At 75.5% G+C, this 57,671-nt stretch carries 48 protein-coding genes and 1 pseudogene; 28 read left to right on the top strand and 21 right to left on the bottom strand.

Annotated features, from left to right (window positions below; translation table 11 throughout):
* Positions 1-56 precede the first annotated feature (56 nt).
* From Q0840_RS09625 to Q0840_RS09615, 3 genes are read right to left on the bottom strand one after another with little or no spacing between them, the layout of a single operon-like run.
* The gene (locus Q0840_RS09625; RefSeq protein WP_298459161.1) at positions 57-1,292 is read right to left on the bottom strand and encodes a right-handed parallel beta-helix repeat-containing protein; all 1,236 of its coding nucleotides are present in this window, start codon (positions 1,290-1,292) and stop codon (positions 57-59) included.
* A complete protein-coding gene (locus tag Q0840_RS09620; RefSeq protein ID WP_298459160.1) occupies positions 1,289-3,253 on the bottom strand; it encodes a right-handed parallel beta-helix repeat-containing protein in 1,965 nt (654 codons plus the stop codon). The genes Q0840_RS09625 and Q0840_RS09620 overlap by 4 nt, the downstream gene beginning before the upstream one ends.
* On the bottom strand, positions 3,250-4,617 hold the full coding sequence (locus Q0840_RS09615; RefSeq protein WP_298459159.1) for a glycosyltransferase: 1,368 nt from the start codon (positions 4,615-4,617) through the stop codon (positions 3,250-3,252). Before Q0840_RS09615 ends, Q0840_RS09620 begins: the two co-directional genes overlap by 4 nt.
* 393 nt (positions 4,618-5,010) lie before the next feature.
* Here Q0840_RS09615 and Q0840_RS09610 point away from each other — a divergent pair, with 393 nt between their 5' ends.
* Positions 5,011-6,198, top strand: coding sequence for an OmpA family protein (locus Q0840_RS09610; RefSeq protein ID WP_298459157.1), 1,188 nt, complete (start codon positions 5,011-5,013; stop codon positions 6,196-6,198).
* Between the two features lie 61 nt (positions 6,199-6,259).
* Here Q0840_RS09610 and Q0840_RS09605 read toward each other — a convergent pair whose 3' ends face one another.
* The 3 genes from Q0840_RS09605 to Q0840_RS09595 all read right to left on the bottom strand — a co-directional run bounded on the left by Q0840_RS09605 (position 6,260) and on the right by Q0840_RS09595 (position 8,953).
* On the bottom strand, positions 6,260-7,978 hold the full coding sequence (locus tag Q0840_RS09605; protein ID WP_298459156.1) for an Ig-like domain-containing protein: 1,719 nt from the start codon (positions 7,976-7,978) through the stop codon (positions 6,260-6,262).
* A gap of 143 nt (positions 7,979-8,121) precedes the next feature.
* A complete protein-coding gene (locus Q0840_RS09600; RefSeq protein ID WP_298459155.1) occupies positions 8,122-8,622 on the bottom strand; it encodes a hypothetical protein in 501 nt (166 codons plus the stop codon).
* 172 nt (positions 8,623-8,794) lie between these two features.
* The gene (locus tag Q0840_RS09595) at positions 8,795-8,953 is read right to left on the bottom strand and encodes a hypothetical protein (protein ID WP_298459153.1); all 159 of its coding nucleotides are present in this window, start codon (positions 8,951-8,953) and stop codon (positions 8,795-8,797) included.
* 144 nt (positions 8,954-9,097) lie between these two features.
* Here Q0840_RS09595 and Q0840_RS09590 point away from each other — a divergent pair, with 144 nt between their 5' ends.
* From Q0840_RS09590 to Q0840_RS09575, 4 genes are all read left to right on the top strand, one after another.
* A complete protein-coding gene (locus Q0840_RS09590) occupies positions 9,098-10,696 on the top strand; it encodes a circularly permuted type 2 ATP-grasp protein (protein WP_298459151.1) in 1,599 nt (532 codons plus the stop codon).
* Positions 10,690-11,619, top strand: coding sequence for an alpha-E domain-containing protein (locus tag Q0840_RS09585; protein ID WP_298459149.1), 930 nt, complete (start codon positions 10,690-10,692; stop codon positions 11,617-11,619). The genes Q0840_RS09590 and Q0840_RS09585 overlap by 7 nt, the downstream gene beginning before the upstream one ends.
* A gap of 10 nt (positions 11,620-11,629) precedes the next feature.
* The gene (locus tag Q0840_RS09580) at positions 11,630-12,469 is read left to right on the top strand and encodes a transglutaminase family protein (RefSeq protein ID WP_298459148.1); all 840 of its coding nucleotides are present in this window, start codon (positions 11,630-11,632) and stop codon (positions 12,467-12,469) included.
* Positions 12,470-12,688: 219 nt separating this feature from the next.
* Entirely contained in the window at positions 12,689-14,140 is a 1,452-nt protein-coding gene (locus Q0840_RS09575; protein ID WP_298459147.1) for a D-alanyl-D-alanine carboxypeptidase family protein, read from the top strand.
* A 51-nt stretch (positions 14,141-14,191) separates the two neighbouring features.
* Here Q0840_RS09575 and Q0840_RS09570 read toward each other — a convergent pair whose 3' ends face one another.
* The 4 genes from Q0840_RS09570 to Q0840_RS09555 form a co-directional block, all read right to left on the bottom strand.
* Entirely contained in the window at positions 14,192-14,428 is a 237-nt protein-coding gene (locus Q0840_RS09570; RefSeq protein ID WP_298459145.1) for a hypothetical protein, read from the bottom strand.
* A gap of 118 nt (positions 14,429-14,546) precedes the next feature.
* Positions 14,547-15,623 carry a non-homologous end-joining DNA ligase gene (gene ligD, locus Q0840_RS09565; protein ID WP_298459144.1) on the bottom strand — a complete coding sequence of 359 codons (1,077 nt, stop codon included), beginning with the start codon at positions 15,621-15,623 and terminating at the stop codon, positions 14,547-14,549.
* The gene (locus Q0840_RS09560) at positions 15,524-16,405 is read right to left on the bottom strand and encodes an alpha/beta fold hydrolase (RefSeq protein ID WP_298459143.1); all 882 of its coding nucleotides are present in this window, start codon (positions 16,403-16,405) and stop codon (positions 15,524-15,526) included. The genes ligD and Q0840_RS09560 overlap by 100 nt, the downstream gene beginning before the upstream one ends.
* Positions 16,406-16,646: 241 nt before the next feature.
* Entirely contained in the window at positions 16,647-16,949 is a 303-nt protein-coding gene (locus Q0840_RS09555) for a hypothetical protein (protein WP_298459141.1), read from the bottom strand.
* Between the two features lie 173 nt (positions 16,950-17,122).
* Between Q0840_RS09555 and Q0840_RS09550 the strand changes: the two genes are divergently transcribed.
* From Q0840_RS09550 to Q0840_RS09530, 5 genes are read left to right on the top strand one after another with little or no spacing between them, the layout of a single operon-like run.
* Positions 17,123-19,075, top strand: coding sequence for a glycosyltransferase (locus Q0840_RS09550; RefSeq protein ID WP_298459357.1), 1,953 nt, complete (start codon positions 17,123-17,125; stop codon positions 19,073-19,075).
* Complete coding sequence (locus Q0840_RS09545) at positions 19,075-19,404, top strand: STAS domain-containing protein (RefSeq protein WP_298459140.1); 330 nt, start codon at positions 19,075-19,077, stop codon at positions 19,402-19,404. The genes Q0840_RS09550 and Q0840_RS09545 overlap by 1 nt, the downstream gene beginning before the upstream one ends.
* Entirely contained in the window at positions 19,401-19,814 is a 414-nt protein-coding gene (locus tag Q0840_RS09540) for an ATP-binding protein (RefSeq protein WP_298459139.1), read from the top strand. The genes Q0840_RS09545 and Q0840_RS09540 overlap by 4 nt, the downstream gene beginning before the upstream one ends.
* Entirely contained in the window at positions 19,811-21,019 is a 1,209-nt protein-coding gene (locus Q0840_RS09535) for a PP2C family protein-serine/threonine phosphatase (protein ID WP_298459137.1), read from the top strand. Before Q0840_RS09540 ends, Q0840_RS09535 begins: the two co-directional genes overlap by 4 nt.
* A gap of 48 nt (positions 21,020-21,067) precedes the next feature.
* A complete protein-coding gene (locus Q0840_RS09530) occupies positions 21,068-21,559 on the top strand; it encodes a dual specificity protein phosphatase family protein (RefSeq protein WP_298459135.1) in 492 nt (163 codons plus the stop codon).
* An 8-nt stretch (positions 21,560-21,567) separates the two neighbouring features.
* On the opposite strand, the gene Q0840_RS09525 is transcribed toward Q0840_RS09530, so the two are convergent.
* A complete protein-coding gene (locus tag Q0840_RS09525; RefSeq protein ID WP_298459133.1) occupies positions 21,568-22,533 on the bottom strand; it encodes a phosphotransferase enzyme family protein in 966 nt (321 codons plus the stop codon).
* Positions 22,534-22,797: 264 nt separating this feature from the next.
* Between Q0840_RS09525 and Q0840_RS09520 the strand changes: the two genes are divergently transcribed.
* Positions 22,798-23,025 carry a PspC domain-containing protein gene (locus tag Q0840_RS09520; protein WP_298459132.1) on the top strand — a complete coding sequence of 76 codons (228 nt, stop codon included), beginning with the start codon at positions 22,798-22,800 and terminating at the stop codon, positions 23,023-23,025.
* A 150-nt stretch (positions 23,026-23,175) separates the two neighbouring features.
* Entirely contained in the window at positions 23,176-23,667 is a 492-nt protein-coding gene (locus Q0840_RS09515) for an ATP-binding protein (protein WP_298459131.1), read from the top strand.
* Here the strand turns inward: Q0840_RS09515 and Q0840_RS09510 are convergent.
* A complete protein-coding gene (locus Q0840_RS09510) occupies positions 23,639-24,457 on the bottom strand; it encodes an endonuclease/exonuclease/phosphatase family protein (protein ID WP_298459130.1) in 819 nt (272 codons plus the stop codon). The two genes, Q0840_RS09515 and Q0840_RS09510, sit on opposite strands and share 29 nt — an antisense overlap.
* A 56-nt stretch (positions 24,458-24,513) precedes the next feature.
* On the opposite strand from Q0840_RS09510, the gene Q0840_RS09505 reads away from it, so the two are divergent.
* Both Q0840_RS09505 and Q0840_RS09500 read left to right on the top strand, forming a co-directional pair.
* Positions 24,514-25,089: a nucleotidyltransferase family protein gene (locus Q0840_RS09505; RefSeq protein ID WP_298459129.1), complete on the top strand. Its 576-nt coding sequence runs from the start codon at positions 24,514-24,516 to the stop codon at positions 25,087-25,089.
* A gap of 231 nt (positions 25,090-25,320) precedes the next feature.
* A complete protein-coding gene (locus Q0840_RS09500; protein ID WP_298459127.1) occupies positions 25,321-25,524 on the top strand; it encodes a cold-shock protein in 204 nt (67 codons plus the stop codon).
* A 134-nt stretch (positions 25,525-25,658) separates the two neighbouring features.
* On the opposite strand, the gene Q0840_RS09495 is transcribed toward Q0840_RS09500, so the two are convergent.
* On the bottom strand, positions 25,659-25,895 hold the full coding sequence (locus Q0840_RS09495) for a hypothetical protein (protein ID WP_298459126.1): 237 nt from the start codon (positions 25,893-25,895) through the stop codon (positions 25,659-25,661).
* Positions 25,896-25,960: 65 nt separating this feature from the next.
* Positions 25,961-26,161 carry a hypothetical protein gene (locus Q0840_RS09490; RefSeq protein WP_298459125.1) on the bottom strand — a complete coding sequence of 67 codons (201 nt, stop codon included), beginning with the start codon at positions 26,159-26,161 and terminating at the stop codon, positions 25,961-25,963.
* Between the two features lie 200 nt (positions 26,162-26,361).
* On the opposite strand from Q0840_RS09490, the gene Q0840_RS09485 reads away from it, so the two are divergent.
* The 6 genes from Q0840_RS09485 (at position 26,362) to Q0840_RS09460 (ending at position 33,130) form a co-directional block, all read left to right on the top strand.
* Positions 26,362-28,263, top strand: coding sequence for a chromosome partitioning protein (locus Q0840_RS09485; protein ID WP_298459124.1), 1,902 nt, complete (start codon positions 26,362-26,364; stop codon positions 28,261-28,263).
* Positions 28,264-28,383: 120 nt separating this feature from the next.
* Positions 28,384-28,872 (top strand): RNA polymerase sigma factor, encoded by a 489-nt coding sequence (locus tag Q0840_RS09480; RefSeq protein WP_298459122.1) that lies wholly within the window; start codon positions 28,384-28,386, stop codon positions 28,870-28,872.
* A gap of 82 nt (positions 28,873-28,954) precedes the next feature.
* Positions 28,955-30,403 (top strand): hypothetical protein, encoded by a 1,449-nt coding sequence (locus tag Q0840_RS09475; RefSeq protein WP_298459121.1) that lies wholly within the window; start codon positions 28,955-28,957, stop codon positions 30,401-30,403.
* 120 nt (positions 30,404-30,523) lie between these two features.
* Entirely contained in the window at positions 30,524-31,261 is a 738-nt protein-coding gene (locus Q0840_RS09470) for a histidine phosphatase family protein (protein ID WP_298459120.1), read from the top strand.
* Positions 31,248-32,132: an NAD(P)H-hydrate dehydratase gene (locus Q0840_RS09465; protein WP_298459119.1), complete on the top strand. Its 885-nt coding sequence runs from the start codon at positions 31,248-31,250 to the stop codon at positions 32,130-32,132. Before Q0840_RS09470 ends, Q0840_RS09465 begins: the two co-directional genes overlap by 14 nt.
* Before the next feature lie 32 nt (positions 32,133-32,164).
* Positions 32,165-33,130, top strand: a complete 966-nt coding sequence (locus Q0840_RS09460) for a 5'-3' exonuclease (protein WP_298459118.1) — start codon at positions 32,165-32,167, stop codon at positions 33,128-33,130.
* Positions 33,131-33,213: 83 nt separating this feature from the next.
* Here the strand turns inward: Q0840_RS09460 and Q0840_RS09455 are convergent, their stop codons facing one another.
* Positions 33,214-33,654, bottom strand: coding sequence for a nitroreductase family deazaflavin-dependent oxidoreductase (locus Q0840_RS09455; protein WP_298459116.1), 441 nt, complete (start codon positions 33,652-33,654; stop codon positions 33,214-33,216).
* 116 nt (positions 33,655-33,770) lie between these two features.
* On the opposite strand from Q0840_RS09455, the gene Q0840_RS09450 reads away from it, so the two are divergent.
* Positions 33,771-34,409, top strand: coding sequence for a ribonuclease H (locus Q0840_RS09450; RefSeq protein WP_298459114.1), 639 nt, complete (start codon positions 33,771-33,773; stop codon positions 34,407-34,409).
* 14 nt (positions 34,410-34,423) lie between these two features.
* Here the strand turns inward: Q0840_RS09450 and Q0840_RS09445 are convergent, their stop codons facing one another.
* The 3 genes from Q0840_RS09445 to Q0840_RS09435 all read right to left on the bottom strand — a co-directional run bounded on the left by Q0840_RS09445 (position 34,424) and on the right by Q0840_RS09435 (position 39,803).
* Entirely contained in the window at positions 34,424-38,647 is a 4,224-nt protein-coding gene (locus tag Q0840_RS09445; protein WP_298459113.1) for a S8 family serine peptidase, read from the bottom strand.
* A gap of 148 nt (positions 38,648-38,795) precedes the next feature.
* Entirely contained in the window at positions 38,796-39,389 is a 594-nt protein-coding gene (locus Q0840_RS09440; RefSeq protein ID WP_298459111.1) for a protein-L-isoaspartate O-methyltransferase, read from the bottom strand.
* 135 nt (positions 39,390-39,524) lie between these two features.
* The gene (locus Q0840_RS09435; RefSeq protein WP_298459109.1) at positions 39,525-39,803 is read right to left on the bottom strand and encodes a hypothetical protein; all 279 of its coding nucleotides are present in this window, start codon (positions 39,801-39,803) and stop codon (positions 39,525-39,527) included.
* A 197-nt stretch (positions 39,804-40,000) separates the two neighbouring features.
* Here Q0840_RS09435 and Q0840_RS09430 point away from each other — a divergent pair, with 197 nt between their 5' ends.
* From Q0840_RS09430 to Q0840_RS09405, 6 genes are all read left to right on the top strand, one after another.
* A complete protein-coding gene (locus Q0840_RS09430) occupies positions 40,001-41,356 on the top strand; it encodes a D-alanyl-D-alanine carboxypeptidase family protein (protein ID WP_298459356.1) in 1,356 nt (451 codons plus the stop codon).
* 98 nt (positions 41,357-41,454) lie between these two features.
* Complete coding sequence (locus Q0840_RS09425; RefSeq protein ID WP_298459107.1) at positions 41,455-41,892, top strand: OsmC family peroxiredoxin; 438 nt, start codon at positions 41,455-41,457, stop codon at positions 41,890-41,892.
* Between the two features lie 236 nt (positions 41,893-42,128).
* On the top strand, positions 42,129-45,032 hold the full coding sequence (locus tag Q0840_RS09420; RefSeq protein ID WP_298459355.1) for an FAD-binding and (Fe-S)-binding domain-containing protein: 2,904 nt from the start codon (positions 42,129-42,131) through the stop codon (positions 45,030-45,032).
* 195 nt (positions 45,033-45,227) lie between these two features.
* A complete protein-coding gene (locus Q0840_RS09415; RefSeq protein WP_298459105.1) occupies positions 45,228-50,690 on the top strand; it encodes a fibronectin type III domain-containing protein in 5,463 nt (1,820 codons plus the stop codon).
* A gap of 132 nt (positions 50,691-50,822) precedes the next feature.
* Positions 50,823-51,119, top strand: a complete 297-nt coding sequence (locus tag Q0840_RS09410) for a thiamine-binding protein (protein ID WP_298459104.1) — start codon at positions 50,823-50,825, stop codon at positions 51,117-51,119.
* Between the two features lie 134 nt (positions 51,120-51,253).
* Complete coding sequence (locus Q0840_RS09405) at positions 51,254-52,621, top strand: hypothetical protein (RefSeq protein ID WP_298459102.1); 1,368 nt, start codon at positions 51,254-51,256, stop codon at positions 52,619-52,621.
* A gap of 21 nt (positions 52,622-52,642) precedes the next feature.
* Here the strand turns inward: Q0840_RS09405 and Q0840_RS09400 are convergent, their stop codons facing one another.
* The 3 genes from Q0840_RS09400 to Q0840_RS09390 all read right to left on the bottom strand — a co-directional run bounded on the left by Q0840_RS09400 (position 52,643) and on the right by Q0840_RS09390 (position 56,315).
* On the bottom strand, positions 52,643-53,605 hold the full coding sequence (locus Q0840_RS09400) for a zinc-binding dehydrogenase (protein WP_298459101.1): 963 nt from the start codon (positions 53,603-53,605) through the stop codon (positions 52,643-52,645).
* A 37-nt stretch (positions 53,606-53,642) separates the two neighbouring features.
* Positions 53,643-54,875 (bottom strand): homoserine O-acetyltransferase, encoded by a 1,233-nt coding sequence (locus tag Q0840_RS09395; protein ID WP_298459099.1) that lies wholly within the window; start codon positions 54,873-54,875, stop codon positions 53,643-53,645.
* A 117-nt stretch (positions 54,876-54,992) separates the two neighbouring features.
* Complete coding sequence (locus Q0840_RS09390) at positions 54,993-56,315, bottom strand: bifunctional o-acetylhomoserine/o-acetylserine sulfhydrylase (RefSeq protein ID WP_298459097.1); 1,323 nt, start codon at positions 56,313-56,315, stop codon at positions 54,993-54,995.
* A gap of 445 nt (positions 56,316-56,760) precedes the next feature.
* On the opposite strand from Q0840_RS09390, the pseudogene Q0840_RS09385 reads away from it, so the two are divergent.
* Positions 56,761-57,671, top strand: a pseudogene (locus Q0840_RS09385) (glycoside hydrolase); the annotation flags it as partial.

The following is a 57,671-nucleotide window of genomic DNA, read 5'->3' as shown; positions in this document are numbered from 1 at the left end:
CGTGCGTCGTGGGTGGGGTGCGTGGCCTGCGGTGGTGCCTGGGTGTGGTGGCGCGGTCAGCGGCAGCGCTTGTCGGTCACGCCGCCGACGTCGGTGAGCAGCGTGTTGTCGCACGCGGCGCGGTTGTCGTTCTCGGGCCGCAGGGCGACGAGGACGCCGTCGGCGACGGTGAGCTCGCCGGCGTTCCCGGTGAACACGTTGTCCGTGCCCCAGCCGTCGGCGACGTCGTGGGTCTGGAAGCCGTCCAGCGGGGTGTGCCGACCGACGTTGTCGGCCACGGTCCAGCCGTTGCCCTTCACGTCGACCCAGGAGTCCGCACCGGTGATCCGGGACCCGTCGAACTGGTTGCCGGACACGACGCCGCCGGCGGTGCCCTCCTTGACGTCCACCGACTCGCTGGTCGTCGCGTACACCGCGTTGCCCACGACCCGGTTGCGGTCGCTGCGGTCGGGCTCGCCGTCGGTGATCTCGCCCCAGTTGCTGACCGCGGTGCCGACGTACACGCCCTCGCCGAACTTCTCCTTGCGCAGCCCGGTGTCGCTGATCGTGTTGCCGGTCACGAGGTTGTCGGTGCTGTGGCGGCGCAGGTGGATCGCCTCGTCGCCGGTGCCGTAGACGGTCAGCCCGCTGATGGTGGTGCCGGTGGTGCCGTCGGCCATCACGCCCTTCTGCCCGTTGCGGACGGTGAAGCCGGACAGCACCCAGTGCTGGGCGCCGTCCAGGTGCAGCACGTAGCCGCCCGTGTGGCCGCCGCCGTCGAGCACGGCGTCGGCCGGTCCGCACAGCCGGGCGGGGCTGTCGGCGGTGCCCGAGCCGGTCGTGACGAACTCGCCGCGGTACACCCCCGGCTCGAGCTGGATCACGGTGCCGGGACCGGCGTCGTCGAGGGCGGCCCGGAGCTCGTCGGCGTCGGTGACCCGCAGGCCACCGGCGGGGCAGGGCGAGCCGTCCGGGGTCGGGCGCGTCATCCAGTCCGGGAACGCGGTCGGCGCGGTCAGGCCCCGCTCGTCGTCGTCCCGGTCGTCGTCGTCCACCTCGGTGTCCTCCTGGTCGCTGCCGCTGCCGCTGCCGCTGCCGGTGCCGGTGCCGGTGCCGTCGTCGCTCAGCAGCGGCGCGCCGCTGGGGTCCACCGTCTCCGGGACCGGTGCGGGCTCCACCGCGGCGACGCCGTCGTCGGCCACCTCGGCCGCGTCACGGACGTCCGCCGACGGCGCGCAGCCGGTCAGCACCAGGCCGAGCACGAGACCGAGCGGCACCAGCGCCCGGCCGGCGGTGGTCACGGCGCCGGTCACGCGGACGCACCGACGCCGGCCGGTGGCGCCACGACGACGGGCTCCTCACGGATCTCGGCCATCTTGCGCTGCGGGGCGTAGGGGTCGCGGCGCACGGTGCGGTGCCGGGATCCCTTCACCGCGGTCGCGAGCACCAGCAGCGCCAGGCCGAGCCACATCACGGTGAGCGGCTGGAGGGCGTTGCGCACCATCGTCCAGAAGGGCTTGGTGCTCTCCCAGCTGGTCGTGTCGTTCTCGCCCACGGTCGCGCCCTCGCTGCGCTTGCGGTCCACCGCGCTCGGACCCCGGCCGGCGAGGGTGTTCTCCTCGACGACCGTCCCGGTCGCGGCGCCCACCACCGTGATCGCGTGGTGGGTCAGCCCCGACAGCGTGTTGCGCTCCACGACCGCGGCCGAGTCGCGCAGGTAGACCCCGTCGGGGCCCCCGGCGATGACGTTGCCCGAGACGGACGCGTCGGTCACACCGTCGCGCAGGGCGATGCCGTGCCGGAGGTTGTCCGCGAGGCGGTTGCCCACCAGCGTGACGTCGGAGGCGGCGTCCCGCACGACGATGCCCATGTCGTTGCCGTTGACGTCGTTGGCGTTGACGTTGACGTTCTCGCCGCCGACGACCTCGATGCCGTACCGGCCGTTGTCGTCGGCGACGCTGTTGGCGATCGAGTTGTTGCCGTAGTCACCGACGGGCATGCCGGTGGCGTTGGGGCCGTCCGCGAGCGGGTTGCCCCGCACGACGATGCCGCTGCCGCCGTTCGTCAGGCTCTTGACCTCGGTGATCATGATCCCGGTCGTGGCTCGCGCCAGGATGATCCCGTCACCGGCGTTGCGCCGCGACACCGTGTCGTTGATCGCCGCGTTGATCACGAACCGGTGCATCACCAGTCCGTCGATCAGACTGTCCTGGATGGTGGACCCGGAGATGTCGACGCCGTTGGCGCTGGAGACGAACAGCCCGAAGGCGTTGCCCTCGAACGTGGAGTCCTCGATCTCCGCGGAGACGTAGCTGTACGACGGGTCGTCCTCCCCGCCCTCCGGAACCGGCAGCACGCCGGCCGGCAGCAGTCCCTCGATGCCGGTGCCGAGGTCCGCGGGCGGCTCCTCGACGGCGGTGCCTGCTTCGGCGGCGTCCTCGGCCGCGCGCCGCTCCTCGGCCGTCGGGGGCGCCTCGGGCTCGGTGCTCGTGGCGTCGACCGCGTCGCGCAGGTCGCGGCCGAAGTCGTCCAGGGTGCCGGTGCTGGGAAGGTCCGACCCGGTCAGCGCGACGCCGCCGGTCCGGCCGCTCCAGAACCCGAGGTCGCTGAAGGTCGAGCCCTGCAGGCTGACCCGGCCGCCGATCGAGCGCACGTAGGCCCGGCCGTCGTCGGTGGTCGCGTCCGGCGCCCCGGCGTCGCGGTCCCAGCTGGTGAGGGTGACGGGGGCCTTCTCGGTCCCGCGGGTGATGAGCTCCCCGCCCATGTTGACCAGGGACACGAACCGGGCCGCGTCGCTGGCCAGCCGGATGGTCAGGGCGCCGGCGCCGGCGAGCTCGAGCGTCGCGCCCGGCTGGACGACGATGTTCTCGGTCAGCAGGTAGGCGCCGTCCGGCTCACGGACGAACGTCTGCGGGCCGAGCTCGAGCAGGTCGGCGATGCCGTAGGGCTCGTCGCGCTTGGTGAGCACCAGCGTGTAGGTCGACCCGGTGCTCAGGCGGTACGGCTTGCCGACGTCCAGACCGCGCCAGCGGATCATGCTGGCCACGGTGCGGACCTTCGACAGGCGCTCCTCCTCGTCGGCCACCAGGGCCGGCTCCGTCACGACGTTGCCGGGGTAGTCCTGGACGACGGAGTCGGTCGCGACGGCGTCCGTGGCGGTGGAGTCGGGGTCCGCCTCCTCGGCCGCGGCAGGCGTGGCGAGGCACAGCCCGCCGGCGAGCACGACGGCCAGGGTCGCTCCGGGCACGGCGGTCCAGCGGGGACGGCGGCTCATGCGGTCACCTCCTGGGTGGACGTCACGGTGGCGGCGCCGACGAGCGCGGGACGCTCGTGGCCGACCGGGGCGAGCGGGAGATCTGCGGAGGCCGGACGGGACGTCGCACCGGTGGGCGCGAGCGTGGCGGCGGTCTGGCCGTCGCCGCCGATCTGGTCGGCGTGCCGCGTCAGCCAGCCCTGCTTGTTCATCGTGACGAACGCGTAGAGCTTGATCGGCAGCGCGACCAGGATGACCACGAGCGCCAGCAGCGGCAGCAGGACGATGTCCTTGGGGTACCGCTTGAGGTGGGAGTACCCGCGCACCCCGCGGCCGAACAGCAGCCAGGCGACCGCGAGCCCGATGCTCAGCGCCGTGCCGTCGATGCGTGCGAACAGCAGGTACCCGAGCGTGAGCCCCATCGTCACGGGGGTGAGCAGGATCTGCAGCACGGTGATCTTCGTGACCAGCGGCACGCGCCACAGCCAGCCCTTGGCGACCGCGGTCAGGTAGCAGCGGTAGGAGTTGCGGCTCCAGCGGATGCGCTGCTTGACGAAGGCGCGGAAGGAGTCGGGGAACATCGAGATGGCCCGGGCGGACGACTGGTGCACGGTCTTGAAGCCCGAGGCGAGCACGAGCCAGGTGAGCCGGCCGTCGTCCCCGGCGATGCAGCGGCGGCCGAGGAAGAACTCGTCCTCCAGGTGCACGAGCACGGGCAGCACGGCCTCGCGCCGGTAGGCGGCGGTCCGGCCGGACAGGCACGCGACGGCGCCGGCCGCACCCATCGCCGGGACGTAGTCGTAGTAGCGCAGGTCCACGAGCCAGTCCGCGATCCGGCGCCACACGCTCGTGTCGCGCTGGTACACGTTCTGCTGCGTGCTCACGCCGCCGACCTCCGGGTCGACGAACGGCATCTGCACGGCCTCGAGCAGGCCCGGGCGCCACGACGTGTCGGAGTCCACCAGCACCAGCAGCTCGCTCGTCGCGAGCCGGATGCCGACCCCCAGGGCGGAGCGCTTGCCGACGTGCTTGAACATCACCGGCTGCACCCGCGGGTCACCGAGCGAGAGGATCCGCTGCTGGGCCTCGGTGTCGGCGACGTCGAGCACGATGATGACCTCGGTGGGGTTCTGGCGGAGCCAGGAGTCGAGGCACTGCATGAGGATGTCGGGGTCCTCGTGGAAGGACGGCACGACGATCGACGTGGTGGTCCGGAAGTCGTTGACGACCGGCGTCGCGCGGCGCGACAGCACGACGCGGTAGAGCCACAGGGCCCAGACCACGAGGCCGGCGACCGCGAGCGGGAACGCCGTCCAGACGGCGTCGAAGGAGATGTCACCGACCCGCAGGTCCGAGAACAGGTCTCCGATGGATGTGGGACGCAATGGGGTTGTCCTAACGGTGATCGCGGACAGTCCCTGACGACGTCCGGTCGCTGGGAAACGTAGGGCAATGTCCGGTTTGAGCGCTGCGTCCGAAAGGTGGTGTTGACCCGTTTGCGCGCCTTTTCACCCGTAGCGGTGCAGGTCACAGCGGTGTGACTGAGGTGCCAGCGGCGCCGCGTCCATGTCAATGAATAGCTGCCCGTGCGCGCTCGCAGGTCGTCGGGCACTGCGCCGAAAGGGGTATCCCCGACGGTCGCCGACCGTTTGACAAAGGGGGTCCGGACCGTCGCCGGCGGCGTGTTTGCCCGCCGGTACGCCGGTCGCCTACTGTCACGCTCGGTCTTCGCCCACCTGGGGGACGCCCGCGCAGCAGCCGCACGACGACAGGGCGCCATGACGCCCGGAGAGCAGGACCCGGTGCGACGTGCCCTCGCGGCGGCCCTGCTCGTCGTCGGCGCCACGGCGGCCTGCACGGCCCAGGTCGACCCCGGCCCGACCGGCGGGGGCGGCGCCACGACCGCCGACTCGCCCTCGCCCTCGACCTCGCCTTCGCCGACGCCCGTCGTCGACGCCGCGTTCGCGCGCGGGCTGCGGCGCACGCTCGCCGTGCCGCCCCTGCCGGCGTTCGCGATCCCGACCGAGCTCCTGTCCGGCGCCACCAGCCGACGGATCACGACGGACCTCGATGTGCCCCCGGGGCTGTACCAGGGCATCGCGGTGCTCGATGCGCGCTGCACCGCCGCGGGTGACGCGACGGCCGCGGACACCGGGGCGCCGGTCGCCGGCCCGACCCGGCACTTCGAGGACGGCACCGTGTCCGTCACGGTGGGCGCGGACGGGACCGGCGGCTACGACACGGCCGACCTGCACATCGCGGTGCTCGGCGACGGCGCCGGCGTCTACGACGACGGCCGCACGCGTCTGTCCGTGGCACCCGACGGTTCGGGCACGTACTCGAGCGGTGACCTGCGCTACACGGTGAGCCCCGACGGGTCCGGCTCGTACTCCGACGAGGACGTCCGGGTCTGGGTCGATGCCGACGGGGCGGGCGGGTACGAGGACGACACCATGCGGCTGTCGTGGAAGGGCACCGGAGAGGTCTACGGGGACGGCGAGCCGGCCCGGGTGGCCGCCGTGCGCTCGGTCCTCGCCGACGGGCTGCCCCGTTTCCCGCCGGTGCCCGCGGTGGCGAGCGTCGAGCCGGCGGGCACGGTCTGCGGCACGGTCATCCGCCTCGACGCCAACGTGCTGTTCGACGTGGACCAGGCCGAGGTGCACCCGGGCGCGCAGGCGGACCTGGACCGGGTCGCCGCGCTGCTCGTGGCGCTCGGCAGCCCGCGGGCGCTGGTCAACGGGCACACCGACACGGTCGGGACCGAGGCGCACAACCTCGAGCTGTCCGAGCGGCGCGCCGAGGCGGTGCGGGACGCCCTGGTGGGCTCCGGCGCCGACAGCGGGTCGCTGGAGACCCATGGCCTCGGCGAGTCCCAGCCGTTGCGCCCCGACGTCGCTCCGGACGGCAGCGAGGACGCCGCGGCCCGGCAGCTGAACCGACGCGTGGAGATCGTGCTGCTCGACTGACCGCGGGCGGTGCGCGGGCGGTGCGCGGGCGGTGCTCGCGGTGGCCGACGGGTGGCTGGAGTCAGCGGCAGGGCTGGTTGGCGACGCCCAGGGCGGCGGTCCGGACCACGTTGTCGCAGCGCAGGACGTTGCCCGTGCGGGCGGCGTCCTGGAAGCGGAACCCGTACCCCGACGAGGCGACCACCGCGGTGTTCCGGCTGAAGACGTTGCGCTCGCCCCAGCCCGGCAGCAGCACGTGCGTCTGGAACCCGTCCAGGAGCGCGTTGGTCCCCGTGTTGCCGGTCACCAGCCACTCGTTGCCCTTGACGTCCACCCAGGAGTCCGCGCTGTTCTGCCCGGCCATCCCCGCACCGTCGAAGGTGTTGCCGGCCAGCACGCCGCCGGTGGTCCCCTCCTTGATGTCGACGCTCTCGGCGCCCGTCGCCCAGATCCGGTTGTCCAGCACCTGGTTGCGGTCGCTGGCGTCGGGACGGCCACCGGAGTACGTGCCCCAGTTGGACTTCGCCGAGCCGATGTAGATGCCCTCGCCGAACTGCGGCTTGTCGATGCCGACGTGGTGCACCTCGGAGCCGCGCACGATCCCGTCGCTGGAGAAGCCGCGCAGGTGGATGCCCTCGGCGCCGATCTGCGACACCTCGACGCCGTCGATCACGGCGTGGTTCGAGCCGTCCAGGACGATCCCCTTGCTCGCGTTGCGCACGGACAGCCCGGACACGGTCCAGTGGTGCGCACCGGTCAGGTGCAGGCCGTAGTGGCCGCTGAGCCCGGTGCCGTCGAGGACCGCACCGCGCCCCCCACGCAGCGTGCACGGCTGGGCTGCCGTGCACGCGGTGGAGACGGTGAACTGCTGCTTGGCGGTGTAGACGCCGTCGGCCAGCACGATGGTCGTGCCGGGCGTGGCGGCCGCCAGCGCCGCGACGAGCTGGGCGCCGTCGCGGACACCCACCGTGCGCTGCGCACCGGTGACCGGCGCCGGAGCCGGGCGCACCACGGCGCCGGGGACCGGCGCGGGGGCGGGGGCCGGGGCAGGCGGGGTGGCGGGGGCCGCCGCGCTGGTGGTGAAGGTGGCCGACGCGCGCCCCTGCTCACCGGTCTCGCCGTACAGCCGGACCTCGATGCGGTGCGAGCCCGGGGTGAGGTCCAGCGGCCAGGTGTAGGGCAGGGACACGTCGGTGCCGAGGTAGGAGCCGTCCATGCGGAACTTCGCCTTGACGGTGCCGCCGAGGTCCGGGGCGGCCACCGTGACCGCACCCGCGACCACCGCGCCGTCCAGGGGGCGGCCGTCGACGGTCAGGCGCAGCACGTCGTCGGCGGCCGGCGCGGACGAGGGGGCGGGGGAGGGGGTCGGGGAGGGCGCCGGCGTGGGCGCGGGTGTGACCGCCGGGGCGGGTGCCGGTGCGGGTACGGGTGAAGGTGCGGGGGCCGGGGCGGGCGCTGCCGCGCCACTGCCCGCGAAGGTCGCCGCGATGCGGCCCTGCTCGCCGTCGGCGTCGTAGAGCCGGACGTCGAGCTCGTGCGCGCCGGGGTCCGCCTGGACCGGCCAGGAGTACGGCGCGGTGCTGTCGGTGCCGAGGTAGACGCCGTCGAGGCGGAACTTGGCCTTCACCGTGCCGCCGAGGTCGGGGGCCGTGACGGTGGCGGTAGCGGCGACGACGGCGCCCTGCAACGGGCGTCCGTCCACGGTCAGCGTCCGCGCCTCCGCGGCGACCGCCGGGGAGGTGCCCATCACGCACACCAGGGCCGTCGCGAGCGCAGCCCGCTTCACGCTGAGGGTCGGCATGCTGGACTGATCGGCTGGGTCTTCACGGACGTGAGGAGAACAGGCGGATCGGTCCGGCGCCAGTCGGCGACCCGGTGGTGCCCCGCCGGAGCCGGCCACGCGACGGCTGCGTGGCCGGCCCGGCGGGGACGTGGCCCAGCGGGTCAGTCCTCGGACGCCACGGCGAAGTACGCGCCCAGACCGGCGGGGTTCGTCGCGTTGCGGACCAGCACGACGGGGTCGTCGCAGTGGTGCGGCACCGCGATGCGGCCCATGAAGTGCCCGTTGCCCTCGGGGCTGACCGGGAACGCCTCCGTAGAGGCGACCACGGCGTCGTCGCACACCAGGCTCGCCGCCATGAGCGCGGCGGGGTTGCCCGGGTCGCGGCCGGGGATGACCAGGTGACGCACCACGAGGGTGATCCGGCCGTCCTCGCGGACCCGCACGCGGCTGCTCTCGTCGAGCACCCACGGTGCGCCACCGGGGTTGACCCCGGCGATCACCGGACTGGCGTTGACCGGGTCGGTCAGCGGGAACATGCCCTCGAACGTGTCCCGCAGGATCGTGCGCCCGCTGGCGGCGGCCGGGCCGGCCGCGAGGACGACGGCGGCGAGGGCCGCGGTGACGGCGGTGGCCAGGCCCGAGGTGGTGCGAGTTCTACGCATGAACAGCTCCTTCACGACGCCGTGAGGTCCGTCGCCGGGGCGTTGGACCACTGTCGCCCGGTACACGCAGCGCAGGCCGTGTCGGTTCACCGGACGCGCCGGTGTCCGCGCCGCCCGTCGCACCACCGTCGGGGCCGACGTCCGCACCGCGGCGCGGCACCGGCGGCCGGGGTCAGCCGTCCGCGCGGATGATCGTCGAGGCGTGCAGGGTCCACGCCGGGCAGGTCGGGTCCAGCACGACCTGGATCAGCCGCTGGTCGCGGATGCAGGTGCATCGGGTGGCGCACCGGGCTCCTTCGCTGTGGGACGTGAACCCCCATACGGGTGCCACCGACGGGTTGTGAGGGATGTCGGTGCGCAGATCCCCGCCCGGTCCGGCTGCGGACCGGTGCTCCGCGGCGGGGACTGCCGCGGCGATGCCTGGCCGAAAGCCGCCGGAAACACTCACGTCACGTGCCGCGCCTACCGTCCCGGCATGGCCGACCTCTTCGACGGGTACCCGCCGGGCGCCGCCTGGGACGAGGTCGTGGCGCACGACGGCTCCATCCGCCCCGCCTACCGTCACGTGCACGCCGCGCTCGCACGGATGTCGGAGCCCGAGCTGCGTGCACGCGCGGACAGCCTCGCCCGCAGCTACCTGGACCAGGGCGTGACCTTCGACTTCGCCGGTGAGGAGCGTCCCTTCCCGGTGGACGTCGCTCCGCGGGTCGTGACCGGCGACGAGTGGGACACCATCACGCCGGGCATCGCCCAGCGGGTGCACGCGCTGGAGGCGTTCCTGGCCGACGTGTACGGCCCGCAGCGCGCCGTCGCCGACGGCGTCGTCCCGCGCCGCCTCATCACGTCCTCGACGCACTTCCACCGGCAGGCGCACGGGGTCGTGTCCCCCAACGGCGTGCGCATCCACGTCTCCGGGATCGACCTCGTCCGCGACGAGCACGGCACCTTCCGGGTCCTGGAGGACAACGTCCGCGTGCCCAGCGGCGTCAGCTACGTGCTCTCCAACCGTCGCGCGATGGCGCAGAGCTTCCCGGAGCTGTTCGCGACCCTGCGCATCCGGCCGGTGTCGGACTACCCGCGCCGGCTGCTCGCCGCGCTGCGGGCGTCCGCACCACGCGACGTCGACGAGCCGACCGTCGTCGTGCTCACTCCCGGGGTGTTCAACAGCGCCTACTTCGAGCACTCCTTGCTCGCCCGGACGATGGGCGTCGAGCTCGTCGAGGGTCGCGACCTGTTCTGCTCCGGCGGGCGGGTCTGGATGCGGACCACGCAGGGTCGCCAGCGCGTCGACGTCATCTACCGACGGGTGGACGACGAGTACCTCGACCCGGTCGTGTTCCGCTCGGACTCCCAGCTCGGCAGCCCGGGGATCATGGCGTGCGCGCGCACCGGGACGGTGACGATCGCCAACGCGGTCGGCAACGGGGTGGCGGACGACAAGCTCGTGTACACCTACGTCCCGGACCTCATCCGGTACTACCTGGCCGAGGAGCCGATCGTCGCGAACGTCGACACCTGGCGGCTCGAGGACCCCGGCGCCCTGGAGGAGGTCCTGGACCGGCTCGACGAGCTCGTGGTCAAGCCGGTCGACGGGTCGGGCGGCAAGGGGCTCGTGATCGGCCCGGCGGCCGGCGGCGACGAGCTCGCCGCTCTGCGGGACACCCTGCGCCGGGACCCCCGAGGGTGGATCGCGCAGCCTGTCGTGCAGCTCTCCACGGTCCCCACCCTGGTCGACGACGGCCTGCGCCCGCGCCACGTCGATCTGCGCCCGTTCGCGGTGAACGACGGCGAGCGCGTGTGGGTGCTGCCCGGCGGCCTGACCCGGGTCGCGCTGCCCGAGGGGGAGCTGGTCGTGAACAGCTCCCAGGGCGGCGGCTCCAAGGACACCTGGGTGCTGGGGGACCGTCTCGGGTCGCGGCACCCGGCGCCGCCGGTCGCGCACCCGCCGGTCGCACCGGAGCGGGCCTCGGTACCGCTCGACACGAACCCCGACGACCTCCGGGGCCAGCACCACCAGCAGCAGCAGGCGCGCGACGCCGCACGGCGGGAGCCGCCGGGAGGGACGCCGTGCTGAGCCGCATCGCCGAGTCCCTGTTCTGGATCGGCCGCTACATCGAGCGAGCCGACGACACCGCGCGCTTGCTGGACGTGCACCTGCAGATCCTGCTCGAGGACCCGTGGGCGGAGGAGGACCTCGCCTGCCGCTCCCTGCTGTCGGTGATGGACCGCCGGCTGAGCGAGGCGGACGTCACCGTCGGGCGGGACCAGGTGGTCCAGATGCTGGCGTACGACCGCGCGGAGCCGTCGGCCATCGCCGGGTCGCTCGTGGCGGCCCGGGAGAACGCGCGCCGCGCCCGCGAGGTCATCTCCACCGAGCTGTGGGAGGCCCTGAACATCACCTGGACGCAGCTGCCCTGGTTCCTCGAGCTCGACCGGCCGCACGTGTTCTTCACCTGGACACGGGAGCGGGCCGCCGTCATCTCGGGCATCGTCGACTCGACCATCTCCCGTGACGAGACGTGGCAGTTCCTCGTCCTGGGCCGGTCGCTCGAGCGGGCCGACATGACGGCGCGGCTGCTGACCACCCGGGCCCTGACCGGTACGGCGGGCCCGGACTGGCGGACGCTGCTCGGCTCGTGCGGCGCGCACGAGGCCTACCTGCGCCGCTACCGCGGAGTCGCCTCGGACGAGAGCGCCGCCGGGTTCCTGCTCACCGACCGGGTGTTCCCCCGGTCGGTGGTGCACGCGCTCGGGCAGGCCGAGGCCTGCCTGCACGCGCTCGACCCGTTGCGCGACCAGCAGGGGGTCGACGAGGCGCGGATGCGGATCGGCCGCGCCCGCACGAGCCTGGAGTTCCGCCGGCTGGCCGACGTCCTGGAGGAGCTTCCGCAGCAGATGGAGCGCGTCCAGCGGTCCTGCTCGGCCGCGAGTGACGCCATCCGGTCGCGGTACTTCCCGTCCGGTGGCGTCACCACGTGGATCGGTGGCGTCCGGTGAGGGTGCCCCGATGAGCCGGCTGCACGTGGTGCACACGACCGAGTTCGGGTACGGCGGCCCGGTGACCGCGTCCTACAACGAGGCGCGGATGACGCCGCTGTCGGGCCGCGGTCAGACGGTGCTCTCGGCGTCCCTGGACATCGACCCGCACACGTGGCGGCACGACTACCGCGACTACTGGGGCTCGCAGGTCACCGCCTTCGAGGTGTCCCTGCCGCACCAGTCCCTGCTCATCCGCGCGGCCTGCCAGGTCGAGGTCACGCCCCCGCCGTGGCCGACGTCGCCCGCCGGCTGGGACACGGTCACCAGCCCCCGCGCGCGGGACGAGCTCGCGGAGTTCCTCGAGGACTCGCCCGCGACTCGCGCCCCGGCGGACCTCGCCGCGCTCGCGGCCGACGTCGCCGGCCGGTCCACCCCGCACCGCGCGGCGGTGGAGATCTGCGGCCTGCTGCACGACGCCGTCGAGTACGTGCCGGGTGCGACCGCGGTGCACTCCGCAGCGGCCGAGGCGTGGTCCGAGCGCAAGGGCGTGTGCCAGGACATGGCGCAGCTGTCCGTCGGGGCGCTGAGGAGCATCGGCATCCCGGCCCGGTACGTGTCGGGGTACCTGCACCCGCGGCCCGGCGCCGAGCTGGGCGAGGTCGTGACCGGGGAGTCGCACGCGTGGGTCGAGTGGTGGGCCGGGGAGTGGGTGCCGTTCGACCCGACCAACGCGGTGGCCGTCGCGGAGCGTCACGTGGTGCTCGGCCGCGGGCGCGAGTACCGCGACGTCGCGCCGCTGCGCGGCATCTACGCCGGCTCGGGCACCGACGCGCTCGTGGTCCAGGTGCGGATCAGCCGGGAGGCCTGAGCCGGACGTGCGCGGCGTCCGGTGGCCGCCTGGGCGGGCGCGGCCACCGGACGGCGACCGTGCCGCGGTGTGTCCGGGTCGTCCGGGTCCGTCCGTCCCGAGTGCTCAGAGGTCACCACCGCCCGCCGACTGGGAGGGCGCGGGTCACCCACGTCGAGCGCCGACGACCCGTCACGCCGCGCGCGTGCCCCGGCGCCCGACCTCCCGGAGCACCCTCGCATGGACCACCGTCACCCGCCCGCCACCGGCTCCGCCGCACCGCTGGTGCGTCGTCGCGCCGCCGGCTCGTGGCGTGGCGCGGTGCGGCCCGGCCCTGCGCGGCTGGGCGCCGTCGCGCTCGCAGCCGTGCTGGCCACCGGGGTCCTCGCCCAGTCCCACGAGGCCGGCCTGCGGGCGAACGCCCAGCTCCAGGCGGTCGAGGCCGCCGACGCCGCCCGAGCCGAGCTGGCACGGCGCGACCGTGCCACCAGCGCCGGGACCGCCCGCCTGGACGTGGGGTTCGCCCGGTACGCCGTCGTGCGGCGCGCGCAGGCGCTGGACGCGGCGCGCGCCGCCGTCCAGAACGCCGAGGCGGTCGTCGTCAGCACGGCGGCCGACGTCCCGGCGGAGACGGTGACCCCGCTCGACGCGGCTGCCGCGGAGCTGGTGGCGCTCATCGCGGCGACACCGGACGCGCTGACCCCGCTGGCCGGGAGCGCGCCGGCGGTCGCCGCCCCCGCGGACCACCCCGCCCCCGGTGGCGGGGTGGGCGCCGACGTCGCCGGCGCGGACCTCGCCGCCGTCGACCACGCCGGCGCGGACCCGGCGAGCCCGGCGGGGACCGCGACGCCCACGCCGGTCGCACCGCGGGTCGGATCGGCGCCCACGGCGGCGGCCATCCCCGGCGACGCCCCGGCGGGTGCGCCGGCCCCGGTGCCGGCCCCGGTGCCCGCCGACGCCCCGGCCGACGTCCCGGCCGACGTCCCGGCCGGCTCCGCCGGGGCCACCTCGCCGGACGCCGCGGACGGCGTCGACCCGGCCGCGGGACCCGCCCACCCCGACGTCCTGCCCGACCCGCAGGTGCTGCCCGACCCGGCCGCGATCGACCTGTCGGTCACGGCCGAGGTGCTCGCCGCGGCGCAGCGGGTCACGGACCTGTCCGTCCAGGTGCAGGCCGCGGCCGACGCCGCGGTCGCCGCGGCCGAGGCGGCCCGGCTGGCGGCGGAGGAGGCCGCCCGCGCCACGGAGGCGGAGACGGCGCGTCGCGTGGCGGTCGCGCAGGCGGCGCCGAACGGCGAGATCCCGCTCGACGTGCTCTGCCCGGTCGCCATCGCGCCGGACGCGCTGCTGCGCTGCGACGCCGCGGCGGCGTTCGACCGGCTCGCCGACGCGTACCGGGCCGACGTCGGGCGCGACCTGCGCGTCGTCAGCTCCTACCGCTCGCTCGAGACCCAGGTGGCGGTCAAGGCCACCCGCGGCGGCCTGGCGGCTTCGCCGGGCCGGTCCAACCACGGGCTGGGCCTCGCGGTGGACCTGGCCGACTTCGGCGGCGTCGGCGACTTCACCGCCCCGGCGTACCGGTGGATGCAGGAGAACGCCGCGCAGCTCGGGTGGCACCACCCCGCGGCGATGGAGCCGGGTGGCGCCGGGCCGCAGGAGCCGTGGCACTGGGAGTACGGCACCGAGGGCTGACCAGCGGGCGCGCGTGCCGGGCGCGTGCCGCCGGGTGCGCGAGGAGCAGCGTCAGAGGGTCTCGAGCTTGGCGCTGTCGAGGTTGACCCGCCGCACCTCGCCGCCGCCGAAGTCGATGATCACGGTGCGCTCGTCCTCGGCCGCGACGACGCGACCCAGGCCGTACCGCTCGTGGGCGACCCGGGTGCCGACCGGGATGAGCTCGGGCGGCCGCGCGGCGGCTTCCCGCCCCGCATTGAAGGGGCTGTTGGGCAGGTGCCGGCGTCGGCCGGTGGGCTGGGAGGACATCACCCCCAGTGTGCGCCCCCCGGCGGCGGATCGGTACTGCGCCGCGGCTGCGGCTGCGCCACACCGGCGACGCGGGCGGCCCGACGTGATCCGATGCGACCCGGCGTGATCCGGACCGTCAGGCCTCGGCCTTGCGGTCCCGGTCCTTGCTCGGCTGCACGCGCTTGGGCTCCCCCGGCATCTTGGGGTACTCCGGCGGGTACGGCAGGTCCTGGTGGCCGTGGTCGCGCTCGTCCTTGTCCGCCAGGTCCAGCAGCGGCTGGATCGAGTACCGGGCGGTCCCGCGCGGGGTCAGCGCGGTGTACAGGTCACCGACGTCGGCGAAGCGCGCCGGCATGGTGCGCACGGTGAAGTCGTCGGGGTGCACCTCGGTGACCTCGTCCCAGCGCAGCGGCGCCGACACGGTGGCGCGCGGGTTGGGACGGATGGAGTACGCCGAGGCGATCGTGCGGTCGCGGGCCATCTGGTTGTAGTCGACGAAGATCTTCTGGCCGCGCTCCTCCTTCCACCACTTCACGGTCACCTGGTCGGGCAGGCGCCGCTCGAGCTCACGGCCCAGGGCGATGGTGGCGCGCCGCGCCTGGGTGAAGCTCCACCGCGGCTCGATCGGGACGAAGATGTGGATGCCGCGCCCGCCGGACGTCTTGGGCGTGCCCTCGAGCCCGTGCTCGGCCAGCAGCTCGCGCACGTGCGGGGCGACCCGGACGGCGTCGTCGAAGTCGGTGCCGGGCTGCGGGTCGAGGTCGATGCGCAGCTGGTCGGGCGCCTCGACGTCCGCCCGGCGCACCGGCCAGGGGTGGAAGGTCAAGGTGCCCAGGTTCACCGCCCACAGCACGACGGCGAGCTCGGTCGGCGCGACCTCGTCCGCGGTCCGCCCGCTCGGGAACGCGATCCGTGCCGTTTCGACGTAGTCCGGAGCGCCCTGCGGCACCCGCTTCTGGTAGAACGCGTCCCCGGTCGAGTCCGAGCGGGTCGACATCCGCGCCCCCTCGAACACACCCTTGGGCCAGCGCTCGAGCGTGGTGGGCCGGTCCTCCAGCGCCCCGAGGATGCCGTCGCCGACGGCCACGAAGTACTCGGCGACGTCGAGCTTGGTCAGGCCGAGCGCGGGGAAGACGACCCGGTCCGGGCTCGTGATGCGGACGGTGCGTCCACGGACGTCGAGCTCGACCGCCGGAGTCCTGGGGCTCGCCATGGGGTCACGCTAGCGAGCGGACCGCGGCCGCGGGCACCGGACGCCTCCTCACGACGCGGTGACCGGGTCGCGCCCGCGGTGCGCAGCTCGGACAGCACGTCCAGCAGGATGCGGTTGAAGACGATCGGGGCGTGGCTGTTCACGTCGTGCCCGGCCCGCGGGACGACGGTCAGCCGCGTGCCGGGCCGGGCCGCGAGGTAGCGCCGCTCCTCCAGGCGCAGCACGTCCCGGCGGCCGTTGACGATCCAGACCGGCACGAGCAGCCGCCGCAGGTCCGCGAGCGAGGAGTGGCCGCCCATCGCCTCGAGCATGTCGCTCACGACGTGCCAGGTGCCGCCGGTCGGGCGGAGCGTGCGTGACACATGGTGCGCGACGCTGCGGTAGGCCCGCACGGGCTTGCCCCGGATCTCCGTGGAGCAGCCCGCGACGAGCACCCCGGCGACCTTGTCCTGGTGCCGGGCGGCGTAGGCGAGCGTGGAGTAGCCGCCCAGCGACAGCCCGACGATCAGCGGTGGCACGGGCAGGGCGTCCACCGCCTGACCGATGGCGTCCATCGCGCCACGCAGCGTGAAGCGCTCGTGCGCGCGGGCACCGTGGCCCGGCAGGTCGACGGCGACCGACCGGTGGCCCGACCGCGCCATGGCCGCCATCTGGTGCGCCCAGATCGCCGACGACGTGCGCACCCCGTGCACGAAGACGATCGGCGGGCCGGCGGGGCTGGGGGCGCCGGTCGCATCGGCCCGTCCGCGGGCCGCCGGCGCCGCGTCGCGGGAGGGGGGCACACAGCGAGTAGACACTCGCCCGCGGACCTCGGCAAGTGAGCCGGCGACGGGTGTCCTCACAGTGGGCGGGCAGCGGCCGATTGGGTGACGACGCGGGCCCGCCGTCGTCGCTGCGACCGAGAGGACTGGCTCCGCCACCATGCATGCGTCCACACCCCCGGTGCGCGCGGACCACCAGCCCGTCGCCGACCTCGGCGCCGGCGCCATGGCGTCCGGGGCGCCGGCCCGCGGACCCCGCGGGTCAGGTGTAGCGGTGACTCTTCTCGGTGTGGCCGAGCGGGCGGCGGCACGCCTTGCCGCTCATGTTGCGGTGCCCGCACAGTCCGGCGTCCGGTGCGGCAGCGGCGGCGTCGTCCGCGGTGCCGCCGGCCGGGGGACGCGTCGCCGTCCCTCGCGCCGCACCGGCGGCGGTGGCGGGTGCCGCGACGGCGCCCGCCGGCGCATCCCCGCGGGGTGCGACGCGGGCCGGCGAGGATTCGGTGCCCGCCGCCACCCGGGCGTAGCGGGCGGACTTCATGGCGCGCTGCGCGTCGACTTTGCTCACGCACGGAGCGTAGGCGCCCCCACCCACACGACCCGACCGGCCGGCGCCTCCCAGCGCCGTCGTCCGGCCCACGACCCGGCACCGGACGCCACCCGTCCGGGTGCCAGACCGACGCCGTGACGGGCACGAGGGCCGAGATCCGGCGGCTCGCTGCCGCGCGTGCCCGGCGCCTGGTGGTGGTCCGCGTCCTGGTGGTGCTGGTCGCCCTCACCGGCCTGAACTACCTGGTGTGGCGCTGGACGTCCTCGGTGAGCTGGCCGGCGTGGTGGATCGCGGTGCCGCTGGTGCTCGCCGAGACGTACAGCCTGGTCGACACCCTGCTGTTCGGTGCCACGATGTGGCGGATCAAGGACCGCGGCAACCCGCCGACCGCTCCGCGCGACGCGACCGTCGACGTCTTCATCACGACCTACGACGAACCGGTCGAGCTCGTCATGCGCACCGCCCGGGCGGCGCTGGACATCCGGTACCCGCACCGCACGTGGCTGCTGGACGACGGCGCCCGGCCCGAGCTGCGCGCGCAGGCCGAGGCGGCCGACGTCGGCTACCTCACCCGCGGCGCGGACTGGCAGGACCACGAGCGCCACGCCAAGGCCGGCAACCTCAACAACGCCCTCGGCGCGACCGACGGCGACTTCATCCTGGTCCTGGACGCCGACCAGGTCCCCGCGCCGACGATCCTGGACCGGACCCTCGGCTACTTCACCGATCCCCAGGTCGCGCTGGTGCAGACCCCGCAGCTGTTCTCCAACGTCCCGCACGCCGACCCGCTCGGCAGCCAGGCGCCGCTGTTCTACGGGCCGATCCAGCAGGGCAAGGACGGCTGGGGCGCGGCGTTCTTCTGCGGCTCCAACGCGGTGCTGCGGCGTGAGGCGCTCATGCAGCTCGGCATCGTCGGGTACGTGCGCGAGGTGGACCGGTCGGTGCGCTCGGCCCTGCGGGCGGCCGACCGGGTGCTGGCCCGGGCCGGCCGCACGCCCGAGGCCCGGCGGCCCGAGGTCGCCGCCGCCCTGGCCGACGTCCGCGAGGCCGTGCGCGCCGCCCAGGGACAGCTCACCCAGGGTGAGCCGCTGGCCGACGTCACGTACGCCTTCCAGCGCCGGGTCGACGCCGCCGCGCGCGGCATGGTCAGCCAGGACGTCGACCGGCTGCGCGCGGACCTGCTCGAGGTCGCCAGGCTGGGGATCGACGTCGGCGACGCCGCCGAGCCCGCCGACGAGCCCGCCGACGTCGTGCTGGACGACGCCGCCCTCGACCGGCTCGCGCACCGGGACTGGTCACCGCTGGGGGCGCTGGAGTCGGTCCGGACCCTGGTGCGCGCGGTCGACATCGACCGCAGCGACGAGGCGCAGCCGGTGATGCCGATGGCCACCATCTCGGTGACCGAGGACATGGCCACCTCGATGCGGCTGCACGGCCTGGGGTGGCGCTCGGTGTACCACCACGAGACGCTCGCGCTCGGGCTGGCTCCCGAGGACCTCGGCACGATGCTCACCCAGCGGCTGCGCTGGGCGCAGGGGACCATGCAGGTGTTCCTGCGGGAGAACCCCCTGCTCCAGCGGGGCATGCGCCTAGGGCAGCGGCTGATGTACGTGGCGACCATGTGGAGCTACCTGTCCGGGTTCGCCGCGGTCGTCTACCTGGCCGCGCCGGTGGTGTTCCTGTGCTTCGGGGTGCTGCCGGTGACCGCGTTCAGCGTCGACTTCTTCGCCCGGCTGGTGCCGTTCCTGCTGCTCAACCAGCTGTTGTTCCTGGTGGTGGGCCGCGGGCTGGCCACCTGGCGTGGTGAGCAGTACAGCCTCGCGCTGTTCCCGGTGTGGATCCGGGCGTGCGTGACGGCGTTCGCCAACGTGGTGCTGGGCCGCCCGCTCGGCTTCACCGTCACGCCCAAGACGCGGCCGGCCCCGGGTCGCCCGCAGTGGCACCGCATCCGTCCGCAGCTGGTCGCCCTGGCGGTGCTCGTGCTGGCGGCCGTCGTCGGGACCGTGCGACTGTTCGTGGCCGACGCCGCGCCGGTCGGCACCGCCGTCAACGTGGCCTGGGTCGGGTACGACCTGGCCGTCATGAGCGTCGTCATCACGGCGGCGCGCTACCGGGGCCATGTCCCCCAGGAGGAGGCCGTCTGATGGACGTCGAGGTGGAGTACCCGCACGAGGGCGCGGTGGTCGTCCGGCCGGCTGGACGCCTGAACATGGTCGCCGCACCTGCGCTGCGCGAGGTCGTGGACCGGGTCGTCGCGGAGGGACGCACACACGTCGTGCTGGACCTCGGCGCGACGACCTTCGTGGACTCGTCCGGGCTCGGTGCCCTGATCGCGGGCCTGAAGACGGCGCGGGCGGCCGGGGGGGACCTGCGGGTCGCCGCCGTCCCCGCCCAGGTCCTCGCCGTGCTCAGCCTGACGAACCTCGACCGGGTGCTGCGGCCGTACCCGACCGTCGCGGACGCGCTCGCGTGACCGGTCCCCTGGCGCAGGTGCGGCGCAGCGGCGTCGCCGGCCCGGGCTGCCTGGAGCTGGTGCACGCGATGCTCGCCGAGCTGTGGGCCGGTGCGCCCGACGTCGACGAGGCGGACCGGATGATGTTCGAGATCGCCGTCGTGGAGATCGCGGGCAACGTCGTGGAGCACACCCGCCCGCGGCCGGTCGGCTGCGACCTGGTGCTGTCCGCGCACGCCGACGCGCTGGAGGCGACCTTCCACGACGACGGCGTGGACGCCGACGTGGACCTCACCGACACGTCCCTGCCCGACCCGCTCGCCGAGACCGGCCGCGGGCTGCCGATGGCGCGTGCCGCGGTCGACGTGCTCGAGCACACCCGCGTGGAGGGCGCGAACCGCTGGTTCCTGCGCCGGGTGCGCACCCGATGACCGCGGCGGAGCGCGAGCCGTCCGGTGGGGCGGGGTGCGTGGTGATCGTCGAGGACGACCCGGACATGGGCCAGTTCCTGCGCATCGTCCTCGAAGGGCGCGGTGGTCTGCCGGTCCGGCTGTTCACCAGCCCTGCGGACCTGCTGGCCGCGTTGCCCGACCTGACCGTGGACGCGATGCTCACCGACATCCAGATGCCCGGCATGAGCGGGCTGGAGCTGGTCGACCGGGTCCGACGGGTGCACCCGATGCTGCCCATCGCGGTGATGACGGCGTTCGCGTCGGTCGACTACGCCGTGCAGGCGCTGCGGCGCCAGGCGGACGAGTTCCTGGTCAAGCCGGTGGCGTCGGCGGAGCTCGTGACGAAGATGCGCACCCTGGCCGAGCGGGGCGCCGCGGCGCGCCGGGACAGCGCCCCGACCGACGTCTCGCCGGGCGGCGGCACGACCCGTTCCGAGCGGCAGATGGTGCTGGACCTGGCGACCCTGGCCGGCCGGCAGGCGGCGCTCGACGACCAGCTCGCCCAGGCCGCGCAGGTGCAGCGCGAGCTGCTGCCGCAGAGCGCGCCCCGGGTGCCGGGGTACGACCTGGCCGGCGCGTGCCTGCCGTCGTTCTCGGTCGGCGGGGACTTCTACGACTGGTACGCGGTCGACGGTGGCCTCGTGCTGACCGTCGCCGACGTCATGGGCAAGGGCATCGGCGCGGCGATCCTGACCGCGACCGTCCGTGCCGTGCTGCGCGGCCTGGGCGACGAGACGTCACCGGCGACCCTCCTGCAGCGGGCGTCGGCCGCGCTCGGGCACGACCTGGACAGCACCGAGACGTTCGTGACGGCTGTGCACGCCCGGCTGGACGCCGCGACCGGCGACGTCCGCTACGCCGATGCCGGCCACGGGCTGACCCTGGTGGTCCGGCCCGACGGCGGCTACACCCGGGCCGCCGGCGAAGGTCTGCCCCTCGGGGTGCTGGCGGGGGACACGTGGTCCGAGGGGCTCGTGCACCTCGACCCGGGCGACACCCTGGTCGCGTTCAGCGACGGGCTGTTCGACCTCCTGGGCGGCGGCCTGCAGGCCCTGGACCAGGTCGCCGCCGTCGTCACCGCCGCCGCCGACGCACAGGGCGTGCTGGACCGGGTGGCCTCGCTCGCCCGCGACGAGGCGCCGCTGGACGACCTCACGGTCGTCGTCGTGCGCCGGTCGGGCTGAGCCCCGCGGCGCTGCGCGCCGTGCGGACGGCGCGGATACCCTCGCACCGTGACCCACGAGCTGACGCTGACCACCGACGCGGTCGAGCTGCCGGGCGTGCCGCCGGCCGACCCGCCCACCGAGCTCGTCGCCGGGTCGCTGTGGCAGGGCGGCTGCCCGGTCGACTTCGACTGGGTGCGCCGCGCCGGGATCACGGCGGTGATCGACTTCGCCGACCCGGACGCGCACCCGCCGGCCGGCGCCACCGACGGGCTGGTGTACGTCAAGGCCCCGCTGGTCGACGGCGAGGACGTGCCCGACCCGGCCGTGACCCTGCGGCTCGCGACGCTCGTGGCGGGCCTGGTCGACGACGGCTACCGCGTGCTCGTGCACTGCACGTTCGGCCGCAACCGGTCCGGGCTGATGGCGTCGCTGATCGTGCGCGAGGTGCTCGGGCTGACCGGCGCCGCAGCCCTGCGGTACGTGCAGGAGCGGCGCGACGGCACGGTCAACAACGAGGCCTTCGCGGCCTGGCTGCGCTCGCTGCCCGCGCCGCGCTGACCTGCGGCTCACACCGGCGTGCGCCACTCCCGCACCGCCGCGTCCAGCCAGTCCAACGCCGCGCCGCGGCGCCGGTCGTCCCAGAGCCGGAACGCCACGCCGCCGAGCAGCGCGATCCGGTCCAGCACCCCCCGGCCGTCCCAGCCGAGCACATCCGCGCCGTAGGCGTCGCAGAACGCCCGGTACGTCGCGGCGTCGAGCTCCCCGGCGACGAACCGGCGGGCCGCGCTGGTCAGGTCGTACTCGCGCGGCGCCCGCGCCACGAAGTCCAGATCGATCAGCACCGGGTGGCCCCCACGACGCATCACGTTCGCCGGCGACAGGTCCCCGTGCACGACGCCGACCCCGAGCGGCGAGTGCAGACCGCGCAGGGCACGCAGCAGCGCCTCACGGGCGTCGAGGAGCACCCCGGCGGCGTCGTCAGGCAGGTCGGGCGCCAGGGCGACGAGGCGGCGCAGCGGGTCCCAGTCCGGCACGTCGGCGTCGGCGTGCGCGTCGTGGAACGCCCGCAGCACGGCGCCGGTCGCGGCCCAGCCGACCGGCCGGGCGTCGCCCAGCCACGGCGAGACGCTGACGACGCCCGACGACGTCACCACCGGTGCGGCGACCGGCAGCAGCGCCGTGGCCGTGCCCGCCAGCGCGGCGGTCGTCCGGGCCAGGTGCGCCGGGTCGGTGCCCGGCGGGTAGACCTTGACGGCGTGCCGCCCGGCCCGCAGGACCACCGTGGTCAGCGCACTGACGACCCGCGGCCGGGACAGCGTGAGGGGCAGCACCAGGGCGGCCTCGGCGACCGCGTCGAGCGCGTCGGGTGCACCCCAGGTCGCGGCCGGCAGCGGGAGCGGGTCGAGGGCCCCGGGCAGGTCGGTGACCAGCGCGGCGGGCGGCTGCACGGGCGGCTCGACGGCGGTCCGGGCGGGCAGCGGCGCGGGCGGTGCGAGGAGCGCGGACGCAGGCGCGCGCAGGGTGAGCGACATCGGAGTCTCCCGGTCGAGAAGTGACTTGGTACGTGCCACCACGCGACGTCAGCGCAGGCGTGCCGACCGGGTTGGGAGCGCAAGAGTACCGACGCTCCCGCCCCGCGGGAAGAGGGCCGTCCGGGTGAACGTCGGGGCCGTCTCGGGGTCGGATCAGGGCACCCCCCGATGGGCGCGGTGGCGCCGGGCGGGCAGACTCGCGGACGACCGGGCAGCACGCACCGGTCGGTACGCGCCGATCCCCCCGCACCAGGAGGAAGCCCCGTGAACGTCCATGAGTCCTTCGCCCGACAGGGTCTGTCCCGCCCCCTCGGCGATCGCGTCGTCGCCGGCGTCTGCGCGGGTGTCGGGCGGCGGTTCGGGATCGACCCCTGGCCGGCCCGTGCGCTGTTCGTGATCGCGCTCATGGTGCTGCCCGGGAGCCAGCTCATCGTCTACCCGCTGCTGTGGATCCTCATGCCGTCCGAGCGGTACGGGGTGTCCGCCCGCTGAGCCGCGGACGCGTGTCGTGGCATCTCGGGGCGACGGGTCGCGCCGCGTCGGGCACAGTGGAGCCATGCCCTGCCACCCGACCCGTCGTGCCGTCGCCGACCCGGCAGGACGCCGCAGGCATCCGGCCCGCTGCCGCCGGCCGGGGCGGTCATGAGCGGCGCCTCCCGGGGTCGAGACCGGCCCGACCGGCCGTTCCGGCTGATCGTCGGCGGCCTGCCCGAGGACCCGCCCCGTAGCCCGGTCCCGGCGTCCGACGCGCACGAGGAGCTGCAGCTGCCGGCCCAGCGCTCGTCCGCGCGCCTCGCCCGGCACTGGGTCATCCACGTGATCGCGGCGTCCGGGGTGACCGGCTCGCAGAACCAGGTCGTCGAGCTGCTGACCGCCGAGGTGGTCGCCAACGCCGCGGTGCACGGTCCGCCGGACGGGACGATCCGGGTGCGGGCGTGGTCCGACGCGACGCAGGTCTACGTGAGCGTGAGCGACGACAGCGCGGCGTCCCCGGTCGTGCGGCACCCAGAGCCGTCCGACCTCAGCGGCCGCGGCATGGCGCTGGTGCAGGCCCTGGCCAGCGACTGGGGGGTCGAGTCGGGCCCGGACGGCAAGACGGTCTGGTTCAGCCTCGAGCTCGAGGACGACCTCTGACCGGACGGTCGTCGTCCGCGGCGTCCGCCGGTTCGACCTCCACGTCCGCGACCAGGGCGCGGTGGTCGGACAGGCCCGCGTCGACCGCCCGGCCGTCGAGGGCCCGCACCGGCCCGTCGGCCAGGATGTGGTCGAGCTGCCGCTGCGGGGCGGCCACCGGGAAGGTGGCCGCCGTGGCGAGGGCGCGCATGCCGCTGAGCCGCGCCGGTGCGGTCCCGGCCAGGTTCAGGTCGCCCATCACCACGACCGGCCGGGGCAGGTGTCGCACCATCCGCACCAGCCGGCGCAGCTGCACCGCGTTCCAGCCCGGGATGAAGGTCAGGTGGGTGGCCACGACCGTCACCGGGCCGGGCGGTGCGTCCACGACGGCCGCCACCGCGGCGCGCGGCTCGTCCCGGACCAGCGTGGGCCGGCGTCGGCCGGGGAAGACCACCGGGACCTGACCGCGCAGGGCCGGCAGCGCGAGCGCGTGCCAGCTCAGCACGGGCCAGCGGGACAGCAGCGCGATGCCGTACGACGCGGTCCGCGGCTGCAGGTCACCGGTCGCCGCCGACCACAGCCCCGGTGTACCGGCGAGGGTCGCCACGAACCGGTGGTGCGGCGCGCCCATCGCGTCCGCCGCGACGGCCGTCAGGTCGGCCCCGTGCGAGCGCGGCTGGTCCCGGTCGACCTCCTGCAGCCCGAGGACGTCGGCGTCCAGACCGCGTACGGCGGCGCCCAGCCGGTCCAGGTCGACCCGGCCGTCCGCGGGGGACCGCCCGTGCAGGATGTTGAAGGTCGCCAGCCGCATCGCTCGATCGTGCCCGCCGACCTGCGGGCGCGCATCCGGTCGTGTACACCTCGGTCATGCCCGACGACGACCGCACGGCCCTGCACGACGGGCTGCGGATGACCGCGGTGGCCCTGGCCCGGGCGGACATCCCCTATGCGCTGGTGGGCGGCTACGCGGCCTGGGCCCGGGGCGCGCCCGAGCCGAGCCACGACGCCGACTTCGTCGTGCGCGAGCCCGACGCGGACCGGGCCAAGGCGGCGCTGGCGGACGCGGGGCTGGAGGTCGTGCAGCCCGCGGAGGACTGGCTGTTCAAGGCGTACCACGACGGCGCGATGGTGGACGTGCTGTTCCGGATGTGCGGCGAGACCATCCGGGACGAGCTGTTCGAGCGCAGCGACTCCATGGAGGTGCTCGCGGTCCGGATGCCGGTGCTCGAGGCGACCGACGTGCTCTCGGCCAAGATGCGGGTGCTGGCCGAGCACTACTGCGACCTCGGGCGCCTGCTGCCGGTCGCGCGCGCCCTGCGCGAGCAGGTCGACTGGCCGCGCCTGCGCGCTGAGGTCGCCACGAACCCGTACGCCCGGGCGCTGATGTACCTGCTGGACGAGCTCGGCATCTCCGGCGACGACGCGCCGGCCACGGGCGGCTGACGGGCGGTCCGGCGACGCCCGGCGACCCGTCCGGTCCGGACTGTGTCGCAGTCGGCCTCCCACTCGGTGCGTCGATGGGCTACGCTCGACTCGAAGTTGCTGTGCTTGCACGTCTTGATGCGTGCGGCCCGAGGGCCGTGTGCGCTGTCTCTTACCGGAGCGGACGACGAACACTGCGACGAGCGGGACCCGAGAGTCGGGGCCCGCCCAACGCTCCGAAGGAGAACAGCTATGGCTACTGGCACCGTGAAGTGGTTCAACGCCGAGAAGGGCTTCGGCTTCATCGCCCCCGACGACGGCGGCGCCGACGTGTTCGCGCACTACTCCGCGATCAACTCGAGCGGCTACCGGACGCTCGAGGAGAACCAGAAGGTTCAGTTCGACGTCACGCAGGGCCCGAAGGGCCCGCAGGCGGAGAACATCAGCCCGCTCTGAGGCTGAACCTTCTGCACGCTGACTGACCGAGTGCCCCGGCCCCTGTGGCCGGGGCACTCGTGCGTCCGGGGTCCGTCCGCGTGGCTCCGGGTGGGCGGGACACATCGGGCACCGGGGCGGCGGCTTGGGCGCGGTCACTCCGGCGCGGGGTCGACCTCCACCTCCCACGTGTACCCGTCGAGGACCTCCGCGGCGTGCCGCCATGCCGCCGCCGTCGCGGTCCCGAGGTCCGGTGCCTCGCCGGGGACGTGCAGCACGACCCGCCCCGGGGCCACGGTGTGCCCGCTGGCGCCCAGGGCGTCGCTCATGCCCTCGACCTCCTCGCCCGACAGGTCGCCGACGACGGTCACGGTCGCGAGGTAGCTCGTCATGCCGCCATCCTCGCCCCGGCCACCGACACCGCGTCACCCACGGCCGCGCGACCGGTGGAGAACGGTCAGTGCATGCGCGGACGGGGCGCGTACACCGGCGGCGGGCCGCCGCAGAAGCACCCGCACGGCCCGTCCAGGTGGACCAGCCCGGCGGCCGGGCGGGCGGCGCACGGGATGCCCCAGGCGACGGCGACGTCGTCCGACGACAGCAGGCGCAGGACCTCCGCCTGCGGCCTCCCGGGGGCCTCGCCGTCCACCATCGTCATACCCGGACCATCGACCGGGTGACCCCGGACATGAGGTCGCCACGGGGCGTGACCTGGCCCGTCACCCGGTCGTGATGGTGCACCGCCGTCCGGCGCGGCGTAGGTTCGTCCCCGCGACCGGGCCCGATGGCGGGCCTGTCGTGCGTCGCGGGACCGGTCACCGAGCGCCTGCGTGACAGAAGTCGACGAGGGAAGAGGCGATGACCGAAGCGCAGGCCGACGGGCCGGCCATGCTGACGGCGCGGGCCGTCATCCACCCCGACGGTGCGGCGGAGGTGGCGCTGGCCGGGGTCGTGCAGCAGTTCGCCGCCCAGGACCTGGCGCGGGTCGCCGGCAACATCACCGAGTACATCGCCGAGCGTGCCGCCGGCGACGGCCGCCCCGTGCGGGTCGAGCTGCAGGACCCCGACGGCGAGTGGCTGCTCGTCGTGCACCCGGACGGCACCGTGGAGGAGGCCGGCGCGCCGACGGTGCGCGTGCGGCGACGGCACAGCGACACCGACACCGGCGCGATCCCGGCGGTCGAGCCAGCGGTCGACGTCGCGGACGCCGACGTGCCGGTGCCCGGACCGGACGCGCCCACGACGGGTCCACCGGACGTCCCGGCGGCCGAGCCGGCTCTGAGCGGGCCGACCACCGCGCCCCCCGCCGGCCCGGCGTCCGGCACGCCGTCGGCCACGGCCCCGGCGGTGCCGTCGGGCGGCGCGCCGCGCACCGGCCGGATCCCCGTCGTCCGCCCGCCGACGGGGGCGATCCCGCGCCGCGGCGCCGACGCGGACACCGTGCTCATCCCAGCGATCTCCGAGGAGCTCCTGCGCGGTGACGAGGAGGACGAGCCGGAGCCCGTGGGCCTGCCCGTGCCCGCCGCGCCGGCGCCCGCGCCGACCCGCACGCCGGCGTCCGAGCGCCCGACCGCGCCGCCGGCCCCGGCGACCGGCCCGGTCGCCGTCGCTGCGGTGACCGGACCCGCCGGGCCCGCTCCAGCGACCGCCGACGGGGCCGGGTCGGTGCCCGCGCCGGTGTGGCCCGAGGTCGGGTCCGCCGCCGCGACGGGCCCCGCAGCGCCCGGTGCCGGCCCCGTGCCCGGTACCGAACCGTCGCCCGCGCCGGGCCGCGCCGCCCGCGGGTCGGCAGCAGGTGCGCCGTCGCCGTCGTCGGCGCCGGTGGGGCTGCCCACGCTCGACGACCTGCTCGCGACCCGGCCGTCGCCCCCGTCCGGGCCGGCGCAGCAGGGCTGGCAGTCCACCGTCCGGCGGCTCACCGCGGGACTGGTGTCGCCGGGTCCGGGCCGTGCCGAGCTCGAGCACCGGGCCGCCATCGCCTCGGTGCAGCGCAGCCTGGACGGCCCCAAGACCGTGGTCGTGCTCAACCCCAAGGGTGGCGCGCACAAGACGACGGCGGCCCTGCTGATCGCCGCGACGTTCGGCATCCACCGCGGCGGCTACACCCTCGCCTGGGACAACAACGAGACCCGCGGCACGCTCGGGTGGCGGTCCACCCAGGGCCGGCACTCCAACACCGCGGTCAACCTGCTGCAGGACCTCGACCGGTTCGCCGACCCCGGGTCCGCGCGGGTGGGCGACCTGGACAACTACGTGCGCTCGCAGGGCTCGGCGCAGTTCGACGTGCTGGCCTCCGACGAGGACGCGGCGTCGGCGGCGTCCATCGACGCGGAGGCGTTCACCTCCCTGCACCGCACCCTGGCCCGCTTCTACCGGGTCATGGTGATCGACACCGGCAACAACATGCGCGCCTCCAACTGGCAGGCGGCGGTCGCGGCCGCGGACCAGCTGGTCATCGTCTCGACGGTGCGCGAGGACACCGCGCAGTCCGCGGCGTGGGCGGTGGACGCGCTGCGGGCCACCGGGCGCGACGACGCCGTCCGGCACGCCGTCACGGTGCTGTCGGCGCCGTCCGCGGACGTGGACGAGCAGCTGCGCGGCCGGCTGCACGACCACTTCGGGCGGCTGACCCGCGCGGTCCTGGACGTGCCGCACGACGCATCCCTCGTCTCGGGTGGTCCGCTGGTGGTGGAGGCGCTCGCCCCGGCGACCCGCGAGGCGTGGCTGCGGGTCACCGCTGCCGTGGCGGACGGTCTGTGACGGACCCGGCGCGGCGCGCCGCCGCGGTCCGTGCGCGGCCGGGCCGGGCTGCGCCACAGTGCGGGGTGAGGGATCCGGTCGGTGGCAGGTCGGTGACCGGCCCTGACGGAGGGGACCCGCGTGGGACTGCGTGACGACGAGTGGTTCGAGACCGTGTTCCGCGCGCACTCCACGGCGCTGTACCGGTACTTCGCCCGGCGTGCGCCGCACGACGACGTCGAGGACCTCACCGCCGAGGTGCTCGCCATCGCCTGGCGCCGGCGCGAGGACGTGCCCGACGACGCCGTCCTGCCCTGGCTGTACCGGACGGCCGGCTACGTGCTCGCCAACCACCGTCGCAAGCACCGGCCGGTCCCGGTGGCGGAGGTGCCGGAGGAGCCGGACGACGTCGACCCGGCGACGCTGGCGATCGCCGACGAGGAGGTCCGCGAGGTGCTCGCCGCACTGAGCGCGCGGGACCGGCGGGTGCTGCTGCTGAACGCGTGGGACGGGGTCACCGGTGACGCGCTGGCGGAGGTGCTCGGGGTGACCCGCGGCGGCGCCGATGCCGCGCTGTCCCGGGCACGGACCCGGCTGCGTGACATGTGGGCCCGGCGAGCCCAGCACTGACCGGTGCCGGTGCCGGTGCCGGAGCCGGTGGGCCGGCGGTGCAAGGATGCGCAGGGCGGCGACACAGACGCGGTGAGGCCGCATGACAGAGGAGAGCACCGTGTCCGAGCACCGTCCCGACCACACGCCCGATCCGGCGCGGGACCCCGCCTTCGACCGCCTGCGGGCGGCCGACCCCGCTGCTCGGCTCGACCCGGACCTCGACGCGCTCGAGACCGCGGTCCGCGCCCGGCTGGACTCCGGCGACGGGCTCGCGCTCTCCGGCGGCCCGGACCAGCTGGCCGCCGCCCGCCGGGCACGGCGACCGAGCCGGTGGGCCGCGGTCGCCGCCGTCGCCGCCGGCACCCTGGTCGTCGGGTCGGCGGGGTACGCGCTCGGTGAGCGGGCGGATGTGGACGACCCGGCGCCGTTGTCGGTCGCGATGCCCGGCCCGCCGGGTGGGACGTCGGACGCGGCGGCCGCGCAGGGCGCCGCGCCGGTCCCCGGCGAGGTGCGCTCCGCGGCCCCCGAGGGGGCCGACGCGGCGATGCTCCCGTGGTTCGGCGGGCGCACGGTGTTCCGCGCCGAGGGGCTGCCGGACGAGGCCGGCGTCGCCGAGGCGTGGGGGTACGACCCCGCGCAGGTGTTCGGCCCCGAGACCGCCTCGCTCGTGGCGTCGTCGCTCGGGCTCGGGGGCGAGCCGCGGCTCGACGGGGTCACGTGGACCGTGGGATCGCAGGACGGCACGGGCGCCGGCCTGCAGCTCCAGCCCGACGGCGTCACGAGCGTGTCCTACTACGACCCCACGCTGGACCCGTTCGCGTGCGCGCAGCCGGTGCCCGAGCCGGGCGCGGCGACCGAGGAGGACGCGGGCGCCGGCTCGTCCGGGTCGGCACCGGCTCCCGACGCGACCGACTGCGGCGGCGTCGACGGCGCCACGGCACTGCAGGGGGATGCCGCGGTGGCCCAGGCGCGCGAGGTGGTCGCCGGTGCCGGCGCCGACCCGGACGCCTTCGAGTACGAGGTGATGGACGCCGGTGTGCCGTCGGCGACCTATGTCACCGCCTTCGGCACCATCGGCGGCCAGCGCACCGGCAGCGTGTGGAGCATGACGTTGGTCGGGGAGGCCGTGCAGTCGCTGTACGGCGCGCTCGCGCCGCTCGTGCCGCTGGGCACCTACGACGTCGTCAGCGCCCTCGACGCCGTCGACCGGCTGGCCGATCCGCGGTTCGGGGTCACGGCGGGCGGGCCGATCATGGCCCGCGACGCCGCCGCCACGGAGCCGGCGGTCGAGCCCGACCAGCCCGTGTCCGGCGGTGGTTCGGCCGGTCCGACGGGGAGCCCGCCGCCCGCCGCGCGGCCCGACGCCCCGTTCGCGTGGCCGGTCACCGAGGTGGCGCTGACCTCCGCGCAGCTCGGTCTGGCGCAGCACACCCAGCCGGACGGGTCCACGGTGGTGCTGCCGTCGTACACCCTGTCCAGCGACGACGGCGCGACCTGGTCCGTCGTAGCCGTGGCCGACTCCGGGCTCGACTTCGACGCCCTGGAGTGACCCGCCCGCCGCCCGCGGTTCCGGCCCGGTCGGGCCGGCGCGCCCGGCGACGGTGACGGGACGGCGGCGGGATGCGGCCCCGTCCGGCAGGTGTGGGTGGCCTCCGTTACGGTCCCTGGCATGGGTGTGAGCGAGCTGCTGCTGGTCCGGCACGGGGAGAGCCTGGGCAACACCGCTGCGCGCGCGGCGCAGGCCGCCGGCGAGGAGCTGATCGACGTGCCGGCCCGCGACCCGGACGTCGAGCTGTCGGACGTGGGCGTCGAGCAGGCCCGCGCGCTGGGGCACTGGCTCGCGGACCTGCCCGGCGGCGAGCGCCCGGAGGCGGTCTGGTCGTCGCCGTACGTGCGCGCCGCCGAGACCGCACGGCTCGCGCTCGAGGTCGGCGACCGGTCCGTGCCCGTGGTGCACGACGAGCGGCTGCGTGACCGCGAGCTCGGTGTGCTGGACCGGCTGACTGCTGCCGGGGTCGAGGCGCGGCTGCCCGACGAGGCCGCGCGCCGGCGCTGGGTGGGCAAGTTCTACTACCGGCCACCGGGCGGTGAGTCGTGGGCGGACCTCGCCTTGCGGGTCCGGTCGGTGCTGGCGGACCTCGACCGGTACGAGGACGGCCGCCGCGTGCTGGTGGTGTGCCACGACGCGGTGATCATGGTGATCCGCTACGTCTGCGAGGGCCTGTCCGAGGCCGACGTCATGGCCGCCGGGCGCGCCGCGGCGGTCCAGAACGCCTCCGTGACCCGGCTCGTGCGGGCGCCCGGCGAGCGCCTGTGGTCGATGGACACCTTCAACGCGGTGCAGCACCTGCAGGAGCGCGGTGCCCCCACGACCGCCCAGCCCGGGAGGACCGATGTCGACCAGTGAGGCGTCCGGGCCGCAGATCGTCACCCCCGCCCTGCTGCGGGACTGGTCGTTGCCGGCCACGGAGTCGTCCAAGTACGGCCGTGGGCAGGTGCTCGTGGTCGGCGGGGCTCGCGGCACCCCGGGGGCGGCGATGCTCGCCGCCGTCGCCGCCCTGCGCGCCGGTGCGGGACGGCTGACCCTCGCGGTGGCGGAGTCCGTCGCGGTGGCGGTCGCCGTCGCCGTCCCCGAGTCGGGCGTGCTCGGCCTGCCCGAGACGGCGGGTGGCTCGGTCCGCGGGGACGCCGCCGAGCGGATCGCCGGCACCGCCGGGTCGAGCGACGCGATCCTGGTCGGTCCCGGGCTCGACGACGCCGAGGAGACCGCAGCGCTGCTCCAGGGGCTCGCCCCGCACATCGGGGCGGACACCCCGGTGCTGCTCGACGCCTACGCGCTGGGCGTCCTGCCCGGGCTGGACGACGTGGTCGCCGCGCTCGCCGGCCGTCTCGTGCTCACCCCGAACACGGGGGAGGCCGCGCGGCTGCTCGGGGAGGAGATCGACCCCGACGCGCTGCCGGACGCGGTCGCGGAGATCGCCCGGCGCTACGACGCCGTCGTCAGCTGCTACGGCACCGTGGCCGACCCGTCCGGGCGCCGCTGGCAGATGTCCACCGGGTACGGCGGCCTGGCCACCTCCGGCAGCGGCGACGTGATGGCCGGTGCGCTGTGCGGGCTGCTCGCCCGCGGCGCCGACCGCCAGCAGGCGGCCTGCTGGGGGACGCACCTGCACGCCGCCGCCGGCGACCGGCTGGCCGCGCGCATCGGGCCGACCGGCTACCTCGCGCGCGAGCTCCTCGACGAGCTGCCCGTGGTCCTGGCCGAGCTCGGGGCGTGACGCGACCGGCGTCGACCCGCGAGGATGCCGGGGTGAGCCCCGCCGCCGACGCCGTCCCGCACGGGCGGCTGGTCCTGCTCGACACCGCCTCGCTGTACTTCCGTGCGTTCTACGGCGTCCCGGAGACGGTCAAGGCGCCCGACGGCACGCCCGTCAACGCGGTGCGCGGGCTCCTGGACATGATCGCCCGCATCGTCACCGACCGGCACCCGGCGCGGATGGTCGCGTGCTGGGACGACGACTGGCGGCCGGCCTTCCGGGTCGCGGCGATCCCGTCCTACAAGGAGCACCGCCTCGCCCCGGGGACCGACGCCGAGGAGGTCCCCGACGCGCTCACGCCGCAGATCCCGGTGATCGTGGAGGTGCTCCGGGCCCTGGGGATCGCCCGGCTGGGGGCTGCCGGGTTCGAGGCCGACGACGTCATCGGGACGCTGGTGGCGCGGGAGGTGGCCCGCACCGACCGGGCCCCGGGCGCGGCGGGTGCCGTGGAGGTGGTGACCGGCGACCGCGACCTGTTCCAGCTCGTGGACGACGAGGCCCGGGTGAGCGTGCTCTACACGATGCGCGGGATCAAGGACCTCGAGGTCATCGACCAGGGGCGCCTGCGCGAGCGGTACGGCGTGACGTCGGGGCAGGCGTACGCGGACATGGCGGTGCTGCGCGGGGACCCCAGCGACGGGCTGCCCGGGGTCAAGGGCATCGGGGAGAAGACGGCCGTCACCCTGTTGTCCAGGTACGGCGACCTGGCCGGCATCCTCGCCGCGCGCGACGCCCGCGACCCCGGGCTGACGCTCGCGCAGCGCACCCGGCTGACGGACGCGGCGGACTACCTCGCGGTCGCGCCGACGGTCGTGCGGGTGGCGCCCGACGCCCCCGTCGCCGTCGCCGACGACCGGATCCCGCCCACGCCGACCGACCCGACGGGCCTGGTCGAGCTGGCGGAGCGCTGGGGGCTGGGCTCGAGCGTCACCCGGGTCGTGCGCGCGATCAGCGGCTGACGGACCGGCGCCCCGGTCAGGTGCCGACTCATCGGCGGCCGGTCAGCCGCCGACGGATCGGCCCCCGGGCCGTCACCGGCCCGTCATGCGGTGGGGTGCTCCAGGAGGACGACGGGGATCTGTCGGTCGGTCTTCGCCTGGTACTGGTCGTAGTCCGGCCACACCGCGACCGCGCGCTCCCACCACTGCGCCTTCTCCTCGCCGGTGACCTCGCGGGCGACCATGTCCCACGTCTGCGGACCGTCCTGCAGCTCCACGTGCGGGTCGGCCATCACGTTGTGGTACCAGACAGGGTGCTTGGGGGCGCCGCCCATCGAGGCCACGATCGCGTAGGTGCCCTCGTGCTCGACCCGCATCAGTGCGGCCTTGCGGAGCTTGCCGGACCGCGCGCCGACGCTGGTGACGATCACCACCGGGACGCCACGCAGGGTCAGGCCCTCGGTGCCGCCCGAGCTCTCGTAGAGCTCCACCTGGTCGCGGACCCACTTCTCGGGGCTGGGCTCGTACTCACCGGTCAGAGGCATGCCGCCAGTACAGCCGAGCGACGTCGCCCGCGCACGCCGGACGCGTCGGGGCACCCGGCGTGGGCAGGGACAATGGCCCGGGCCCGGTACGCGGGCCGGAGGTGGAGGAGATGCCGGTGATCACCGTCAGCACGGACGGCTCGTGCCTGCGCAACCCGGGTGGGGCGATCGGCTGGGCGTGGGTGGACCACGCCGGCGGGGCGGCGTCGGGCGGGCTGACGTCGGGGACCAACCAGGTCGCCGAGCTGATGGCCCTGCTGGAGGCGATCGAGTCGCACCCCGGCGCGGAGCCGCTGCACATCGAGTCCGACTCGCAGTACGCGATCAAGTGCGCCTCGGTGTGGGTCGCCGGGTGGCGGCGCAAGGGCTGGCGGACGGCCGGCGGGGGACCGGTGCAGAACCTGGCGCTCGTCCAGGGCATCGACCGGGCGATCGCAGGACGGGACGGGCCGGTGACGTTCGGGTGGGTCCGCGGCCACGTGGGCAACCACTTCAACGAGCTGGCGGACCAGCTCGCGGGCGCGGCGGCGCGTGAGGCGCAGGCGGGTCGCCCGTCGGTCACCCGTCAGCCCGCACCCCCCGAGACGGGCCGGTCCGCTCGACCGGCCGCACCCGGCCTGCCCGGCACCACGCCCGGCACCACGCCCGACGACGTGCTCGACGACGTGCCCGGTACCGTGCCCGACGGGGCGCCGGACGGCGTTCGGCGCACCGCCCCGCCGGCCGGCACCCCGGTGGTCGACGTCCTGTTCTGACCGCGGCAGCCGGCTCAGCGCACCCGCATCGTCCGCATGTCCACCACGGGCCGGTAGCCGGCGTTGCCGCCGTACACGGCGGTCACCAGCGCCGACCGGCTCATCCGCGGCAGCTGGAACTGCGCGGTCCCGTCCTCGGCGAGGTCCACCGAACCCACCCGGCGCAGGTTGACCAGCACCGTGACCGTTCCGGTCGGCGTCGGGCCGCCGTCGGGGCCGGCGACCGTGACCGTCACGGTGGGACGGCCGGCGCGCCCGACCGTCCACGTCGCGGTCCCCATCGTGACCACGGGCCGTGCCGCGGTCACCCGCAGGCGCAGCGGCGTGCTCGCCGAGCCCGCCACGTCGGTGCTGCCGAGGTAGACCGCGGTGAGGCGGTGAGCCCCGACCTCCAGGTCGGTGGGCAGCGCGATGCGGGCCGCACCGGCGCCGTCGCTCCCGAGCCGGCCGGAGGCCAGAACCCGCTCACCGGCGCGGATCTCCACGACGCCGGACGCGGCGGTCCGCGCGTCGACGGTCACGAGCGCCGTCGTGGGCGTGCCGAAGCCGATCGCCCGGTCGGTCAGCCGCAGCGCCACCGACGACGACGCCCGTGTGACCTCGACCGGCACGCCGGCCGAGGACGACGCGTCCCAGTGCGCGGACGCCGGGACGAACTCGGCGCTCACCGTCCGGGTGCCCGCGCCGAGGGGGACGGCGAGCGTCGCGGAGCCGTCCACGACCGGGACCGTCCCGAGCGCCTGGCCGGCGGCGGAGAACGTCACGCTGCCCGTGGCCCCGGCCGGCTCGATCCGTGCGGTGAGGTGCACGTCGGCGCCCGCCACCCGGTCGCCGGTGACCTGCAGCGTGGTGCTGGTCGGGGTGGACAGCGGCGCGACGACGTCGACCACCTGCGCCCGGGTGGCCGGGGTCGCGTTGTGGGTGTGCAGGACCAGCAGCGGCGGCGCCGTCGTGCCGGGCGCTGCGGTGCGGTGCACCGTGACCGGCGTGCCGGCCGCCGCGGCGAACAGCACAGAGCCCGGGGTGCCGCCGTCGAACCAGTACTCGGGCGTGTACGGGTCCACGGTGAACGGCTCGGCGCGGTCCAGGGTGCCGCTCGGGTCCGGGGCGTAGTCGGGGGAGTAGGTCCACACGGTGAACGTGGGGGTCTGCCCGGGGACGACGCCCAGCGCCGCGAGCCCGATCGGCACCACGACGACGTTGTTGTCGAACACCGTCGTGTCGACGTCCCCGAACGTGCCGTTGACCGGGATCTCCCCGCGCAGCGCACCGGTCCGGGTGTCCCAGGTCTGGGCGGTGGTCACGTCGAGGTCGGGCGCCGTCTGCTGGACCACGGTCTGCCGGTCCACGGCGCCGTCGCCGTCGACGTCGGTGTCCACCACGATGCGCACGGACCGGCCGAGGGTCGCCCACTCGCCCTCGGTGACCACGCCGATGCCGACCAGCCCGTCGACGGCCGGGTCGGCGCCGACGGCCGCGACCTGCGGCGCCGTGGAGGCGAACCCGATCTGGCGCAGGTCCCCCGCGGCGAACGACGACGCCGACGTCGGCCCGGCGGGCGGCGCCAGGCGCGGGCTGCCGGCGACCAGCTGCAGCGGCGCGACCAGCGACCGCCAGCCGCCGTCGTCCACGCCGCGGCCGGTCAGCGTCAGCGGTGCCTGCGCGGAGCCGGGGTGGGGGAAGGTGACGGGCTCGGCGGTCAGGGCGCTGGTCAGCCGGGGGGCCGCCTGCACCGGGACGCGCAGCTCGGCGTCGTCGGAGCGCAGCAGCAGGCGGCCGCTCAGTGCGGCGACGTGCTCGCGCGGGATGGCGGCGCCGAGGTCGTAAGTGCGCGCGGCGGTCGGGTCCAGGTCGCGCTCGAGCGTGGCGGGGTCGGCGGTGAGGGTCAGGGTCACCAGCGCGTCGCCGCCCGCGGGCACCTCGACGGTGGCCGGTGAGGTGGTGATGGTCGCGCCGCCGGCCGTGGTCGCCGCGTCGAAGGACGTGCGGTACCGGACCGGGTCGGGCCCGGTGTTGCGCACCGTGACGGTGCGACGCTCGACAACGGTCCGTGCGCCCACCGGGACGACGCCGAACGTCACCGACACCAGCGCGGGGTCGTCGGTGGCGTAGGCGAAGGTGCCGGTGCGCACCGCGTCGAGCGCGTCGACCCGGCCCGCACCGACCCGCGCGGGCCCGAAGACCGGGCCGGTGCGGTCGACGCCCACGTGGACGTCGTGCGTCGCGGTGTTCATGACGGCCGCCTTGACCTCGGCCGGGGTCCAGTCGGGGTGCGCGGCCCGGACCAGGGCGGCGATGCCCGCCACGTGCGCGGCCGCCATCGACGTCCCGGAGCGCACGGCCGCCCCGGTCCCGGTCCCGGACGCCGCGGACCAGATCTGCTCACCGGGAGCGGCGACGTCGGGCTTGACGATGCCGAGCGAGCCGTGCACCCCGCGGGCGGAGCCGCCGCTGAGCGTGTCGGCGACCGAGGGGTTGGTGACGGTCTGGCTGCCGGCGAGCGACGGGCCCATCCGCAGCACGACGCCGCCGCGGCGCACCTCCGGCAGCAGTGCGTCGGTGGCGGCCGCCGTCAGCTGGGCGCCCGGGATCGCGGCGTTGCCGCCGATGGCGACGGGGAAGTACGGCAGGGCGGTGCCGAGCAGCACCCCGACCGCTCCGGCAGCCTGGGCGTTGTCCCAGCGCACGCCGGTGCCGCACGGGCGGGCCGCGGCGTCGTCGTCCCAGGCCAGGTAGACGATCGTGCCGGCGACGGGCGCGCCGGACGCGGGCAGCGGGGCGCAGCCCGTGACGTCGTCCCCGAGGTAGGTGACCGGCGCGGTGACGTCGGGCCCGGTGTAGGACAGCGTGGCCTGCGCGGCGTGCGCGCCGACGACGTCGGGGCTGGGCGCGGCCACGACCTGGACCCCGTCGAGGGTCTGCCGGTCGCCGACCGACCAGGCGACGGTCAGGCCGCTGCGTGCGCTGCCCGGGACGCCGCCGGCGTCGGTGACGTCGCCGCCGTTGCCGGCCGAGAAGACCGACAGCACCCCGAGGTCGGCCAGCCGGTCGACGAACAGGTTCTCGGGGTCGTCGGCGGGCGCCCCGTCCGTGCCCATCGACACCACCAGCACGTCCAGGCGGTCGTCGAAGACGTGGTCGCCGTTCGGGTCGGCGGCCCACTCCATGGCGTCGATGGTCAGGTGGGTCGAGCCGCCGCCGTCCCCGAACACCTTCAGGGCGTAGACGCCCGCGCCCGGTGCCGAGCCTGGCCCCACCGGCCATCCGGTCAGGTCGGGTGCCTGGGTGGGGTCCCCGCGGAAGGTGGCACCGTCGGGGGTCACGCCGCGGCCGACCGCGGTCGCGGCCACATGGGTCCCGTGACCGCCCCCGGCCGCGGCCGGCGGGTCGATCGGGTTGTCGTCCGGGGTCGGCACCGGGCTGGACCCGGGCGCGCCGCCGGCGTCGTAGCGGGGGCCGGCGAAGTCGTGACCGCCGAGGAAGACGGTCGGGTCGGTGCTCCCGGTGGGGATCGGACCGGTGCCGTCCGCGCCGTAGGCGGCGGCGTAGGCCTCGGGCGTCCCGGGGCCGCCCAAGGTGGCGTGCGTGTAGTCGATCCCGGTGTCGATGACCCCGACCCGCATGCCCTCGCCGGTGCGGCCGGTGGCCTGCCAGGCCTGGCGGGCGCGGGTCAGGACGTCGGTGGCCGCGTTGTCGACCGTCTTGGCGGTCACCCGGTGCACCGCGACGACCTCGGGCCGATCGGCCAGCGCGCGGACCTGGGCGGCGTCACCGCGCACGACCGTGCCGGCGACCAGGTTGGTGGTGACCGACAGCCGCTGCGGGGCGGGCGTCGCCAGCCGGGCGGTGGCGTCCTCCGGGACGACGGCCTCGGCGAGCGCCTCGATGTGCTCGGTCGCCGAGCCGACGGCGGCCTCCCCTGCGCCTGCCCGCGCGACGTCCAGCGCGGAGGGCGCGGACAGCTGGACGAAGGCGGTCACCACGCCCTGCGCGCCGATCAGCCCGGGTGCGACCTTGTCCGGCCGGCCGGTCGGCAGCTGCGCGACGGCGAGCCCGCTCGACGAGGGGTCGGGGCGCGCGGCGGGGGCGGGCAGGGCGGCCGGGGCCGGCCCGGTGGCGGGGGCCGGGAGGGCGGCGGGGGCGGGCTCGGTGGCGGGGGCGGCCGTGGCCGCCGGCCCGAGTGCGGTCGCGGCCGCGACGGCCAGGCCGGTCAGGGTGGCGAGCAGCGGTCGGCGCATCGTCGGTCTCAGCTTCCGGTGGTGCGGGTCGCGGTCGGCGCCCCGACGGGCCGGGTCGGCCGGCGCCGTCGATGGACTGTGCCCTGCACGGTAGTCGCCGTCCGCCGACCCCCCTCACACGGCCCCGGGTGAACGTGGCGGCGCACGGTCAGGTCCCCCCGGGACGCCCGCGCAGCGGGACGAAGCGGTAGCGCCCGTGCGTCGACCGGCGCACCCGGTCGCCGTCGCGCACCACCAGCCACATCTCCTCGCCGACCGGGATGACCAGTCGGCCGCCGTCGGCGAGCTGGTCGACGAGGGCGTCCGGCAGGGCGCTGGGCGATGCCGAGCACAGGATGCGGTCGTACCCGCCCGGCCGGGGCCACCCCAGCACGCCGGGCTGGGCGGGCAGCACCTGCGCCCACGGCGTCCCGCAGCCGGCCAGGCTGCGCGCGGCGCGGTCGGCGAGCTCGGGCTCGAGCTCGACCCCGAGGACGCTGCCGTGCGGTCCCACCAGCCGGGCGAGGATCGCCGTCGTCCACCCCGAGCCGGCGCCGACGTCGAGCACGCGGGCCCCCGGCCGGACGTCGAGCAGGCGCAGCATGGCGGCCACGGTCGCGGGCTGCGAGCAGGTCTGGCCGAGCCCGATCGGCAGCGGACGGTCCTCGTGCGCGTGCGCGTGCTGGTCCGGCGGCAGGAAGGCGCGGCGGTCGAGCGAGGCCATCGCCGCGGCGACGTCGTCCGGCTGGGCAGCACCCGTCATCGCGCACCTCCACCGTCCGGTGCCCGGGCGTCGGGCGCCCGGGAGGACCAGGGTAGGTCGCCGTGCCGGCCGGTGGCCCGGCGCGGTGGCGCGATCGCCCGGGCGCGCCCGCTGCCCACGGACGGGCCGGTGATGTCAGGCGATGGGCTCGGTGACGTGGCGCTTGGGACCGGGGCGCCCCGGGGCGCGGCGCTCCTCGATGCCCTCGAGCGTCGTCGCCCGCCACACCGCGCCACCGTTGAGCCGGCCGTCCGGCGGGGGCAGCCAGGGCACCTTGCGGGACAGCCAGACGCGGATGGTCGCGTGCTCGACCCCGAGGCGGTCGGCGAGGCGTCCGATGTCGTACAGGTCGTCCAGGCCGCGCGACGGCGACGGTGCCGCAGGCAGCCCCGACGGCGCAGGGTCGAGGTCCACGACGTGAGAGTAGGCCACCTGTCGCGCTTGCGTGACACAGGCGTGAGGTGATGCAGGGCACAGGGAAGCAGTGTTACGGAAGCGTAACGACGTCACGTAACGTGTTGCGCGTGAGTGACAGGATGCCGACTTCACGGCGAACGTCCGGAGGCCGGCACCGCGCCGCTGCCGCGCCGGCACGCCGCCGTCCCCGCGTGATGATCCCCGGCCTGGCCATCAAGGGCGGTCTGGTTCTCGCCCTGGCCGTGAGCCTGGGCGGCTACACGGTCGCCGAGTCCGCGACCCAGCGTGCCGTCGTCGCCGACCGCGAGGCCCAGGCCCTGGCCGCCGCCGAGCAGGCCCGTGCCGACGTCGCCGCCGAGCGCGAGCGCGCCGTGGCCACCGCGCAGGACGCGATCGCCGACGCCACCGCCGTGCAGACGGTGGCCGCGACCTCCGTCGCCGAGGCCGACCTCGCGCCCCTGGAGCAGGCGGTCGAGGAGCTCAACGAGCTGCTGGTCGAGGTCCCGCGGGCGCCGCTGCCGCCGCTGCCGGGTGAGGACGCCGACACGACCGGTGTCGACTCCGCCGCGACGCCGACGCAGATCCCCCCTGCGCCGACCGACCAGTCGTCGTCCGAGGAGTCGTCGTCCGGCGAGGCCGCCTCCGGGCAGGCGTCGTCCGACGACCCCGCCGCCACCGCCGAGGCCGCCGCCCCGCAGACGAGCGACCCGGTGGTCGAGCGCGCCCCCCGTGCCTCCCGGTCGACCGCCGCGCGTGACTCGCTGACCACGGCGTCCGACGACGCCGCCGCCCCGGACGTCCCCGCGGACGCGCCCACCGGGGTCGACCCCGAGGTCGCCGACCAGGTCGAGGCCGGCGCCGCGGACGACGCCGCGGAGCCCGCGACGGCCGACGTCGCCGACGGCGGCGTGGACGACGCCACCGGCACGCCCGTCCCGGCCGACGACGCGCAGCCGGACGACGAGCTGTCCGCCGAGATCCTGGCCGCCGTGGCGCGCGTGACCGAGGTCGCCGCCCAGGTGCAGGCGACCGCGGACGCGAACCTCGCTGCGCAGCAGGCCGCCGAGGCAGCTGCGGCCGAGGCCGCGGCGCAGGAGGCGGCCCGGGTCGCCGCCGAGGCGGCCGAGAAGGCCGCGCAGCGTGCCTCGCTCGACGCCTACGCCAATGGCCGGGTCCCGGCCGAGGCGCTGTGCGACCTGCCGGGCGGCGGCGGTCACCAGCTGCGGTGCGACGCCGCCGAGGCGCTCACCGCCCTCGACGCCGCCTACCGCGCGCAGTTCGGCACCTCCCTGACGATCAGCGACTCCTACCGCTCCTACGCCGCGCAGGTCGCGTGCCGTCGGGTCAAGGGCTACCTGTGCGCCACGCCGGGCACGTCCAACCACGGCCGCGGGGTCGCCGTCGACCTCGCCGGCGGGGTGCAGACGTTCGGCACGCGCCAGCACCGCTGGATGGCCGAGAACGCGGGCCAGTACGGCTGGGTGCTGCCGGAGTGGGCGCGGGCCGGCGGCTCGAAGCCCGAGGCGTGGCACTGGGAGTACACGGGCTGAGTCCCGGCGGCACGGTCGCTGCTGCGGGCCGGTGCCCGCCGACCTAGGTTGGGGTCGGGCGCCGGACGGGCGCCCCACCCACGACCGAGGGAGCACCCATGCCCACCCGTACCGCACGTACCGCCTGGAACGGCACGCTCAACGAGGGCGGCGGCCAGGTCGAGCTGACGAGCTCCGGCGTCGGCACGTACGACGTGTCCTTCCCCAAGCGCACCGCCGACGACGCCGGTGGCACCACCAGCCCGGAGGAGCTCATCGCGGCCGCGCACTCCTCGTGCTTCGCGATGCAGCTGTCCGCCGTCATCGCCGAGGCCGGTGGCACACCGATCTCGCTCGAGGTGACCGACGACGTGACCCTCGCGCCGGACCCGGCCGGCGGCTTCCGCATCTCGGAGGTCACGGTCGTCGTGCGCGGTGAGGTCGACGGCCTCGACGCCGACGGGTTCGTGCAGGCCGCGCAGACGGCCAAGGAGACGTGCCCGGTCAGCAAGGCGCTCGCCGGCACCACGATCACCCTCGACGCCGCCCTCGACTGATCCCCACCCCGCCAAGTGCGACGTCGTGGACCCTTCCCGGACCGCGAAGGGTCCACGACGTCACACTCGGCGCGGGGTGCGGGGCGCGGGGTGCGCGGGCGCGGGCGCGCGCGGGTGCACGGGGGCTCGGGCGGCGGTGGGACACTGAACCCGTGTCGCTCGTGAGCACCCCTCGCCCCTCGCCGGACCCGGCCGCCGACGACCGCCGCGACCTGGTGGCCGCCCTGCGCGGCGCGATGCGCGGCGCCGTCGACGACTCCACCCGGCGCCGCGCGGAGTACTCCACCGACGCCTCGAACTACCGGGTCGTCCCGCAGGTGGTGGCCTTCCCGCAGGACCCCGACGACGTCCTGGCGGCGCTCGCGGTCGCCCGGGACGCCGGCGTGCCGATCACGACCCGCGGGGGCGGCACCTCGGTGGCGGGCAACGCCGTCGGCCCCGGCCTGGTGCTGGACCTGTCCCGCAACCTGGGACGCATCCTCGAGATCGACCCCGAGGCGCGGACCGCCCGCATCGAGCCGGGCGTGATCATGTCGAGCCTCCAGCGCGCCGCCGCACCGCACGGTCTGCGCTTCGGCCCCGACCCCTCCACCCAGGCCCGCGCGACCCTCGGCGGGATGATCGGCAACAACGCGTGCGGCCCGCGCGCGGTGGCCTACGGGCGCACGGCGGACAACGTCCTCGAGCTCGACGTCGTCGACGGCACCGGCCGGCGGTTCACCGCGGGCAGGGGCTTGGAGGTCGTCCCCGGGCTCCCCGAGCTGGTGCGGGCCAACCTCGGCACCATCCGCACCGAGCTCGGCCGGTTCGGCCGGCAGGTGTCCGGCTACTCGCTCGAGCACCTGCTGCCCGAGAACGGGTCCGACCTGGCCAAGGCGCTGGTCGGCACCGAGGGCACCGTGGTGACCATCCTGGGCGCGACCGTCCGCCTCGTCCCGGTCCCGTCCGCCCCGGTCCTCGTGGTGCTCGGCTACCCCGATATGCCCACCGCAGCCGACGCCGTCCCGGCGCTGCTCGCGCACCGGCCGCTCGCCATCGAGGGGATGGACGCGCGGCTCGTCGACGTCGTGCGCCGGCTGAGGGGAGCCGCCGCCGTGCCGCCGCTGCCCGAGGGGGCCGGCTGGCTCATGGTCGAGGTCGGCGGGGACGACCTGGACGAGGCGGTGGCCCGGGCGCACGCGCTCGCCGCCGACGCCGGCACGCGTGCCGTCGGCGTGTTCCCCCCGGGGCCGCAGGCGCGCGCGATGTGGCGCATCCGGGAGGACGGCGCGGGGCTCGGCGGCCGGACGCCGTCGGGGGAGCAGGCGTGGCCGGGCTTCGAGGACTCCGCGGTGCCGCCCGAGCGGCTGGGCGCGTACCTGCGCGACCTGGAGGCGCTGATGGCCTCCCACGGCGTCGACGGCCTGGCGTACGGCCACTTCGGCGACGGGTGCGTGCACCTGCGCCTCGACATCCCGATGGAGCGCTCCGGCACCCCGCTGCGCGCGTTCATGATGGACGCCGGCCGACTGGTCGCGTCGCACGGCGGCTCGATGTCCGGCGAGCACGGCGACGGCCGGGCCCGCGGGGAGCTGCTGCCGCTGATGTACTCCCCGGACGCGATCGCGATGTTCGAGGGCTTCAAGCACCTGCTCGACCCGGCCGACGTGCTCAACCCGGGCGTCGTCGTGCGCCCGCGCCCGCTCGACGCCGACCTGCGCCGCCCCGCCGCGCTGCCGATCGCCGCCGACGGCGGCTTCGCGTACCGCCACGACGCCGGGGACTTCACCACCGCGGTGCACCGGTGCGTCGGGGTGGGCAAATGCCGCGCCGACACCGGGGCGACCGGCGGGTTCATGTGCCCGTCCTACCTGGCCACGCGCGACGAGAAGGACTCCACCCGCGGGCGGGCGCGCGTGCTGCAGGAGATGGCCAACGGCACGCTGGTGGCCCGCGGGTTCCGGTCGGCGGAGGTGCACGAGGTCCTGGACCTGTGCCTGAGCTGCAAGGCCTGCTCGAGCGACTGCCCCGCCGGGGTCGACATGGCGCAGTACAAGGCCGAGGTGCTGCACCGCACCTACCGGCGCCGGCTGCGCCCGGTGAACCACTACGCGCTGGGCTGGCTGCCGCGCTGGGCGAGGATCGCCGCGCTGGCCCCGGGCGTGGTGAACGCGCTGCTCGGCGTGCGGCCACTGGCGAAGGTCGTGCTCGCGGCCGGGGGCATGGACACCCGCCGCACGATCCCGCGGTTCGGCCGGTCCTTCCGCGCCGCCTGGCGCCGCGGAGGCGCCGGACGAGGCCCGGTCAGCCCGCGCGACGCGGCGGCGGCCGCCGGGGCCGACGGCGTCGCCCCCGCCGCCGGGGACGGCGCGGTCCCCGACCACGGCGGCGGCGGCGTGCGGCGGCCGGTCGTGCTGTGGGTCGACTCCTTCAGCGACACGCTCGCCCCGGGCGTCCCCCAGGCCGCGGCCCGGGTGCTGCGCGCCGCCGGGTACGACGTCGTCGTCCCGGACCAGGGCGCATGCTGCGGTCTGACCTGGATCAGCACCGGCCAGCTCGACGGTGCACGCCGCCGGCTGACCGACCTGCTCGGGGTGCTCGGGCCGTACGCGGTCAACGGCGTGCCGATCGTCGGGCTCGAGCCGAGCTGCACCGCGGTGCTGCGCTCGGACCTGCTCGACCTGCTGCCGGACGACCCCCGCGCGGTGGCCGTCGCCCGCGAGACCCGGACCCTCGCCGAGCTGCTCACCAGCCCGGCGCCCGTCGGTCCGGACCCGGCGTCCGGCTGGGTCGTGCCGGACCTGTCCGACGTGACCGCCGTGGTCCAGCCGCACTGCCACCAGTACTCGGTGATGGGCTTCGACGCCGACCGCACGCTGCTGGAGACGGCCGGCGCGCAGATCACCACGCTCGCCGGCTGCTGCGGCCTGGCCGGCAACTTCGGCATGGAGAAGGGCCACTACGACGTGTCGGTCGCCGTCGCCGAGAACGCCCTGCTGCCGGCGCTGCGGGCGGCGGGGGAGGGGGACGTGTTCCTCGCCGACGGGTTCTCCTGCCGGACGCAGGCCGAAGGGCTCGCGGGCGTGCGCGGCACGGCGCTCGCCGAGCTGCTGGCGGACCGGTTGCCGGCGTTGGACCGGACGGCGCCCGCCCCCGGCTGAGCGTCCGGGCCACCCGGCGGCCCGGACCCGGCCGGATTTGTTCAACGGCACACGTTGACCCCATCCATGGAAAGCCCTTGCCAGGGGGTCCAGCGGCGCGGTAGACACGACGCTGTCGCCGTCGCATGAATCGTTTCATCGCCGCGTCGACCGGCCCGACCGAACCTCTCAACGCCGAGACGAAGGTGTCACGCCATGCAGCCAGCACGACCTCGGGGGCATGCCGTCCCCCTGATCGCCCTCACCACAGCCGTCGGCCTCGCCGCGGCCGGTGCACCCGCCGTCGCCGACGACGCCGTGCCGGTGCGACAGTTCGACTTCGGCACCGCCACCAGCCCCGTCGGCGACGGGTGGACCGGCGTCCCGGACACCAACCGGTACACCGCCGGGGCGGGATTCGGCATCGAGACGGTCGGCGGCGTCGACCCGATCTCGCGCGACCGCACCGCGAGCGACGTCCCCGCGGACGCGGTGGCGAACGACTTCGTCCTGGCGACCGCCTGGCGGTTCCTGGTGGACGTGCCCGACCGCACCTACGACGTCCGGGTGGTCTCCGGGGACAAGCTCCCCACCGCGAGCACGACGAAGACCCAGGTCACCCTCGAGGGCGTCGTGGCGGGGACCGTGCAGGCGCGCCGCGCCACGTCCGAGGCCACCTTCCGCACCACCGTCGCCGACGGACAGCTCACCGTGGACCTCACCGGCGAGGGCGCGGGCGGGTACGTCAACGCGATCGCGATCACCCCGGTGACCGGCGAGCCCGGTCCCGGCCCCGACCCCGAGCAGCCCGTCCCCACCCTGGCCTCGCCGCAGTCCGTCCGGATGGCCCACGTCACGTCGGACGCCGTGACCCTGCGCTGGGACGAGGTGACCGACGCGACCGGGTACGTGGTCTCCCGCGCGGACGCCGTCGACGGCCCCTACACGGTCGTCGCCGAGACGCCGCCGCGCGTGGTGTTCACGACCGACGCCGTCGACACCTCCACCGCGCACTACTACCGGGTGCAGGCCCGCCACCCCTCGGGTGTGTCGGCGCCGTCGGCGGCCGCCGTCTCCACCCTGACCGGCGCCGCCCCCGTCCTGCCCGACGACGGCGTGCTGTCCTTCGACCTGGGCAGCGGCGCGCTGGCCCCCGGCGCCACCCGGCTCGATGCCACGACGGCCTGGACACCGCAGACGCGGGCGGGCTTCGTCGACGTCTCGGCCGTCACCGCGACCGACCGCGGCACCGCCGACGCCACCCGGTCCGACTTCGTGACCGTCGGCGACACCGAGCTCGTCGTCGACCTGCCCGCCGGGGACTACGCCGTCGCGCTCATCGCGGGCGACCCGCAGGGCGCGACCGACATCGGGCTGGTCGCCGAGGAGATGACCAAGGTCCAGCCCACCACCAGGGCGGCCGGCCAGACCCTCGAGATGTCGTTCGACATCGCCGTCGTCGACGGCCAGCTCAACCTCGAGCTCGCCGGCACCGCCGCCAACCTGGCGTCCCTGGTGATCACCCAGAAGAGCCCGCGCGAGGCGGGTGCCGAGCCGACCGTGTGGGTCACCGGTGACTCCACGGTGCAGACCTACACGGCCGACTTCGCACCGCAGGCCGGCTGGGGCCAGATGATCGACCGGTTCCTCTCCGACGACGTCACGGTCGAGAACAAGGCCATCGGCGGCCGGTCGTCGAAGAACTTCATCAGCCAGGGGCGCCTCGACGAGGTGCTGCTGAGCATCCGGCCGGGCGACTACCTCCTGGTCCAGTTCGGGCACAACGACAACAGCTATGGCGTCGACGACCGGTACGCCGCACCCGGTGACTACGCCGAGTACCTGCGGACCTTCGTCGACGGCGCGGTCCAGCGCGGAGCCACCCCGGTGCTCGTCACCCCGGTGTCCCGCCGGTCCTTCGACGCCGCGACCGGTGCGGCGAACGTGTCGTTCCCGCAGTACGTCGAGGCCGCCACCGCGCTCGCGCAGGAGACCGGCACGGCCCTGGTGGACCTGTCCGCCTCCAGTCGCGCGTACCTGACCGAGATCGGCCCCGAGGCCGCGACGTCGGTCTTCCTGCACGTGCCGGCGGGGGTGTACCCCGGTCGGCCCAACGGCACCACGGACGACACCCACTTCCAGGAGTACGGCGCCATCCAGATGGCTCGTCTCGTCGCGGCCGATCTCGCCGAGCTGGAGATCCCGCTCGCCGAGGAGGTCGTGCAGGTCGAGCCCCCGGCGCAGGTGCCGGACCAGCCGGTCGGGCTGGTCGCCGGCAGCGTGTCCAACGCCGGCGCGCAGCTCACCTGGGACGCCGTCGAGGGCGCGGACATCTACCAGGTCTTCGGTCGACCGTCCGGCGCTGGCGACGACGCCTGGACGCTGATGACGACGTCGACCCTGCCGCAGGCGGGCGTCGTCGGGCTCACCCAGGGGACCGCGTACGACCTGCGGGTCGTGGCCGTCAACGGCCGCGGCGACTCCGTCCCGTCCCAGCCGGTGCAGATCACGACGAAGGCGCCGCTGTACGCGTTCGACCTGCAGCTGGCCGGCAACCCCACCATGGCGGGGTACCTGCCGATCGACCAGACCACCGTGTACACGGCCGACGCGGGGTACGGCTTCGCGTCCGTGACCGGGCTCGGCGGGCGCGACCGCGGCACCGGCTTCGACCCCGTGCCCACCGACCTCGAGCGTGACTTCCTGCTGCCCGGTCCGGGCAACGAGCTGCGGGTGGACGTGCCGAACGGCTCGTACGCCGTCAAGGTCTACTACGGCGACCCGCTGGGCACGGGCCGCCTGGGCGTCAGCCTCGAGGGCAAGGACTACGGCGCCGCCAACGGTGGTCGCGGCACCGTGGCCGACCGCATCCTGCAGCCGGTGCTGGTGACCGACGGCCAGCTCACCGCGGTGCTCGAGGGCTGGATCAACGGGATGGAGATCACCCCGCTGCAGTACGCGCCGACCGGTCTCGCGGCGGACGACATCAGCATCGACGGCACGCAGGTCGCGGTCTCGCTGAGCTGGACCGGAACGGACGACTCCGTCGGCTACCGCGTCCTGCGCCGGTCGGCGTCGGCGACGCAGGCCGAGGCGCTCGGCGACGTGGCGGGGACCTCGTTCGTGGACACCACCGCCGACGTCGGCCTGGAGTACACCTACACGGTCGTCGCGCTCGACCCGGCCGGCACCGCGTCGGTCCCGTCGAACGCGGTCACCCTGACCACCGTCGACCCCGACGTCGCACCGGCGGCCTCGCCGTCCGGGCTCACGCTCGACGCGGTGAACAAGAACGACGTCACCCTGGGCTGGGACGCCGTCGACGGCGCGCTGTTCTACCAGGTGTTCCGGGCCGACCCGGGGGCGGACGGCACGCCCGGCGAGCTCCGGCTCGTGGGCCGCGCCGACGGGCCGACGTACACCGACACCGACGTGCTGACGACCGTCGAGTACGTCTACGCGGTCGCGTCCGTCAACGCCGGTGGGGTGTCCGACCCGTCCGCGACCGTCACGTCCCCGGCCGTCACCACCCTCGTGCGGCAGGCCGAGCGGCTCGACCGCTCCCCGGTCGCCGTGGCGACGGACGGCGGGGTCTACCTGGGCTGGCGCATGCTCGGCCTGGACCCCGACACGATCGCCTTCCACGTCTACCGCGACGGCGGGCGGATCACGACCGAGCCGCTGACCGCCAGCACCAACCTGCTGGACGACGGCGGCGACACCGGCTCGACCTACCGGGTCTCCTCGGTCGTCAACGGGATCGAGCGGTGGGCGACGGGTGAGTTCACGGTCTGGGACTCCCAGACGCTGGACGTCCCGCTGGACAAGCCCGCCGACGGGGTGACCAAGGACGGGCAGCCGTACTCCTACCGGGCCAACGACGCGTCGATCGGCGACGTCGACGGCGACGGCCAGTACGAGATCGTCCTGAAGTGGGACCCCACCAACTCCCAGGACAACTCCCGGGCCGCCTACACCGGCACCGTGTACGTCGACGCGTACAGGCTGGACGGCACCCGGCTGTGGCGGATCGACCTGGGTCGCAACATCCGGGCCGGCGCCCACTACACCCAGTTCCAGGTCTACGACCTGGACGGCGACGGCCGCGCCGAGGTCACGATGAAGACGGCGGACGGCACGGTGGACGGTGCGGGCGTCGTCATCGGCGACCCGCGGGCGGACCACCGCAACTCCGGCGGCTACGTCCTGACCGGTCCGGAGTACCTCACGGTCTTCGACGGTCGCACCGGCGCCGCGATCGACACCGTCGACTACACGCCCGGGCGTGGCGTCGTCGGCGACTGGGGTGACACCTACGGCAACCGGGTCGACCGGTTCCTGGCGGGGGTCGCGTACCTGGACGGCGAGCACCCCAGCGTCGTGTTCAGCCGGGGCTACTACACCCGCACGGTGCTCGCCGCCTACGACTTCGACGGCAGCACGCTGACGCGGCGGTGGACGTTCGACTCGAACGACCTGGGCGACGAGTACGCCGGTCAGGGCAACCACCAGTTCTCGGTGGCCGACGTCGACGGGGATCAGAAGGACGAGATCGTCTTCGGCTCGCTGACGATCGACGACGACGGGTCGCCCCTGGACAACACCGGCCTGGGTCACGGGGACGCGCTGCACGTGTCCGACTTCGACCCCTCGCGCCCCGGCCTGGAGGTGTTCGCCGCGCACGAGGAGGCCCCGTCCACCGAGGGCATCGGTGCCACGTTCCGCGACGCGGCGACCGGGGAGGTCCTGTGGTCCATCCCGGCGACGAAGGACACCGGGCGGGCCGCGATGGGGGACATCGACCCGCGGTACGCCGGTGCCGAGGGCTGGGCCGTCGGTGGCGACGCGGCGTGGAACTCGCCGGTCGGCCAGCTGCGGTCGGTCACCGGGGAGCTGATCGCCGAGAGGATCCCGGCGGCCAACTTCCTCACCTGGTGGGACGGCGACCTGCTGCGGGAGGTCACCGACCACGACTGGGACGAGGCGACCCGGACGGGCGTCCCGACGATCTCGAAGTGGGACCCGCAGGCCACCGAGTCGGTCGAGATCTACCGGGCGACCGGCACACTGACCAGCAACGACACCAAGGGCAACCCGGCGCTGCAGGCCGACCTGCTCGGTGACTGGCGCGAGGAGATCGTCACGCGGCTCGAGGACTCCTCGGCGCTGCGGATCGCGACCACGGTCGACGTGACCGAGCACCGGCTGCGCACGCTGATGTCCGACCCGGTCTACCGGCTGGGCGTGGCGTGGCAGAACACGTCGTACAACCAGCCCCCGCACACCTCGTACTTCCTCGGGCACGGGATGCAGGCGCCGTCGGCGCCGAGCATCGCGTACACCGGCGAGGACACGGGGCCGGGGCAGCGCGTGGACGGCCCGGCGACGGCCGCGCCGCGTGCCGGGCACCTGTCGATCGACGACCCGCGCGGCAGCTCGGACGGGACGTTCACCCTCACGGTGCGCATCCCCGACGGGCAGAACGCGAGCAGCGTGACCTGGACCGTCGACGGTGAGGTGATCGGCTCGGAGGAGCTCGTGGACCGCACGCCGGCGGAGCAGGTCGCCACGATCGACGTCACCGGGCTCGCGCCGGGCTGGCACGACCTCGGGTGCGAGCTGGGCAACCAGCACGGGACGACCGACTGCAAGCCGATCAAGGTGCGGGTCAAGGGCTGACGTCGCACGCCGGCGCCCCGCACACGGCGAGGGCCGCACCGTCCGCAGACGCCGGGCGGTGCGGCCCTCGCCGCGTCCGTGGCCGGCGGCCGTCCACGCGCGGTGCGGGCGTCGTCTGAGAGAGTGGGGACCATGCTCATCGCCTTCTCCGTCGCCCCGCTCGGCTCGGGTGAGTCCGTCACCGAGGCGGTGGCCGACGCCGTCCGGGTCGTCCGCGAGTCCGGTCTGCCGAACCGCACGGACGCCATGTTCACGACGCTCGAGGGCGAGTGGGACGAGTGCATGGACGTGGTCCGGCGCGCCACGGAGGCCGCCGGGAAGCACGGTGGCCGGGTCTCGCTGGTGCTCAAGGCGGACATCCGCCCGGGGCGGACCGGTGAGCTGACCGGCAAGGTCGACCGGGTGGAGGCCCGCCTGGCGGGCGGCTGACCGGCCCGCGACCGGTCGCGCCGCGACCACCACCGCGCGGCAGCACCACCGAGCACGACGGCGGGTCGACGTCCGGTTGACGCCGCACGAAGCCACCGCCGAAGGTGGAGCCCGCACCGGAGGGAGCGACCTGCATGCCGATCTTCGAGCTCGACACCGGCCGACCGACGGTCCTGCAGCCCATGCGGCCGGCCGCCGGCACGTTCGACAACGACAGCGCCGCCCTCGTCGCCGAGCACCTGGTCGGCCTGCTCGGCGAGCCGCTGTTCCCGGTGGCCGTGCGCGAGCCCGGCGCGGACTCCCCGCACCTGCTGGCGGTCGACGCGGCGGGTCAGCCGGTGGTCGTCGAGGTGGTGCAGGTGCTGGACACCGCCACGCTGACGCGGTCGCTGCGGTACGCCGGCACGGCGGCCCGGATGAGCTCGGTGGACCTCGCCCGGGCGTACCGGTCGGGCCCGGAGGACTTCGCGACGGACCTCGTCGCCTTCCGTGAGGGCGTCCCGGTCGCGCGGGCGCACGCGGCGGCGCGGCACGGAGGTGCGCGCCTGTTCGTGCTCTGCTCGGAGGTCGCCGAGAACGTGGTCGACGCGGTCGAGTTCCTCCGCGGCCCCGGGCGCCAGATCGAGGTGCTCCAGCTCGGGGTGGTCCGCGGCGCGGACGGGCGCCGGTACGCCGAGGTCTCGCCGCTGGTCGCCGACGTGCCGCGCCGCCGGCCGGTGGAGCCGTCCACGCTACGGGTCCTGCCGCACACCGGTGCGCTGCCCGTGGTCACCCCGCGCGCCGACGACGGTCGCCGGCTGGCCGCCGATGCCGACGACGTGGACCTCGACGACGTCGACGTCGACGGCACGGGGCAGCCGGGGGCGGGCACGGACCGGGAGCGGGTGGTCGGCGCGCTTGCGCCCACCGGCACCTTCCCGTCGGTGCTGCCCGTCCCCGTCGGCCCGGTCGGGGCCGAGCCCGCCGACGTCCAGCCCGTCGATGCCCAGCCCGTCGATGCCCAGCCCGACGACGACGCGACCACGGACGCGATCGACGCCGCGGACGACGAGCCGGTCGACGCCACATCCGTCCCGGAGCCGGTCGTCCACCCGGACGCCGCGCCGGCCGACGAGACCGACGCTGCACCCACCGAGCCCGAGCCCGAGCCCACCGAGCCCGAGTACACCGAGTCTGGGCTCACCGAGCCCGAGCCCACCGAGCCGCTCCCCGCGCTGACCTCCCTCGCCGGCGTGCTCGGCGGCACCACGACGCTCGTGTGGCGCCGGCTCCGCCGCGGTCAGCGGTTCGTGCTCGCGCTGCTCCCCGACGGCCGCCTGCAGCTGCCGGACGGCACCGTCTTCACCGACCCGGACGTCGCCGCGACGACGGTCGCGGGCGCGGAGTCGCCGCTGGACGGGTGGCGCGCCTGGCACATCGGGGACGGCGGCCCCGCGCTCGCCGACGCCGTCGACCACGCGGCGCCCACCGACCCGCCCACCGACCCGGCCGCAGCGGGCTGACCCGGGCCGCGACGCCGGCCGTCAGGCGGGCACCAGCACGACCTTGCCGAACTGGCTGCCCGCCGCCAGCCGCTCGAACGCCTCCCGGGCGCGCGGCAGGGGCACCTCGCGGTCCACGACCGGGCGGACGCCGGTGCGGTCCAGCAGGCGCAGCAGCCCGGCCAGGTCCTCACGCGACCCCATCGTGGCGCCCAGGACCCGGATCTCCTGAAAGAAGAGCCGCGTCAGCTCCGCCGGGGCCGCGTCGCCCGAGGTCGCGCCCGCGACGACGATGGTGCCGCCCGGCCGGACCGAGCGCACCGAGTGCGACCAGGTGGCAGCACCCACCGTCTCCAGCACGACGTCGACCTTGGCCGGCAGCCGGTCGCCGGGCTCGACCGCGCTCGCCGCGCCGAGGTCCAGGGCGCGGCTCCGCTTCCCCTCGTCCCGGCTGGTCACGTGCACCTCGAGACCGGTGGCGGCGCCCAGCAGGACCGCCGCGGTCGACACCCCACCACCGGCGCCCTGGACCAGCACCCGGTCGCCCGGCCTGGCGCCCGCGCTGGTGAACAGCATCCGGTAGGCGGTCAGCCAGGCCGTCGGCAGGCACGCGGCCTGCGTGAACGACAGCCCGGCCGGCTTGGGCAGCAGGTTCCAGGTGGGCACCGCGACCCGCTCGGCGAACGTCCCCGGGTAGCGCTCGGACAGCAACGTCCGGGTCTCGTCCGGACCCACGCCGTGGCCGGTCACGCCGATGACGCCGTGGACCACCACCTCGCGCCCGTCCGGGGTCACGCCCGCCGCATCCGTCCCCAGGATCATCGGCAGCTGGCCGGCGCGCAGCCCCACCCCGCGCAGCGACCACAGGTCGTGGTGGTTCAGCGAGGCGGCGCGCACCTCGACCGTCGTCCAGTGCTCGCGCGGCTCCGGCTCGGGCCGGTCCCCGACGACGAGGCCGTCCAGCGGGTGGTCCGGGTCGAGGTGGGCGGCGTAGGCGGCGAGCATGCCGCCAACCTACGCCGTGACGGCCGGACGCCCCGGCTCAGCCCTCGGCGAGGAAGTCGGTGACGATCGGCCCGAGCTGGTCGGCTTCGATGAGGAAGCCGTCGTGCCCGAAGTCGGAGTGGATGGTCCGCAGCACCGCGCCGGGGATGCCGGCGGCCATCCGCTCGGACTGCGCCGGCAGGTACAACCGGTCGGAGTCGACCGCCACGACCAGCGTGCGCGCGGAGATGTCCGCCAGCGCAGCGTCCACGCCGCCCCGGTCGCGGCCGAGGTCGTGGGAGAGGATCGACCGGGTCAGCGCGACGTAGGAGTTCGCGTCGAAGCGCCGCGCCAGCTTGTCGCCGTGGTGGTCGAGGTAGGACTGCACCGCGAACCGGCCGCCGCCGAGGGTCTGCTCGCCGTGCTGCGGGATCCGTCCGAAGCGCTCGTCGAGCTCGCGCGTGCTGCGGTAGGTGGTGTGCGCGATCTGCCGGGCGATCCCCAGGCCGACGTGCGGGCCGTCGCCCTCCGGCGCGTCGTAGTAGTCGCCGTCGGCGAAGTTGCGGTCCGCGCGGATCGCGGCGATCTGCGTGTGCGCCCAGGCGATCTGCTCCCCGGACGTCTGGGCTGTGGTCGCGATCGCCGCGAGCGCCCGCACCCGGCCCCCGAACATGGCGCCCCACTCGAGCACCCGCATCCCGCCCATCGACGCCCCGACCACCAGGGCCCAGCGGTCGATCCCCAGGCGGTCGCTCAGCGCGGCCTCGGCGGCCACCTGGTCCCGGACGGTGACGTACGGGAACCTGCCGCCCCAGGGGCGCCCGTCCGGTGCGGTGGACGCCGGACCGGTCGAGCCCTGGCAGCCGCCCAGGACGTTGGGTGCGACGACGAACCAGCGGTCGGTGTCGATGGGACGTCCGGGGCCGACGAGGTCCTGCCACCAGCCGGCGGTGCGGTGCCCCGGGCCTGCCGGGCCGGTGACGTGCGAGTCGCCGGTCAGTGCGTGCTGGACGAGGACGGCGTTGCTGCGGTCCGGCGCGAGGGTGCCCCACGTCTCGTAGGCCAGGGTGACGGCGGGCAGCCGTCCGCCGGCCTCGAGATCCAGCGGCCCGACGTCGACGAACTGCCGGCGTCCCACCGGGTCGCCGGCCCGCCACGCGGCGCTGGCCGGGACCGGCGCCGCGTCGTGCCGCCGGGGTGGTGCAGCGGTGGACCTGAGGGCACGGGTCGTCGCGGAGGAGGCCCCGGGTGCGTCCCCGGGGCCACCGGAGGCGTCACGTTCGGCAGGCACAGCAGCCCAATCTAGGTCGCCGGGCCGCCGTCCGCCCGGTCCGCCCACCCCCGCCGGGCGGGGCGCGGTCGTGGCGGGGGACGGGGGACCGGCCGCAGGACGGGACACCACCGGTGCTCAGGCCCCCTTGGCGGCGCGGAAGCCGGCCTCGAGATCGGCCAGGATGTCGTCGATGTGCTCCAGGCCGACCGCCAGCCGCACCAGACCCGGGGTCACCCCCGACAGCGCCTGCTCCTCGGCGGTCAGCTGGCTGTGGGTGGTCGACGCCGGGTGGATGACCAGCGACCGCACGTCACCGATGTTCGCGACGTGCGAGTGCAGCTCGAGCGCGGACACGAAGGCCTGCCCGGCGGCGCTGCCGCCCTCGACCTCGAACGCCAGCACGGCACCGGCCCCGCGCGGCGCGTACCGCTGCGCCTGCTCGTACCACGGGCTCGACGGCAGCCCGGAGTAGCGCACCCCGAGGACGTCGTCGCGTGCGTCGAGCCATTCGGCGACCCGCTGGGCGTTGGCCACGTGGCGCTCCATCCGCAGGGACAGCGTCTCGATCCCCTGGGCGATGAGGAACGCGTTGAACGGCGAGATGGCCGCGCCCAGGTCGCGCAGCAGCTGCACCCGCGCCTTGAGGATGTAGGACAGGTTGGCGCCGAACGCGCTGCCGACCCCGAGGTCGCGGGCGTACACCAGGCCGTGGTAGCTCGGGTCGGCGGTGTTGAAGCCGGGAAACCGCTCGGGCTGCTGGGCGTAGTCGAAGGTGCCCGCGTCGACGACCACCCCGCCGATGGCGGTGCCGTGCCCGCCGAGGTACTTGGTCGCGGAGTGGACCACGACGTCGGCGCCGAACTCGATCGGGCGGATCAGGTACGGCGTGGCGACGGTGTTGTCCACGACGAGCGGCACGCCCGAGGCGTGGGCGGCGTCGGCCACGGCGGTGATGTCGAGCACGTCGGCCTGCGGGTTGGGGATCGACTCGGCGAAGAACAGCTTCGTGCTCGGCCGGACGGCGTCGAGCCAGGCCTGCGGGTCGTGCGGGTCGCTGACGAAGGTCGTCGTCACACCGAGCTTCGGCAGGGTGTGGTGCAGCAGGTTGTAGGTGCCGCCGTACAGGCTCGGGCTGGCCACGACGTGGTCCCCGGCCTCGGCCACGTTGAGGATGGCGAACGTCGTCGCGGCCTGGCCGGACGCGAGCAGCAGCGCGCCGACGCCACCCTCGAGCGAGGCGAGGCGGTTCTCGACGACCTCGGCCGTCGGGTTGCCGATGCGGGTGTAGATCGGCCCGAGGTCCTTCAGCCCGAACCGGTCGGCGGCGACACCGGCGTCGGGGAACACGAAGGACGTCGTCTGGTAGATCGGCAGGGCGCGGGCGCCGGTGCCGGGGTCGGGCGTCTGGCCGGCGTGGATCTGGCGGGTCTCGAACGACCAGCTGGGGGTGGTGGTCATGGGCGGGCTCCTCGGGACGGGCCGCGGGAGGAGGTCAGCGCGCTGACCGTGCCCCCCGCGCGGGTGGGTGGGGGAGGTACGCGCGCCGGTGGCCCGGGTCGCCGGGCGCCGCGGCCCCGGCGAGGGGCTCGGGGCGACCGCGAGGGCACAGCCGAGTGCGCGCGGTCAGCGACACATTCGGCAGGACATGGCCGCGACAGTACGCAGGGCCACGGCCACGGTGATACGCGCGTCTCGGCATGCGGGACGCGGTCCGGGCTGCGTGGAGCGGTGCCCGGCCGTCCGTCCACCCAGGCGTGCAGGTCCGTCCCGATCCCTCCCGAATCACATCCATGTGACTCATGTGAATGTTGTGACTGGTGTTTGTTTGTGTGACGCGAGTCGATAGCGTTCCTCGGGCGCCCGCGGCCGCGGACGCTCCCAGACCGTCCAGGAGCACGCCCACATGGCCTCCCGAGCACGTACGCGAGTCCCCGTCGCCGCCCTGTGCGTCGGTGCGCTGACCGCGCTGGGTGCGCCGTCCGCCGCCGTCGCCACCCCGAGCGACGACGAGGTGCGGGCCGCCCGGCGAGCGGTCAGCGAGGGGCAGAGCGCGGTGGCCCGCATCGAGGTGGAGCTCGCGCGGATGTCCGCCGAGCGCGAGGCGGCCGACGTCGCCGCGCGCACCGCCGCGGAGGCGTACCTGCGCGCCGACGCGGAGCGGGCCGAGGCTGCGGCCACCGTCGCCCGGGCCGACGAGCGTCTGCGGGACGCCGACGTGGCGATGGAGGAGGCGCGCCGGACCCTGGTGGGCATCGCGCTCGCCGCGGCCCGGTCGAACGGCTCGGCGGAGGGTGTCCAGGCGTTCCTGTCCGCGGACGGCTTCGAGGAGATGGTGGACCGCAGTGCGGCCATCAGCCGGCTCGGCGGCCGCGCGGACGCCGCGGTCCAGCAGTTCCGGGCGGCGCGGCTGGTGGCCGACACCCTCGAGCAGCGCGCCGACGACGCCGCCGTGCGCAGCCGCGCCGCGGCCCAGGACGCCCAGGCGGCCCTGGCCGAGGCCGAGCGTGCCGAGCGGGCCGCCGGGGCCGCTGTCGCCACCGCCCAGGCCGAGCGTGAGTCGCTCGTCGTCCAGCTCGCCGCCGCACGCAGCACGAGCGCCGACGTCGAGCGCGCCCGGCAGGACGCCGTGGACGCCGAGCGGGCGGCGCGTGCGGACGCCGCCGCGCAGGCGGCGCGGACGCGTCCGGCCGCCACCGCGGCCACGCCCGCCGCGGGGGTGGGGGCGCAGGCCCCCCCCCGCTACGACGACGACGCCGTGCGGCTGCGGGTGACCGACCGCGCGCCCGCCGCGGCGCCGCCCGACCCGTCGGGGCG

It is taken from the genome of uncultured Cellulomonas sp., from assembly GCF_947494015.1.
GTDB lineage: Bacteria > Actinomycetota > Actinomycetes > Actinomycetales > Cellulomonadaceae > Pengzhenrongella.
This window is presented reverse-complemented; position numbering and strand designations above follow the sequence as displayed.

Excerpts from the sequence above, each read along its gene's own strand:
- Q0840_RS09465 (WP_298459119.1), top strand. The coding sequence starts at position 31,248 with ATGTCGACCAGTGAGGCGTCCGGGCCGCAGATCGTCACCCCCGCCCTG.
- Q0840_RS09400 (WP_298459101.1), bottom strand. The coding sequence starts at position 53,605 with ATGCTCGCCGCCTACGCCGCCCACCTCGACCCGGACCACCCGCTGGAC.
- Q0840_RS09440 (WP_298459111.1), bottom strand. The coding sequence starts at position 39,389 with ATGACGGGTGCTGCCCAGCCGGACGACGTCGCCGCGGCGATGGCCTCG.
- Q0840_RS09445 (WP_298459113.1), bottom strand. The coding sequence starts at position 38,647 with ATGCGCCGACCGCTGCTCGCCACCCTGACCGGCCTGGCCGTCGCGGCC.
- Q0840_RS09410 (WP_298459104.1), top strand. The coding sequence starts at position 50,823 with ATGCTCATCGCCTTCTCCGTCGCCCCGCTCGGCTCGGGTGAGTCCGTC.
- Q0840_RS09590 (WP_298459151.1), top strand. The coding sequence starts at position 9,098 with ATGGCCGACCTCTTCGACGGGTACCCGCCGGGCGCCGCCTGGGACGAG.
- Q0840_RS09485 (WP_298459124.1), top strand. The coding sequence starts at position 26,362 with ATGACCGAAGCGCAGGCCGACGGGCCGGCCATGCTGACGGCGCGGGCC.
- Q0840_RS09415 (WP_298459105.1), top strand. The coding sequence starts at position 45,228 with ATGCAGCCAGCACGACCTCGGGGGCATGCCGTCCCCCTGATCGCCCTC.
- Q0840_RS09495 (WP_298459126.1), bottom strand. The coding sequence starts at position 25,895 with ATGACGAGCTACCTCGCGACCGTGACCGTCGTCGGCGACCTGTCGGGC.
- Q0840_RS09430 (WP_298459356.1), top strand. The coding sequence starts at position 40,001 with ATGATCCCCGGCCTGGCCATCAAGGGCGGTCTGGTTCTCGCCCTGGCC.
- Q0840_RS09510 (WP_298459130.1), bottom strand. The coding sequence starts at position 24,457 with ATGCGGCTGGCGACCTTCAACATCCTGCACGGGCGGTCCCCCGCGGAC.
- Q0840_RS09425 (WP_298459107.1), top strand. The coding sequence starts at position 41,455 with ATGCCCACCCGTACCGCACGTACCGCCTGGAACGGCACGCTCAACGAG.
- Q0840_RS09610 (WP_298459157.1), top strand. The coding sequence starts at position 5,011 with ATGACGCCCGGAGAGCAGGACCCGGTGCGACGTGCCCTCGCGGCGGCC.
- Q0840_RS09570 (WP_298459145.1), bottom strand. The coding sequence starts at position 14,428 with ATGTCCTCCCAGCCCACCGGCCGACGCCGGCACCTGCCCAACAGCCCC.
- Q0840_RS09515 (WP_298459131.1), top strand. The coding sequence starts at position 23,176 with ATGAGCGGCGCCTCCCGGGGTCGAGACCGGCCCGACCGGCCGTTCCGG.
- Q0840_RS09475 (WP_298459121.1), top strand. The coding sequence starts at position 28,955 with ATGACAGAGGAGAGCACCGTGTCCGAGCACCGTCCCGACCACACGCCC.
- Q0840_RS09405 (WP_298459102.1), top strand. The coding sequence starts at position 51,254 with ATGCCGATCTTCGAGCTCGACACCGGCCGACCGACGGTCCTGCAGCCC.
- Q0840_RS09575 (WP_298459147.1), top strand. The coding sequence starts at position 12,689 with ATGGACCACCGTCACCCGCCCGCCACCGGCTCCGCCGCACCGCTGGTG.
- Q0840_RS09535 (WP_298459137.1), top strand. The coding sequence starts at position 19,811 with ATGACCGCGGCGGAGCGCGAGCCGTCCGGTGGGGCGGGGTGCGTGGTG.
- Q0840_RS09420 (WP_298459355.1), top strand. The coding sequence starts at position 42,129 with ATGCGCGGCGCCGTCGACGACTCCACCCGGCGCCGCGCGGAGTACTCC.
- Q0840_RS09580 (WP_298459148.1), top strand. The coding sequence starts at position 11,630 with ATGAGCCGGCTGCACGTGGTGCACACGACCGAGTTCGGGTACGGCGGC.
- ligD (WP_298459144.1), bottom strand. The coding sequence starts at position 15,623 with ATGGCGAGCCCCAGGACTCCGGCGGTCGAGCTCGACGTCCGTGGACGC.
- Q0840_RS09390 (WP_298459097.1), bottom strand. The coding sequence starts at position 56,315 with ATGACCACCACCCCCAGCTGGTCGTTCGAGACCCGCCAGATCCACGCC.
- Q0840_RS09620 (WP_298459160.1), bottom strand. The coding sequence starts at position 3,253 with ATGAGCCGCCGTCCCCGCTGGACCGCCGTGCCCGGAGCGACCCTGGCC.
- Q0840_RS09525 (WP_298459133.1), bottom strand. The coding sequence starts at position 22,533 with ATGTCGCTCACCCTGCGCGCGCCTGCGTCCGCGCTCCTCGCACCGCCC.
- Q0840_RS09545 (WP_298459140.1), top strand. The coding sequence starts at position 19,075 with ATGGACGTCGAGGTGGAGTACCCGCACGAGGGCGCGGTGGTCGTCCGG.
- Q0840_RS09600 (WP_298459155.1), bottom strand. The coding sequence starts at position 8,622 with ATGCGTAGAACTCGCACCACCTCGGGCCTGGCCACCGCCGTCACCGCG.
- Q0840_RS09455 (WP_298459116.1), bottom strand. The coding sequence starts at position 33,654 with ATGCCTCTGACCGGTGAGTACGAGCCCAGCCCCGAGAAGTGGGTCCGC.
- Q0840_RS09500 (WP_298459127.1), top strand. The coding sequence starts at position 25,321 with ATGGCTACTGGCACCGTGAAGTGGTTCAACGCCGAGAAGGGCTTCGGC.
- Q0840_RS09505 (WP_298459129.1), top strand. The coding sequence starts at position 24,514 with ATGCCCGACGACGACCGCACGGCCCTGCACGACGGGCTGCGGATGACC.
- Q0840_RS09490 (WP_298459125.1), bottom strand. The coding sequence starts at position 26,161 with ATGACGATGGTGGACGGCGAGGCCCCCGGGAGGCCGCAGGCGGAGGTC.
- Q0840_RS09605 (WP_298459156.1), bottom strand. The coding sequence starts at position 7,978 with ATGCCGACCCTCAGCGTGAAGCGGGCTGCGCTCGCGACGGCCCTGGTG.
- Q0840_RS09470 (WP_298459120.1), top strand. The coding sequence starts at position 30,524 with ATGGGTGTGAGCGAGCTGCTGCTGGTCCGGCACGGGGAGAGCCTGGGC.